Consider the following 57671-nt stretch of genomic DNA (forward strand, 5'->3'; position numbering starts at 1 on the left):
TTACAGAAGATCTTTCTCGTATCTTAGCCAGCGTTTGTGACGACGTTTCTCTTATTCAAGAACTTATCGAAACTCCTCGCGTAAACCCTTATGTTCAAGCGGCAGCTATCTCTAGTTTAGTGTCCCTTGTTGGCGTAAAAAAACTTTCTAGAGGAGCTGCTATCCGTTATTTCGGAGAACTACTTAATTATCGGCTAGAAAAACGCCCTTCTTTTGCGTGGGACAGCCTCGTGGCATCTATTTGTGCTCTCTATCCTAAAGAGCTTTTTTATCCTATCAGCAAAGCCTTTTCAGCTGGTTTAATCGATAAGTCTTTCATTAGCATGGAAGACGTCGAAACAATTATTCATGAAGAATCTATTGACTCTTGTTTACAGGAAGTCTTTTCCTCTACAGATCTCATCGATGATACTTTAGAAGAAATGGAAAAATGGTTAGAAAGATTTCCTTTTGAGTCATAGCTGTTACCCCGAAAATTATAGGTAGCCATGGACAAACAAAAACGCTTCTTATCGCTTGTATTTCTGACTTTTACTCTTTTTGGAATTTGGTTCTGTCCGCATTCTGATTTTGTTGATCCCAAGGCGTGGCATTTATTCGCGATATTTACCACGACTATTCTTGGAATTATTTTACAGCCCGCTCCCATGGGAGCCATTGTTATCATGGGCATTTCCTTACTACTCGTTACAAAAACTTTGACCTTAGATCAAGCTCTATCAGGATTCCATAGTCCCATTGCTTGGCTAGTGTTTCTCTCCTTCTCTATAGCAAAAGGTGTGATCAAAACAGGCCTCGGTGAACGAATCGCTTATTTCTTTATTAAAGTCTTAGGGAAAAGCCCTTTGGGATTGAGCTATGGACTAGTTCTCACAGATTTTTTACTAGCACCAGCCATCCCCAGTCTAACAGCTCGAGCAGGAGGGATTCTCTTCCCTGTCGTTATGGGTTTATCCGAATCTTTTGGAAGTTCTGTAGAAAAAGGCACGGAAAAACTTTTAGGCTCCTTCTTGATTAAAGTAGCTTATCAAAGCTCTGTGATCACCAGTGCTATGTTTTTGACTGCAATGGCTGGGAACCCTATTGTTTCTGCTTTAGCAAGTCACTCTGGGGTAGCATTAACATGGGCCATTTGGGCTAAAGCGGCTATCCTGCCAGGAATTGTTAGCTTAGCCTGTATGCCCTTTGTACTTTTTAAACTATTCCCACCACAAATCACCAGCTGTGAAGAAGCTGTGGAAACTGCAAAAATTCGTCTAAAAGAAATGGGGCCTTTAAAACAAGGCGAACGAATCATCCTACTCATCTTTTCCCTATTGATCTCCTTATGGACTTTTGGAGATTCTATAGGCGTTTCCGCAACAACAACAGCTCTTATAGGACTATCGCTGCTCGTACTCACGGATATCCTTGACTGGCAACAAGATGTTCTCTCTAACACCATTGCATGGGAAACTTTTCTCTGGTTCGGCGCTTTAATTATGATGGCATCTTTCCTAAGTTCTTTTGGATTTGTTAATTTTGTAGGAGATTCTGTTATTGGAATGGTTCAAGGATTATCCTGGAAAATCGGGTTCCCAGTACTTTTTCTTATCTATTTTTACTCGCACTATTTGTTTGCAAGTAATACAGCTCATATTGCTGCCATGTACCCAATTTTTCTTACGGTATCGATCTCTTTAGGAGTGAATCCGATGTTTGCAGCTTTAGCTCTAGCTTTTGCTAGTAATTTATTCGGAGGACTTACACACTATGGATCAGGACCGGCTCCCTTGTATTTTGGATCTCAGTTAGTTTCCGTGCAAGAATGGTGGCGCTCAGGATTTATTCTTAGCATAGTTAACCTAATTATTTGGTTAGGCTTAGGCAGTTGGTGGTGGTACTGTTTAGGATTAATTCGCTAACGTGTTCGAGACAGAACTTATGTCGTCTAGTAAACATTCTTCTCTTTGTCAAAAGACACCTCCTTTGTGCAGGGAGCTTCAAAAAGCTCCCGCACTCCTCTTAACAGAGGACACTAGATTTAGTGCTCTTCTTAATGATCGTGTAGAGACTGTAGCGCAATTATTCCCATGTACCTATGAATCCCCCTATCGCAAGTTTATTCCTAAATCCGATCTCCCTTTAGATATAGCTCCTCTTAAAGTTGGTGTTATGCTTTCTGGAGGTCCTGCTCCTGGAGGGCATAATGTCATTTTAGGGTTGCTCCATAGCATTAAAAAATTACATCCTCATAGCAAACTTTTAGGGTTCATTCGTAATGGTCATGGCCTACTCAATAATAATACAGTAGAGATTACAGAAGAGTTCATGAAAGAGTTTCGTAACTCTGGAGGATTTAACTGTATTGGAACTGGCCGAACAAATATCATTACTGAAGAAAATAAGGCACGTTGCTTACAGACAGCGAATCAGCTTGATTTAGATGGTTTAGTCATCATCGGAGGAGATGGGTCAAATACAGCTACAGCGATTCTTGCTGAATACTTTGCAAAACATCGTGCCAAAACTGTGCTAATCGGTGTACCTAAAACTATAGATGGTGATTTACAACATCTCTTCTTGGACTTAACTTTTGGTTTTGATACCGCTACCAAATTCTATTCATCGATTATCAGCAATATTTCTAGAGATGCGTTGTCTTGTAAGGGGCATTATCACTTTATTAAACTGATGGGGCGATCTTCATCGCACATCACACTAGAATGTGCGCTACAAACTCACCCAAATATGGCTCTCATAGGAGAAGAGATAGCAGAAAAAGGCACTTCTCTTTCAGCCCTAATACAGGGAATTTGCGAGATGATATCTGATCGAGCCGCTATGGGGAAATATCATGGGGTTATTCTTATCCCAGAAGGGGTTATCGAGTTTATTCCCGAGATACAAACTCTTGTCAAAGAAATTGAATCCTTCCCCGAACAAACAGACCTTTCCCAAGCATTATCCCCCTCATCCCAACAACTTTTGCATCAATTTCCAGAAGATATTCGTCACCAGCTTCTATATAACCGCGATGCTCATGGGAATGTTTACGTATCTCAAATTAGTGTCGACAAACTTCTTATTCATTTAGTTCAGAATCATCTGGAAACTCATTTCAAACATGTCCCTTTTAATGCCATTTCTCATTTTCTCGGTTATGAAGGACGCTCAGGTACCCCCACCCATTTTGATAACGTATACAGCTATAATTTAGGTTATGGTGCAGGTATCCTTGTCTTCAACCGCTGCAATGGGTACTTAACTACTATCGAGGGATTAACTAATCCTATTGAAAAATGGCGGCTACGAGCTTTGCCTATTGTACGTATGTTAACCACGAAAACAAATAAAGATGGGACCCTTTATCCGTTAATTAAGAAAGGTTTAGTGGATATTTCTAGTCCTGTTTTTAATAAATTCTCTCTCTATCGCAAAATTTGGGCATTAGAAGATTCCTATCGTTTTGTAGGGCCTTTGCAAATACATTCTCCAGAAGATTCTCATTCTGATGATTTTCCCCCATTAATTTTGTTTTTAAATCATAATGAATGGCAAAAACGCTGTTCGATTTGCTTAGAAATCCCTGACCAGGATTATTAGTTCCAATAGATATAACCGAAGTCCATCTTTTGCCATGAAACAACCTAGTTACTTTCCTCACTCAAAAAAAAACTTCGACATCCCTCTATTGGATAATGTCTCTTCTCCTGGAATTTTGCATATTCCCTCTTCCCAAGAAAAAGAATTTCCTTTGGTTATTGTATTACACGGACTAGCTTCTAGTAAAATTGGAACAAAACGTTCTTATCTTCATCTAGCTAATCAGCTTGTTCAAGCAGGTATTGCGGTATTACGAGTAGATTTACCCGGGCATGGTGATGCAGAAGGCTTCATCCATGAATTTTCTCTTACAGACTACATTCAAGCCTCTCAACAAATCATAGAATTTGGTCTCTCTCTTCCTCAAATTCATTCTGTTGCTTTATTTGGCTCGTCCCTTGGAGGTAGCTTGTCCCTACTGCATCTTCCTAGCTTTCCAGCCATTCAACATGTGGCCGTTTGGGCACCCACAATTCAAGGATCTTTATGGTTAGAAGATACCTTGCATTCTTCATCACTTTCTTCAAAGCCTTCTCCTGAAATTTTTTCTTATCAAGGAGTTCCTCTTGGAAAAAATTTTTGTTCACAGTTTGTTAATTTAGATGTGTTAAAGACTTTTTCTACTGCTACTATCTCAGAACACACTTCGATTCTTTACTTACAAGGAGAAGAGGATCCTATTATCTCCTTACGTCATCAGGCTCTTTTTGCAAAAAACTTTGTAGGAAAAGCTTCTTATCGTATCTATCCTAAAATGAATCATCATCTTTGCGTGTATTCTGAGGCTTTTCAAGACCTTATCAATTGGCTAAAACATCAATTATTAGGGACACCATGGAGTTACTCTCTGTAAATAAGAGTTATTTTGAACTACAAAGATTACATTATCGTCCAGTCACTCTAGCATTGTTGGATAATTTATGTTCTCTTCATATTAAAGAATCAGCTTCTTCTGAACCTAATCCAGGTTTATTAGCCAAGCATATTCCACATCTATGTGCCCTTCCTAATTTAACGATTCAAAAAGGGGATCGCTCTTCTTCTGAGCCTTTACGTATCGGAGTTTTACTTTCAGGAGGACAAGCACCAGGAGGTCATAATGTAGTCATAGGGTTATTTGAAGGACTACGAGCTTTTAATAAAGAAACTAAACTTTTTGGATTTATTAAAGGCCCCTTGGGGCTTATTAGAGGGCTATATAAGGACCTAGACATCTCAGTTATCTATGATTATTACAACGCTGGTGGGTTTGACATGCTTTCCTCCAGTAAAGAGAAAATCAAAACTAAAGAGCAAAAGAGTGCTATTCTCTCTACCGTAAAAAAAATGAAACTACACGGGCTGCTTATTGTGGGCGGAGATAACTCCAATACCGATACAGCAATGCTAGCAGAATATTTTATCGAGCACAACTGTCCTACGGCTGTAATTGGAGTTCCTAAAACCATTGATGGAGATTTGAAAAACTCTTGGATCGAAACCCCTCTAGGATTCCATACATCATGCCGAACTTATTCAGAAATGATTGGAAATTTGGAAAAAGATATTCTGTCCACTCGGAAATATCATCATTTTGTCAAATTAATGGGGGAACAAGCCTCGCACAGCACTTTGGAGTGCGGTCTTCAAGCTCTTCCTAATATTACTCTAATAGGAGAGGAAGTAGCTATTCACCACACATCTTTAAGAAGTTTAAGTCATCATATTGCACGAGGACTTATTAAACGGTTCCGTAAAGATAAAAACTATAGCACGATTCTTATCCCAGAAGGTTTGATCAAACAGATCCCTGACACAAAACTGTTAATTCATGAATTAAACGCTCTGATAGCTGAAGGACAATTTTCGGTTAATCATTTTGACCAACAATTATCGCCTATGGCTCTTCAAACTTTCTCTTCGCTTCCAGAAAATATTCGCGAGCAGCTACTTCTTGACAGAGACTCGTATGGAAATGTTCGCGTGTCTAAAATTGCTATAGAAGAGCTGCTAGCATCTTTAGTTAGTGATGAAATAGCTAAACTAGAACCAACTATGCCCTTTGCTCCTGTAACACATTTTTTAGGCTATGAATCGCGCGCGAGTTTTCCTTCAAATTTTGATTCAAATTATGGTTTAGCCTTAGGAATTGCAGCTTCTCTTTTCTTAGTAAGAGGTAAAACTGGATACATGGTGACTATAGGCAACTTAGCGGAAGAATATGCTCACTGGACAATAGCAGCAACTCCCCTATACAAAATGATGCATTTAGAAAAACGGTTTAATGAAGAGACACCAGTAATTAAGACAGATTCTGTATCTCCACACTCCCCCATGGTGCAATACCTGCACAAAATAAAAGAGGCCTGCCTGCTAGAAGATTTATACCGATTTCCTGGACCTTTGCAATACTTTGAAGAGCAAGCACTAATTGACCAACGCCCACTAACACTTCTTTGGGAAAAAGGCGCTTTATCAGAAAACAATGCTAACAGATTATAAATAAAAGAAATAATTAGATGAGGAGATAGCGGTAGTCGGACTTGAACCAACGACACGCGGATTATGATTCCGCTGCTCTAACCACCTGAGCTATACCGCCTCAAACAAACTAAAAATAGCGGGAGAAGGATTCGAACCTCCGACCTTTGGGTTATGAGCCCAACGAGATGACCACTACTCTATCCCGCGATAGAAAGTCTAAGACTATCATATTCTTAGATTTTTATGCAAGCAATTTGGCTCTTTAATATTTCCCATGTATGTTCAAAACTTGTTCCTGCGTTTTTCAAAAAGCTTTTCCCTCTTTCAATGTAAGCTTGACGTTTCTTTTCGTCTTCAAGAAGATTTTCGACTGCTTCTAAAAGATTCTCCTTGTCTACACTAACTCCAACTTCTTTTGTTCGCAAAAGTTCTGCTAAAACAGACTGAGAATGGATATGTGGACCAAACATAAGTGGCACCTCTTTTTGAAGAGGCTCTAATAAATTATGCCCTCCCACTAAGGGATCAAAAGTCCCTCCTACAAATGCAAGGTCTGCTGCCGAATAGAGATCTTTTAAAATCCCCATGGCATCCACAATTAAAGAATCATACTGAAGCAAAGAATCTTCTTTACTCCACAAACCAAACGAGATCCCAGCTTTTTCTAATAACCTCGCATGTTCTTTTAGCTTTTCAAGATGTCTAGGCACCCACAAAATTTTTGTAGAAAATTTGTTGAAATGTTGAGCAACATCTGCCCAAACCTCAACGTCTTTGGGATGCATAGATCCTAAAACAATCAAGCGGTCACTGGGAGATAATTTTAACTTTTTTCTCCAAAGGCTTCTATTATTTATAGAAGTCTCTGTTTCTATGAATGTTTTCAAGTTCCCTGAAATTTGTATTTTATCTTCAGGAATACCTATCTGCATAAACCGTTGTTTATACACCTTGTCTTGCAAAACCAATAAGTCTAATGGAGCAAAGTAACTTCTTCCTAAACGCTTTAAAAAAGCAAAACGCTTACAGGAATTTTCTGAAAGTTTGCCATTAATCAAAAAAGCCTTAGCTCCTAACTTCTTGGCTCCCATTAAAAAATGGAGCCAACAATCTCCTTCTGAAAAAATAACCACCTGAGGAGATAGACTACGAACAACAGGATTGATAATACAGCTTAGATCGAGGGGCAAAACAAACACTGTTGCCCCGAGCGGAGCATACAAACGTTGCGCAGTATATACACCAGCCTCAGAACATGCCGTAACCACAAAACGCCAATCAGGGAATTCTTGTCTCCACTTCTTAAGAAGGGGCTCCAAAAGAGAAACCTCTCCTACCGATGCCCCATGGAACCAAACCAAGGGACCTTCCCCCTTAACTTGTGGTTTTTCTACTCCAAATCGAATTTTCCAAGAATTGATATACTTCCCGTGAAAGACTACTTTATAAAAAATGCGTGGTGCTGCTGCTAAGAAAGCAGCAACTAAAAAAGCATCATAAAGACGGGAAGTTAGCCAACGTCTCATTATATCACGAAGTTAACTAGTCGGTTCAGAACAAAAATAGTCTTTCTCACTACCCCACCTTCCAAATATTTAGATACAGCTTCTTTAGCCAATGCAACAACCTCTTCCTCTATTGCATCCTTACTAATATCTAATCGAGCTCGAAGCTTCCCATTTACTTGGACTACGATGGTCACGATTTTCCCCTCTAAATACTCGGGGAGTGCTTTAGGCCAACCAGCCTTTTCAATACCCGAAGCATTCCCTAACAACACCCATAACTCTTCACTAATATGAGGAGCAATGGGAGCTAAAGCTCGTACAGCCATTTCTACAGCATTTTTTGGATATACAGGAAGTTTTACAAATTCATTGATAAACTCCATAAAAGAAGACGTTATCGTATTCAAAGACAATTTTTCAATGTCATCCGTTACACGTTGCACAAGTTTGTGTGCTAAGGACATTCCCTCAAAAATATCCTCGTCTTTTACCCGAGAAGAAGTTGCCATTTCATAAAAACGGTTTAAAAATCGTCGGCAGCCAGCAACCCCCTGGTTCGACCAGAGTTTATTTTTATCTAATGGTCCAGAAAACATGGCGTACATCCGAACCGCATCTGCTCCGAATTCATCTATCAAAACCTTTGGATCTACTCCATTCAACTTAGATTTCGACATTTTTTCTTGGCGAACGTCAAGTAATTCCCCTGAAGGAGAAATCCATTGCCCATTCTCTTCTTTAGCCATTTCGGGAGCTATATATCCTTTCCCAGGAATACGATAGGATGTTGATAAAACTAACCCCTGATTGACTAATTTTTTGAATGGCTCGGGAGTAGAAACAATGCCGGCTTCATAAAATACCTGATGCCAAAAACGTGCGTATAACAGGTGCAACACAGCATGTTCAGCCCCTCCAATATAAAGATCTACTGGCATCCAGTACTGTTCTTTTTCCTCTGCCCAAGGAGCACAGGAGTTATGAGCATCACAAAAACGCAAATAGTACCAGCAAGAGCCAGCCCACTGAGGCATGGTATGCGTTTCACGCTTACCTTCTTTTTGCGTCTCTGAATCAAAAACATTCACCCATTCTTTTACTTTGGCTAGAGGACCCTGGCCAACCCCCTCAGGCCGATAATCCTGGATTTCAGGGGGAAGTAAAGGAAGCTCATCGTCTTTTAAAGGACGACATGAACCATCTTCAAAATGGATGACTGGAATCGGTTCTCCCCAATAGCGTTGACGAGAGAACAACCAATCTCGCAGCTTATACGCAACCTTTGCAGAACCTAAATTATTCTTTTCTAAAAAGTTAATCACATACTGCTTAGCTTCTTCTCCTGATAGCCCATCCAGACTAAAATCCTCATGGCAACTATTAATACAGACGCCATCTTCACTAACAACAGAGATTATCGGTAAATCGAACTGTTGCGCGAATAATAAATCTCGGTCGTCATGAGCAGGAACTCCCATAACTGCGCCTGAACCGTATCCCATTAACACATAATCCGCAATCCAAATAGGAATAGGATTTTGAGTAACCGGATGTTTCGCATAAGCTCCAGTAAAGACCCCGCTTTTCGTTTTCATTTCACTGATGCGATCTCTTTCACTTTTACTTTGCGTCTCCTTGACATATTGAGCCACAATAGTTTTCTGCTCATCAGAAGTTAAAAGATCAACCAAAGGATGCTCGGGAGCCAACACTAAAAAAGAAACCCCTATCAGAGTATCTGGTCTTGTTGTAAAAACTTCCAGAACACCGTGTTCTGTTTCAAAATGGACAGATGCTCCTACGGATTTCCCGATCCAATTTCTCTGAAGCTGTTTAACACTTTCAGGCCAATCTAGCTCATCTAATCCACCTAATAACTGATCCGCAAAAGCTGTTATACGTAATACCCACTGGCGGAGCATCCTTCTTTCAACAGGATATCCTCCTTCAACAGAAAAACCATTTTCTACTTCTTCATTAGACAAAACAGTGCCCAACTCAGGACAGTAGTTAACGGCCATATCAGCCATATAGGCTAGACCTTTCTCATAAAGGATCAAAAAAAGCTTTTGTGTCCATTTATAGTATTCTGGATCCGAAGTAGCAAATTCGCGGCTTTCATCGTAGGAAAATCCCATTGAAGTCAACTGCTGTTTAAAATTAGCAATATTCTTCTCCGTGGTTTCTCTTGGATGCGTCCCTGTACGTATAGCATACTGCTCGGCAGGTAGCCCAAAGCTATCCCATCCCATAGGATGCAAAACAGAAAATCCTTTAGCACGCTTGTATCTCGCAACAATATCTGTCGCCGTATAACCAATCAAGTGCCCAACATGCAATCCCGCCCCTGATGGATAAGGGAACATATCTAAAACATAGTATTTTGTTTTAGTCTCATCCTCTTCGGCTCTAAAAGTCTGTTCTTCTTTCCAAAACTTTTGCCACTTCTCTTCTATGAGACTGGGATCATAGCGCATAGCACCTAACCTATTGTTATCTTTATTGGCACGCTCCTCTTCACAACCAACTTGCTATGAGGAAAAAATAAACGCTAAACATACACTATATTTAAGATCGAAATCAAGTGTTCTCCAGCCCCCAATCCGTTATCTTTTTTTTTTATAATCCCTAGTATAAACTGCTTTTTTCCATACTTTTTAGAGGACAATTATGCCCCATCTTTTCTCTAAAGCTTGTCAATATTTCCCAGGAGGAGTCAACTCTCCTGTTCGAGCGTGCCGATCTGTTGATATAACCCCTCCCGTAGTAACAAGAGCTTCGGGAGATTTTTTTACGGATTCTCAAGGTAAAACATATATTGATTTTTGTGGATCCTGGGGATCTTTGATCCACGGTCATAGTCATCCCTATATTTGCGAAGCAATCCAACAGGGCCTACAAAGGGGATGTTCCTATGGTCTTACTTCTGAACAGGAAATTTCATTTGCAGAAGAAATCTTTTCTTACTTAGAGATCTCCAACGACCATAAAATTCGATTCATGTCCACAGGATCAGAAGCTACTATGACCGCCGTTCGTCTTGCGAGAGGAGTCACAGAACGCCCTATTATCATTAAATTTTCAGGATGCTATCACGGTCATTCAGATGTTTTTTTACAAGAGATCCACTTCCAACAAACTATTCTAGACACTGTTGATCTCACCCAACCACTTACTCTTTCCCTTCCTTTCAATAATCTATCTCTGTTCCTAGATGTTATGAATCAAATAGGTCATAGAGTCGCTGGAGTCATTTTTGAGCCTATATGTGCAAATATGGGAGTTGTTCTTCCCTTACCAGGTTTTATAGAAGGCATTATTCAAACCTGTAGAAAAACAGGATCCCTTTCTATCATGGATGAAGTTGTTACAGGATTCCGAGTAAGCAAAGGCGGAGCAGCAGCTTTACACCCGTTAAAACCGGATATCCTTGTTTTCGGAAAAATTTTAGGTGGAGGATTGCCAGCATCGGCAGTTTGCGCTCCCGCAGCAATCATGGATTACCTAGCCCCTGTTGGGAAAGTTTTTCAAGCAGGCACTTTATCAGGAAACCCCTTAGCTATGTCTGCAGGGAAAGCTTCCATAGCCTTGTGTCGAGAAAAGAATTTTTATACTCAACTGTCTGCTATTGAGGATGATTTTTTATCCCCTATCGAACAAATGATTCAACAATCAGGTATTCCCGTCACACTTGTTCGTTATGGAAATCTTTTCTCCTTTTTCTTTAGCGAGAATCGACCTAATAACCTTAAAGAAGTTCAGCTGTGTAATACCGATATTTTTCGAACTTTTTATCAACAGGCCTTCTTAAAAGGAATTTATCTTTCTCCATCACCTTTCGAAGCGAGTTTCTTGTCCACAGCTCACTCCATGGAAAATTTGAACTATGCTCAACAAGTTTTAATAGAAAGCTTAGAACAAGCTTGCTCCTTAGTTTAGTAGTAAATTTTCAGGGACAGTCGACATTGAAGCAAAACGTCCTCCAAGATTTTGGAGAACATCTGACCATAATTTGTCAGGACGAGCAGTAAAAACGATCTCTTGGCTTGCAGGAGCCAAGAACCATAAGCCTTCTAGAAACTCTTTTTCCAATTGACCCGCTTGCCAGCCACTATACCCAAAACAAAAAAGCATTTTTTCGTCATTAGATTTTATTTCTCCTTCTTGGATAAAGGAAAAATCTCCTCCAAGGAACACAGAAGGACAAATTTCTATAGAAGAATTCGCATCTTCTGATGAACTCGAGTGTAACAACATAATCTGGTTTGCCTGCAAAGGGCCTCCCATACAAAACCGTACTCTAGACTCATCAAAATGATCTAAAGGAAAGACCTCTTCAGGAGAATCCATTTCCAATGTTTTATTGAGAATCAATCCAAAAGATCCATTTGGACTATGTTCACAAACTAAGATCACGCTCCTAGAAAAAACTCCTCCATTTACGTCTGGAGAAGCTATCAACAGCGAACCTTTTTCTAAAAGGGCATAAGGAAGTTTTGTCATGATATCTGATTATAGCAAACTAATCTTCGTATGGGATGGTTTCATCAAATATGGATTTTACACATAAAATAGGAGCTTGGTACTTAATCGCTAAAGGAATGCTATCACTTGGACGCGCATCTATATCCAATATAGACAAACGATCTCCCCTTTTTTGTTCCAAAAACAATCGCGAATAAAAAATATTGTCCTTGTAATCTGTAATAACAACTCTAGCAACAGATATATCAAATCCTGTTAATATAAAGTTTAAGATGTCATGCGTCAAAGGACGTGTGTGCTCTTCTTCCCAGAGATCTTCAGATTTTTTGAAAGAGGTATCCATTGAGGCACAGCCATAAATAGCAAATTGCTTTTCCTCTGTCCCCAAAATAATGCCTGCATAATTATGGAAATTTACTAATTTATGAAAGCTTATTAAGATTAGTGAAGTATCTTTTATGATTTCTCGATCAATATTCATTACGTAATTTCTTTCCGAACCACAGTACCATCGGCGTAACCTACCCACACCTCGGCCTTTGCTATAACAAACCCGACATCAATAATGCCACGAATTTGTAACAATCTAATCAGATCTTCTTCTGGATGAGGATAAGAATCTGGAGAGCTCACATCATAGATATAATTGCCGTTATCTGTGATAAAACGTTCTCCGTGAGAAGTTTTACGCCAATCTCCAATATACCCTTGTTGATTAAGTACTTTCTCCACCGATGAACAACCAAAAGGAGAAATTTCGATAGGGAGAGGAAATGTCCCTAATACAGAAACGAGCTTGCGCTCATCTACTAGAATAATATTTCGTTTACCACTTTGTAGAAGAATTTTTTCCCGGAAAAGAGCTCCTCCTCCCCCCTTAATCATACGCAAATTAGCATCTACTTCATCAGCCCCATCCACAACCAAATCTAACTCCTGGGATAATGCAGGATCTAGAAAAGGAATCCCTAACGCTTGGGCTAACAAATGTGATATTCTTGAGGAGGCAACAGCTGTAATTGCTAGCCGCTCATTCCGAACACGCTCCCCTAAGGCCAAAATAAATTCTCGGGCCGTAGATCCACTTCCCAATCCTACACGCATTCCAGGCTCTACCAAAGCCACAGCCTCTCGCGCTAATTTTTGTTTTATAAAGGAAAAATCTTCAGAAGAAAAAGAATGAGCTACTTGTTTAGACATAAGCCTCTCGAAACAACCTAGGAAGGGATCTGTTCCCTTCCTTAAACAAGGAATCCTACAATTTATTTAGGATTCATTCAAATCTTTATCAAGGCTTAATTAAACAATGTTGGCAAAGCTGTTCTTATTAAAGAAAAATTATTTACTAGACGAGCAAAGCAAGTGGAATCCTTGGCATTACAAATTTTTGCTAACTGCTCTACTTGTCCAACAGAGAACATCCCCCTGACGTATAGGCCTAACACAAATATGGATAGTACTTTCTCTAATAATTTTCTTTCTGAAGATGGCAAAAAGGTCCGCAATTTTCTCTGTAATCCAACCTGTTCTAAAGAAGCTTTTAACCATAGGAGGATATTTTGTTCACACAGAGGTGGATAGTTCTCGAATAGTACTTGTAGCTTTCGAAAAGTATCAAGCACACCAGCGAAATCCGCCTGAAGATTAGAAGAAGAGGCTTTTGCAATTACACCTATAACTCCTGAAGGAATTGCATCATTAAAATCTTTTAATAATTTCGTTAATTGCTGTGCAGGAGGTTCTTGCCCATCCGGAGATCTGGATTCAAATTGCTTAGGAAGCGCACCCAAACAACGACAAGGATCTATTTCGCTGTACAAACAGCAAACCTCTTCCTTCTTCTCCTGTTTTGATCTATTTTCTTTCTCATCTTCACGTAAGACTTTCTGAATACCTGAAGCCCAAGAAAACTGCTTTGTCAGATTCTGAGCACTTGCTAAAGCAAGAGCTGATATCACATTCCCCGTACCCAAAAGATCCAGAATACGATTTCTTAAAGTAGAATCCTTATAACTCTCTGCTACCTGCGTTGCCACATATTGATTATGTTCGGGATTACCCAAACACCAGCCAGATAAGAAAATATTCATGGTAAGAAGAGCTGCTTCTAGAGCCAACTTTCTTTCCTGATTATTTTGCAAATCTGGGTTCGCAAGAATGCCTTGTCTTGTCTTTTCTAACAGGGATAGGAAAGGAGATGCATATTTTTGGGGATCAGCAAGAGCTCCACACAACCAAATCGTCCCATTAGAAACCCCGTCTTGGGATTGCAACATTTTTTCTGCATGACGCGTAATTTTTAAAATAGGATTTTTATCTGGAGAAAAGGAAAATAAAAATACCCCTGCTAAATGAGAAACTTCTATGAGGCAAGGTTTTTCCTTTGCTGTAGGAATGACGTCACTAATCCCTTCGCATACCAAAGAAAACTCTCGTCCTACCTTTTCAAGACATTGCTTATATTTTTTACAAGCTACTAGGATGTTCTTATTACAAACTCGTACTCCAGTGCTTTTAATGCCAATTCTATTAGGAAGTGGGTCATCTGGTTGACCGAGAACCACAGGAACACTAGTATCCAAGCCCTTACGAATAGATTCTACAATAGATGATTCCGAAAAGTAGTCTTGCAGCTCGGTACTTAGCAGTTTAATACGTATAGCTACAAGTTGGGCATTAGCTATATATACCAAGAACGAAGCTGTTAACGCTATTATAGATAAAACGAGCAAGGATCCTGCAACAAGCGTAGCAGCAACCGGGAATCCTGGAACAGACAGCGCTACTACAAGTAACAGCAGCATCGCAGCAGCTGCTATTGCAGAAATAAGTCCTACAATTTGGCTCTGCCTAGAACGAGCCATAGCTTGGTTACACTGAGTTTCTAGAAGCGGAGAAACTCCTCTAGCAGAGTCAGAAGGATTGAGGGGAAGGCCTGCTTGCATAAAAAATCTTTTCTCTTTTACACGCCATATATCGGGGATAATGAGGACATTTTAATACAACTTATCTTTAGAACGGTGGGAAATTATTGGAGAGATGTTTTCTCTCTCTGTAAAATTACAAAGATCTTAACTAAAATTTCTTACAAAGTTGTGTGCAAAAGATTTTTCCCAACAAAATAAATGTTTGCATGCTAAGAAAAATTCATAGACAATCCGCCCTTTCGCATTAGCTCTCACTGGGGAGCAATTGCACTTTCAGGGTTTCACCTTATCTAACAAAATAGGAGCATTTTCGAATGACAACGATTCTTGATCTTCTTGGCAAAGACGCCGACTATCTCCTTAATCACCAATGCATTATAAAAAAAGAGGCTCTAACGCTTCCCTCCGGAGACTTCGTATCGCGAGTTTTTGCAGAATCAGACAGAAATAATCGTGTGCTCCGTTCTCTTCAACAAATGTTTGATCATGGACGCTTAGGTGGTAGCGGGTACCTTTCTATTCTTCCTGTTGATCAAGGTGTCGAACATACGGCTGGTGCATCTTTTGCGAAGAATCCTATGTATTTCGATCCAGAAAATATTGTACGTCTTGCTATAGAATCAGGCTGTTCTGCTGTAGCTTCTTCTTATGGAGTTTTGAGCATATTAGCTAGACGGTATGCTCATAAAATTCCTTTTTTACTCAAATTAAACCACAACGAACTGCTATCATACCCTACGACATATCACCAGATCTTCTTCAGTCAAGTCGAAGATGCTTATAATATGGGTGCTGTCGCTGTTGGAGCAACTGTCTACTTTGGATCAGAGTCTTCCAATGAAGAAATCGTCTCTGTTGCTAAAGCTTTTTCAAGAGCTAGAGAGCTTGGCTTAGCTACCGTTTTATGGTGTTATTTGCGGAATCCGCACTTCACTAGGAATGGAGTAGATTACCATACCGCGGCCGATTTGACAGGGCAAGCAGACCATCTTGGCGCAACTTTGGGAGCAGACATTGTTAAACAAAAACTCCCAACCTTACAAGAAGGATTTAAAACGATCAATTTCAGTAAAACAGATGATCTTGTGTACTCAGAGCTTTCATCAAACCACCCTATTGATTTATGCCGGTACCAAGTACTCAATAGCTATTGCGGGAAAGTTGGATTAATTAATTCCGGAGGTCCTTCTTCTGGGCAAAACGACTTTACTGAAGCAGCTAAAACAGCTGTAATTAATAAACGAGCTGGTGGCATGGGGCTGATTTTAGGTAGAAAAGCCTTCCAAAGACCTTTCTCTGAAGGAGTTCAGCTACTTAATTTAATTCAAGACATTTACTTAGATCCGACCATCTCCATATCGTAATTTAGAGGTACTCATGCATCATCGCAAATCTTCCACCCCGTTAGGGACTTTTACTGTGGGGATGTTATCCCTCGCAGTAGTTATTAGTTTAAGAAATCTTCCTTTAACCGCAAAACATGGCTTGTCTACCCTGTTTTTTTATGCCATTTCTGTAGCTTGTTTTATGATTCCCTATGCTCTTATTGCAGCAGAGTTGGCTTCTTTCAAGCCTCAGGGCATTTATGTGTGGACACGTGATGCTTTAGGGAAGCGCTGGGGATTCTTCGCCATATGGATGCAGTGGTTCCATAATATGACTTGGTATCCAGCTATGTTAGCTTTTATTGCTAGTACGCTTGTTTATCAAATCAGCCCGGATCTTGCAAATAATCGTCTCTATCTGGCCTCTGTTATTCTTTTAGGTTTTTGGGGCCTAACTTTCTTTAATTTTCTAGGAATTGGAACATCCGCTCTTTTCAGTTCTATCTGCGTAATTATAGGAACTCTCATTCCCGGAGCCATTTTAGTCGCTTTCGCAGCTTACTGGATTCATAGTGGAAACCCCATTGCAATTACTTTTTCTTGGGGAGAGCTCTTCCCAGACTTCTCTTCTCTTTCTTCTTTTGTTCTTCTATCCGGAATGCTTCTTGCATTATGTGGATTAGAAGCTAATGCCAATTTAGCCTCAGATATGGAGGATCCTAAGAGAAATTATCCCAAAGCAGTTTTCATTGGAGCAGTGGCTACGCTTGCTATTTTAGTGCTAGGATCATTGGCAATTGCTATTGTAATCCCTAAAGAAGAAATTAGTTTAGTCTCCGGACTTATTCGAGCATTCTCTCTTTTCTTTGAAAAATACAATCTTTCTTGGATGACAGGGATTATCGTTGCAATGACGATAGCTGGGTCTTTAGGAGAATTGAATGCTTGGATGTTTGCTGGCACTAAAGGGTTATTCATTTCTACTCAAAATGACTGCTTACCTAAAATTTTCAAAAAAACTAATTCTAGGAATGTCCCCACAAATCTTATGCTTTTCCAGGCGATTGTGGTTACTTTATTCACATTCATATTCATCTATGTGGACTCTGCAGACCTCGCTTACTGGATTTTGAGCGCTCTTAGCGTGCAGATGTACCTTGTCATGTACATTTGCTTATTTATATCTGGCCCTGTTCTTAGAATTAAAGAGCCTAAAGCTCAAAGACTCTATTGTGTGCCTGGGAAACTTGTGGGAATGTGTATTCTGTCTGCTTTAGGGATTCTCTCTTGCTTGTTTGCTTTAGGCATTAGCTTCCTTCCTCCTCAGGCAGTAATTTCCTCATCAACTATGGGAGGCGGGTTTGGTTATACAGCGCTCCTGCTCTTAGCCTTTACTATTAATTGTTGCATTCCTTTTGGAATGTACTATTCCCATAAAAAATTAATTAAATAATTTATTCTTTAGTGACGGCCTTCATAAAAGGAAGGCCGTTCCTTCCTTGTTCCTGGATTTCTAATCCGCAAATCTTTAAAATTCTTCCATGTTTACACTACGAAGCACCCCTCCATGGACAAAATCTGGGAAACGTGTTGAAAGCCTCATTCGTAAGGCATTGTACACTTATGCCATGTTAGAGAAGCATACGCATATCGCGGTTGCTCTAAGTGGAGGTAAAGACAGCCTATCTCTTCTGCTTATGCTGAAAGCTATTTCTGGTAGAGGATTCCCAGAACTAACTATTCATGCGATCCATATTGGAGGCAAATATTCTTGCGGTGCAGCAGTTAGCGGAAACTATCTTTCTTCTATTTGTGACAAGATTCAAGTCCCACTTATTTCTATTCCTTCCCCTTATGAGACAGAGAATCCTGAATGCTACACTTGCTCTCGAATCAGACGACGCCTTCTTTTTGATGCGGCTAAAAGCGTTGGAGCAACAGCTGTTGCGTTTGGACATCATAGAGATGATGTTATTCAGACAGCACTAATGAATCTTCTTCACAAAGCAGAGTTTGCAGGCATGCTTCCTGTCGTAGATATGGTGAATTTTGGAATTACAATCCTGCGTCCCCTTATCTTCATCCCTGAAGAATTAATCCGTAAATTTGCTAAGGAAAGTGGTTTTGCTCGAATCACCTGCCGTTGCCCAGTCATTTCTCTGCGAACCAAAACCGAAGAAGCTCTAAAAACCTTAGAAACGATATTTCCTCAAGCAAGGCATAACATTGCTTTAGCTGTTAGAGAATCGGGGCTTATTAAAGCTAATAACGTCGAGAAGACTGTTTCCATTCAGGACGACAAAAACGCTTTTTCCTTATAAAGGAATTATGTGATTTGACGAATTGTGGTCGTTTCGACAATCCTACTTTTTGCAGCTTGCGTAATCTTGCTGTTATAGCAGTTGGGCTACGTCCCGTTTGCGTAGCGATGTCCTTAACACTCATCCCCTTACAAAGTTGTAACAAAAGAGACTCCTCGCTGCGTGTCCAAATCTTATAGGCATTTACGGGCGTTCTAGGAACTTGAGCTCTTTTCTCGTCCACTTTTATAAACTCTTTAACAAACTCTGAAGGGAATTTTTTATCATAAAGGACTGTAGTTTTGATCTTAGCTCGTGTTATTGCAACATAGAATAATCTCCGCTCCTCGCTAAACGGAAAAGAATCGCTTTCTGATAAAACATAGTTAAACACTTTGTTATCTGTAACAAGACTAGGAAATCCATAACGGTCTGCGTTGCATTGAAGCAAAATTACGTAATCAGCTTCAAGTCCTTTTGACTTGTGTACAGTAAGGAATTCTATTTTTCTATTTCCGATTATATAAAAAAAATTGCTCCCTGTTTTAACAAGCTGATACTTTTTGGATAGATAATAGTCATCAAATGAATACCTCCCTAATAAAAAGATGGATTTATCTTCTGGAATCTTAGAAATCTCCAGCTCTAAACAAGAGCAATAATCCTTTTCAGACCTGTGATAATAAGAGCGAAATACTAACTCAGTCCTAATATCTGGATTAAAGGAACGGCAATCTTTTCGTATTTGAAAATTATTACGTTGTACAAAGCTAGAAGACAAAGAGACCAAAGGCTCTCCCAACCTGTAGGTAGTCTCTAGTCTATGGATCTCTTGTGGACCAAAATAATCGGAAAACTGATTGAACACAGTGATATTACTTCCCGCAAATCGATAGATAGACTGCCAATCATCCCCAACGCAATACATCTTAGCGGGAGGATTTCCTTTACGCAATTCTTGCAGAAAGCGGCAACAATCAATAGAAATATCTTGAAACTCATCGACGATAATATAATCGTACTTCCCAGAACTAGAGTGACGACAAATTTCTGTTGCTTGCAAAATAGCGTCAGTAAAATCAATCTGCCCCCTTTTAGCTAATGTATCCACATAACGTTCGTATACGGGTTTAAAAACCTTTTCAATAAGCCAAGAACTTGGGATATCTTTAGCGATTTTGGCGCAATATAGCACTTTCTTAATAGATTTATGATTTGATTTCATTAAAGAAATAAAGCGTACTATAAGTTTAATAAGTGCTTTCTCTTGAACGCTTTTTTTAGGAAGAAGAGCGTTATATAAATCCTCTTCTTTCTTTTCTTGAATAGGAATGCCTGCTCTTTCTAAGAGTTTTCTTAATGTATCCCAAATATTCTCCCGAATATTCGAATTGTAGAAATCCTCACTAGTTAAAGTAAGCAGTTCTGTTTTGAACTTCTTATGAGTTTGCTTTTTCCAAGCTATCCCATCTAAATATATTTGATTCACTTCTTTATAAGTCTTATTTGTCCCTTCAACAAACCATGGAGGAACTCGTCCTTGTTTATTAATAGCAAAAAGCTCCAGGTAGATACGTCTTAAACTTCCATTCTGCGCAGTAACGTAAAGAGAAAAATCCGGTCTGTATTGGGAATGCGTTTCATCTGCTACTTGAAATTCATAAGGTTCTTCATATCGGAACGAAATGCCTAAAGACGATAAAATGAAGCAGGTGGTTTGCTCTTGTTTGCTTCGGACATAAATCGTTTTCCCATCCATATCAGGGAATACAGCTTTCAAGAATGGTTTCTTTTGTTCAGACAGCTGATCTCGAATTTTCCTTTCAGATTCGCAATCATCATAAAAAACAAAATATTTTAATACGTTCTTTAGAAAATCCTTTGTTTTCAATAATTTTTGACAGATCTCCTCAATAAGCTCCTCAGGATTGCTACAGATAGAGGGTTTAACTCCTGTTATGCTTCCAATTAGGTCAACAGCCAACTTATGAAAGGTATATCCCCTTAATCCATCCGTAGCCAATCTTTTTGTAAGTTCTGATGAAGCTTTATTGGTATAACTAATCAGAGCTATACGACGAGGATCTATTCCCTTAATCTCTATAAGATATCTCACCTTCCCTAAGATAGAAGACGTTTTCCCACTTCCTGCAGAGCTAATGACTAAACAATTCTCTTCTTCTGATATAATAGAGCGTCTTTGTTGTTCATCCAATGGGTAATGTAGAACGCGATCAAAAAAATCCTTATAAAGATCCAGTAAATAACTTATAATCTCACTATTATGTTTCTTAATAAGAGTTGTTATCGACTCAAAATCTTGTATGAATTTTAAAAGAATGGGATTTGAAGAAATGCCAAAATAACGAAATCTTCGGCAAAATGTGCGAACCCTTTGATAATAGGCAACATAATAATCTGTGACCCTTTTCTCTTGTTTTGCGTAGATAACCTTGCCACAGAAACCATGATGTAAAATAGTGGGAATGTCGATGCGTTTTAGCTGCTGAGATAATTTCAAACAGCTTCTTTTAACAAGAAAAAAAGAATAAATGTAAATTATCGCGCATACAAAATAGAAAACTAGACTAACTAAAACAAGCTGGCTAATAACTCCACTCCTTGATACCCACAATTGTTTTTAGTCTAATAAAACGTCTCGAATCTCTAAATAATCTACAAATAATAGAACGCTTAATAGTTGATTGTCGATATTTAAAAAGAAAAATAGTTTTACAAAAACTATTTTTTATTAATGAAAGTTCTCGCATTCTTTATCTTTCCTGCAATTAACTTCCTATAATATATATATATTTATGAGATCGGCTATGCAAACAACCTATTACGCATATGATGTGCAATGAAACTATATAAAAGAGGGCTCATGACTAAGGAACCAAGATTTAAAATTCTTATTACTAATGACGATGGCATCAAAGCTAAGGGAATTAGCCTATTAGTTTCCTTGCTTCGCGACGCTAATTTTGCCGATCTCTATGTTGTAGCTCCTTTGGAAGAACAGTCTGGAAGAAGTATGGCTTTTTCGCTAATAGGACCGACCGCTGTAGAACCTTTTGATTATCCTCAAAAAGTCCAAGAGGCTTGGGCTGTAGTAGGGACTCCTGTTGATTGTGTCAAATTAGCCATTGGAGAACTCTTTAAAGATAACCCGCCAGACCTAGTCTTATCAGGTATCAATAACGGGAAAAATTCTGGTCGCAACCTCTATTACTCTGCTACCGTAGGTGCTATAAGGGAAGCGAACCTTCACGGAATTCCTGCCATAGCCCTTTCTCAATGTGAAAATATTTCTTTTTTCCAAGAAGCTCAAATGTCCTCTTTGATTCGCGCTTTATGTGAGTTCACAGTTTCCCATAAACATGCCAATCCACTAGGATTTAATGTAACCTTCCCTGCTAGCTCTGATAATTCTCCTTGGAAAGGAATCCGCTTTACCCTTTCTGGAGATGAATTTTTATTTGGAATTCCAAGATTGATCCGCACCGAAGGAAATCGACGTTACTACACGCTATACGATATGCAAGATAAGGTGTCTGAAGATCTTTCTGACGAATACTTAGCCTTAGCCAATAACTATATTACTGCTGTCCCACTAATTTCCAAAAACACTCCTTTGGCAACACTTTCTGAAGAAGAACTAGCCTTCCTTAAAGAATCCTTTGAACAATCTGTTCAATGGGATTCTTCTTTAAATTTCGAAGAAGATCTAGCTTAAACTTACGAATGCGTTGAAACTATAGTTTCAACGCATTTTCCCCCTGGTCTATAATACATCCTATCCTAATATCTTATTCAGTCCGCAACCTGAAAATCAAAAGAGTTTATGTCCAAAATTATATTGATTCAGCAGCTTATCAAATGTAAATATGCGTTATTCGCTCTTCTTTTTCTCGCTTCTTCCACATTATTCTGCTTTTCTCTTCCAAACACCTCTCTCCCTTTATTCTCCTTAGCTACTATGAAAATTCTCTTTTTGGGAGGAAGCGCATTTTTTGTTGCTAGAGCTTTTGGAATGATCGTAAATCAAATTGTGGACTGTGCTATAGACAAACGCAACCCTCGTACCAAAATGCGCGTACTGCCAGCAGGACTTCTTTCTACTAAAAACTCTGTTCTGCTTTTGATTCTTTGTCTTGTTCTATTCTTGAGCTTTTGCTGGTTCTTTAATCCTTTATGCTTCGCTCTTGCTGTTTTAGCTACTCTTGTTATGATTATTTATCCCTATACGAAACGCTTTACGTTTCTTTGTCACTGGATTTTAGGGTCCGTATACTATCTAGCAATATTAATGAACTGTTTCACAATCATCCCCACCCCTTCTTTCTCCCTGTTTTGTATGGCCTCGTTATTAGGCGTTTCTTTTGGAATGATTATTGCTGCGAATGATATCATTTATGCTATCCAGGATTTGGAATTCGATCAAAAAGAAGAGCTTTTCAGTATTCCTGCACGGTTTGGAATAAAACAATCCATTAAAATAGCTTCCATAAGTTTAACCATTAGCGCAATAGCTTACCTACTCCTAGGCTACTTTGTTCCTAATAAAACAGTTTTCTATTTATGCTCCCTTTTGCCTTTAGCTGGTATTCTCTGCACAATCAAACATTATTCTTTGATTAACCTAGGATCTCAATCTGCTCTTCAGCAAAAATTTTTCCTTGGGAATCTTTTCTTAGGTATTACATTTCTTGCTAATATGATTGGACTATTCTTATTAGGAGGAATCTCATGAAGCGCTATATTGTAGGCATTTCTGGAGCATCCGGGGCTATATTAGCGGTCACATTAGTTTCAGAACTCGCTAGATTAGGACATCATGTCGATGTCATTATATCCCCTGCAGCACAAAAAACTCTTTATTATGAACTAGAAACCAAATCTTTCTTAGCTACAATCCCATCAAATCTTCATAAAAACATTCTAATTCATCGTATCACATCTATAGAAAGCTCTTTATCCTCCGGATCGACTTTGGTTGACGCGACCATTATTGTTCCTTGTAGCGTAGCAACCATTGCAGCAATTTCTTGCGGTTTATCGGATAATCTTCTCAGAAGGGTTGCAGACGTCGCCTTAAAAGAAAAACGACCTCTTATTCTTGTTCCCAGAGAGACACCTCTATCTGCCATACACCTGGAAAATCTACTTAAGCTAGCTCAAAACGGAGCGGTGATACTGCCTCCTATGCCTACCTGGTACTTTAGACCTGAGACAGCCAATGATATAGCTAACGATATCGTGGGTAAGATCTTAGCAATTTTACAACTAGATAGTCCCTTGATAAAAAGATGGGAGAACCCCCACTAATGAGAGGTTCTTTTTTCATTGATAACTTCATGCAAGTTTTCAATAGCTATAAAAGCACTTGGATCTTCTCTGTGCACGATCTCTTTGAGCTGAGAAAGCTGTAATCGCTCAACAACGATATAAAGAAGATTTCGAGGTTCTCCTGAAAACCCTCCTTCTGCATGCAGGTATGTCAATCCAACCCCTAAAGTCTCCATGAGAATATTTCCTAACTTTCTAGGAGAAGAGGTAATAATCGTTACAGATTTGGTATCTTCAAATCCTAAAATCACCGTATCCATCACTTTGATAGCTACAGCATACGTCAGCAAAGACATGAAAGCCGTATGCCAATTACGGTAGACTATTCCTCCCAAGGAGAAAATAAAAAAGTTCATAAATAAAATAACTTGTCCGACTGTATAGCCTCGTTTCTTATTTATGATAATCCCTAGAATTTCTATCCCGTCAGTGGCTCCTCCGTGGCGGATAATCAATCCTCCACCAGCCCCTAAAATTACTCCACCGAGAACAATGGTCTCTATTTCTGAACCATTAAAGACAAAAGGTTGCATTCCCAGCCACTCAGGTAAGACTTCTATGAGCCATACCGAGCAAGAAAAGATAATAACTGCTGTGATCATTTGCACAACGAAGTACTTCCCTATACGCTTACAAGCCAAAATGATGAAGGGCAAGTTAAACAACACTAAAAATACAGGAAGAAATTGCTTTCCGAAAGAATGGGCCGCGATCATGGATAAGCCAACAATTCCGCCATCGATCAAGTCGTTAGGAGCGAGAACCATGTGAACGCCACAAGCAGCTAAAAAGCCACCTATAATAAACCAGCTAAGAGTTTTAGAGAAATATAGAGGGAAACTAAACTTTGTGAAACGTTTGGTATGAGTCATTGTTCACACCTTTGGTTGAAGATCGCGAGAGACGGGGCTCGAACCCGCAACTTCCGCCTTGACAGGGCGGTGCTCTAACCAATTGAACTACTCCCGCGCAATCTTGGACACGACAGGATTTGAACCTATGACCCCCTGTGTGTAAGACAGGTGCTCTAACCGCTGAGCTACGCATCCAAAAGACTAAGGGAGGAATTTACCAGAATAAATACTTTAAACACAACTCTTTTCTATCGCGAACAATATTTTTTTCCAAAATTCACAAACCTCTCAAAGGCTTAATCCTTAGCAAAAATTCTGGTTTGCTTTTTGATTATCCTTTTAATCTAGTTGTAATTAAAAAAACCTCTTCGGAAGAAGAGGTTCTCTTTTAAAACTAAACCAGCATACCCCAAACATTCCGATAAGAAACGGGTCCTTCTTCACCACAGCTATCTAAAAAGTCTAGAGAGCCGAGAGAGGGATCTTTGTTTATTAGCGAACAAACCTCTCTATGTCTTTTGACCTTTTCTAATAATTTCTTAGCTTCTTCTAATAATGCTTCATTAGCTGCTTTTGATAATAAAATCCATCTTCCACGGTCATCACACATACGAGCATACTTGTCTAGCATTTCATCCTTCTCCAGAAGAAGGTTTTTGTAAGATTGGATCTCTTTGCGTTGAAGGCAACACTTACAAGCATTAGCAATCCCAGCACCTAAAACAACTGCACCCAAGGCAACCAGAACAATTCCTGAACAAGAGAGTAGAATAGGAGAACAAATACACAATAAAGCCAAAATAACAGCTCCTCCTGCGGCTATTAAAATTCCCAAAACCATCGCAACAATAGTACAGATTTTGTCACAGGAACTCACTCGAGCAGTTTTTTTGCTTTCACCTATGATTGGCTCCGAAAGACTCTCCTCACTCAGACTACTTGACCCCAATTCCTCCATTCTTAATGTAGATTCTACATGCCCCATTTTTTCTCCTTTCCAGTAAAAAATCAGGGGAACAATATAAAAAAGAGTTTTTTAACAAAATAAAAAATTCAAGGACGATACATACGAAAAAACTAGGCAAAAAAATCCTGGCAAGAAGCCTCTTACCAGGACGCCTCCTAATGTAACTAAAGAAACCTTAGCAAATTGAATCCAGAGAACAACAAGTTTCTTCTGCGTCTAACAACGGCGTACACTCCTCTTCCGATCCAACAATGTATCGAGAACTAGTCCGTAGCTGATTACGGAGGAGTTGGATTCTATCCAATGCTTGGTTTAAAGCTTGTCCCATCAGGGTTATTTCTCTCACACGACATAAAATCTCAGAGTTAGCAGCATCCATTTTCATCTTAGCGGTCATCTTGCCACAAGGAACTCCATCCTCCCCCGCTTCCAAGGCAGTCTGAAAAGCGTTCGTAATGTACTGCTGCTCTGTAAGTTCATCTTCTAAGGCTGATAACCGAGCGCGGGAAGCCACTACTTGATTTTCTAATTGACAAACACGATTCCTTAAAATGCGAATTTGCTGATTCCCCAGCTTATCCGCTACTTTAACTGTTCGTGGGGAACTCAAGCAGGCATTAACACTCCCTAATCCTAAAAGAACAACCCCAACAGCAATCATCGCTATGGGGACAAATACAGGAAGCAGACAAGATAGAGATCCAACACCAAGTAAAACCGCTCCACCAATAGCAAGAGCTAGACCTAAAACGGCCAAAGCAACTCCAATAATTTTTGCGCAACAAGCACCCTTAGAAAAGACCTTGCTGTTGCTTTTCCCTACACATTCTTCTCTGCTAATTGGCGAGGCATTCACCTCTTTTTGGTAAAAAGCATTAACACTATTGACCATTTAATCCCCTCTCTAAAAAAAAAGAGGGAATAGTGTAACACAAACTTATTTTTTTCGTCTGACTAAAAACGATTGCTCAAATTCTGTTCTCTTTTGAAATGTTTTTCCCTCGAAAAAGACTGGTCTTGATTGCCTAACGAATGAAATCCTTCCTAGCACAAGATATTGGGAAGTAATTAACATAATTGCAAAATAAATCTTGACAAAAATGTTTTTAATCCAAGAGTTGCAATGATTAGGGATCATATTCGCGATTTCTCAGTTCTAACCGACAATTCTTTTTTAACACTTTCTAACTCCTTTTGTGTAGCATCGAGTTTCTGACTCTTCTTAGCAAGTAAGCATTCAGCTTCTTTCAAATCTTCTTCTGCCTCATTTAAAAGCTCTTGATAAGAACGAATTAAACTAGCAGCCTCTATATTTGTAGAAGAAAAGCTAGGAATCACACCTTCAGGACTGATGGATGTGGAAGAGGAGCCAAGAAGACAAACCAAACTTCCACCTAAAGCAGCAGAAGCACAAACCATTGCTAACAAATAAAAAATGGCCAAAGAAAAAGAAACAAAACTTCCTGAAAAAAACAACAAAGCAGCGCTAACTAAAACTGCCAAAATTCCTAACGCTAAAGAGACAATCGTAAGGCATTTATTTTTGCATCCAATGATTCTATTATCAACCACAACACCAGGTTGTTCAGCACAAGCTAGTTTATAAAAATTGCAAAAGGGGGAAATAGTAAACATGGCTTCTCTATTTGAAAAAAGCCGATAAGCTACAGGAAAACCGATTAAATAAAAATTGTTATGATCTCAACCTAGCTATAACTAGTTTAAGAAAACTTTCCCATGAACTATCTAGCAACACGTACATACGTCAGGTCTGAGACATTTAACTCAAACTCTAACGAAAGATCTGATTCTGATGAAACAGATGAACTCAAAGATCTCGACCTCGCACCAAAATCTTCACCTATTCTATGTTGTTTTACACAATTATAAGCCCTGTAAAGGGACATTAATCTGATTCCCAATGCTACTGAGCCAATCAGTATAGCCCCAACAACCAATCCTACAAATAAAATAGAAGATGCTCCGCAAAAACAACCCAACAAAGATCCACAGCCAAAAATAGAAAAAATGCTTCCCAAAGCCAACATTAAAATGCCCTTCCGATTCCAATCCTTATGCTTGTTAAAAATTGAAAACTCTGCCTGTTTTGCTTTAGTTAAATCACAAGAAGAAGGACAACAAGAAACCATGATTAACACCTGGCAATGAAAAAATGAAGATAATAAGAGAGCCCGTCAAAATGGAAAACATTTTTATCTACCCCTTCTTCCATTACAAGGTAGCAAGAAAGAATTGTCTGATGAAAGAAGGGTTTATGTTATCTGTTATTGTAGAAACTAGATATTTTTTCTGGCAAAAAGCCTTTTCAAGGCTATCACAGATATAATAGTGGGCGTTGTTTTTGGTTAACCCCCAATCTGATCAGGAAGAAGAACTGGGAGAAGCTCCCGTTTGCCTTATAGATGATTTAAGAACTAATTTTTCTTGTTCAGAAGCCTTCAGCCATCTTGTATAACTAGAAAAAACTAACCGAACATCTTCTAATAATCGTTTTTCATTCTCGTCTAATTTTGCCAGAAGATCAAGCTCAGCTTCTATAACTTTATTCTCTAATATTTGAATCTCTTTTGCAAGCTTTTGCAGTAACGCCTTGTTAATTGAAACAATAGAAGTTAACGCATCCCTCGCTTCTATAAGACCACTCAAGCGACGAGTATTGGCAATATTTTTTGCTTCTAAGTTAGAACAGAAGGATCTACACGCGATTCGGGATAATCCAGCCCCTAAACAAGCTGATCCAAGAACTAGCGCTGCTACACCTAACGCATTAAAGCTACTAGCACACACAACTAAAGTTAATACCCCAGCCACAACAATCATAGCCCCTACAACAAGTAGCGCAACATCCAAAATTCTTGAACATCGAGAACTTTTTGCTTCAGTTGTAACCGATTCTATTTTTGACTGAGGAGCTATTCGTAAAGATGAACCGCTTCCACTAATAGGATTCATTTTTTTCCTTTTCTTTGTTTTAAAACGGAAACATGTTATCAAACGAAATTTTTATTCGCAAAACCTTGATTCCCTGCAATGTGCAAACTAAACAAGATTAAAAGATTCCAATTTAAACCCAAAAAAGCCCTCCGAATAAAGGAGGGCTTTTCAAAAAAAAACTACTAAAATAATGGATAACCTTCTTACTTCTTCTTAGCTTTAACACAAGCCAATTCTTTCTCTAATTCAGCACACTGATTTTTAGCATTACATAATGCTCTAGTTAATCGCTCGCAAGTATCTTGACTCTGTTTCAATTGCTTCTGAAAACAACTTACGCATCGCTCTTTATCTTGCCGAGCATCTTCTTCAAGAACGCTTATGGTATCAGCATGTTTCTTGCATAAATCCCATATTTGCTTCTCTAATGACTGGCAGTGTTGACTTACACTTTTACGAGCTTCACAGTTCAAAGCATAAACCTCATTCAAATTTTTATGCTCCTCTTTAAGATACTCAATTCGACTAAAAACAGCTGCAAGCTGCTGCTCCAACTCTGAACGACGGCTTCGCGTCTTAGCAAGGCCCAGTCCCAAAAGAACAGACCCTATTATTACTAAAATTAACCCTATAGCCAGAGGAACTGCACACCCAAGTCCAGCAGCAGCAACCACAATCCCAGCAGCAGCAACCAAAAGCCCGATGACAGCCAAGGCCGCTCCCATAACCCTCGCACTTACTCTTGAAGAGCATGTTTCCCGAATTTTACCTGTACAATTAGCCAGACTATCGGCTATCCCTTGGAAATGGGTGTTAAGTGTTTGTGTACTACCGATAGAACAACTCATTTGATACCTAAAAATTAATATTATAAATAAACATTGGAGAACGATTATACTATCTATCCTTTTTAATAACTAGCTGCAAGAAAAAGACTAATCAATAAAATTAATTTTTCTTAACATTTACAGCTTTTATACTTGTAAAGAGTCCTCAATGTTGCAAAAAAAACCCCTCCTTTCTTACATTTCTTGCATTTAGTCCCAAAAGACTCTCTACTTAAAAAATTGAGGTATAATGCGCTCTCCTTGGAAATTTTTATTGTCTCTTGGAAAAAGCAATTTTTTGCTTAGTTTAAGCATATTACTTGGACTTATTCTTGGGTGGCCCCATCTTCCTTTTATATCCTTTAGTGCAGAGATTGTTTCCGCCGCCTTCTTGAAGCTTTTGAAACTTTTGAGCCTACCTCTTGTATTTTTTGCCATTGGCTCCACAATCACCTCAATTAATGACCTGCGGTCCATGATAGCTGTTGTCAGAGCTTCTTTATACTATACCCTGCTAACAACGATTATCTCCGCTGGTATAGCGCTAGCACTGTTCATCCTCATTAAGCCTTCAGTAAACCTTACAGGGCTCAACCTAAATGTAGGAGCCAATTCAACCGGTTATCTGGCCGTTCTATCAAAAACAATACCAGGGAATATTTTAGAACCTTTCTTAGAAAGTAATGTCATAGCCGCCGCGTTTTTGTCCTTCCTACTGTCCTTTTTTTCCCTTTCTCTTCCAGAAGAAGAACGCTTATTTATCCGAAACGCTTTCAATACCCTCTTCTCTCTGCTGCTTAACATAGCTAAAGGCATTCTAAAAATGCTTCCTTTGGCAACTTTCTCCTTCTCACTTCTTTTTGTTAGAGAAATGCGAACAGGAAGCTTAGAACTTTCCTCTTTTGGAGGGTACCTATTTTGCATTGTTGGGGCTAACTGCCTTCAAGGATTTGTCATCCTCCCCCTACTTCTCAAAATAAAGGGGATTTCCCCTATAAGGACATTCAGACTTATGTCTCGTCCCCTAGCTACAGCATTTTTTTCTAAATCTTCTGCAGCAACATTACCCTTGACTATGGAAGTCGCTGAGGAAAACTTGCACATCCAACCGACCATCTCTCGGTTTGTTTTCCCCCTGTGCTCTGTAATTAACATGAATGCTTGCGCTGCATTTATTCTAATAACTGTACTTTTTATTGGAGTCTCTAATGGGGTCGTTTTTTCCCCCTTATCGCTTATTAGCTGGGTTTTTATCGCTACTTTAGCTGCCGTAGGAAATGCTGGGGTTCCTATGGGGTGCTACTTTCTAGCATCATCTTTGTTATCCTCTATGAATATCCCCTTAGGTCTTCTCGGTCTTATTCTTCCAGCATACGCTTTATTAGACATGTTAGAGACTTTGATCAATGTTTGGTCTGATTGCTGCGTCGTCTCCATAATAAATAAAAAATTTACCAACACAAAAGAGTTTCCGTCTTGTTCTCATTCCTACAAATAAGAATAAGTCCCTTGAGATAAAATCTTTTACAGATCAAAAACCATCGCGCTTGTTAAGGGTGGAGATGAAAATGTTTTTGGGCTACCATCGAATGTCTTTGCATCTCAATCATCGGGTCTTTTCGTTTGATAGTGATTAGCCTTGCAAGGTACGCAAGGCTGGCTCTTTTTTATGATTACCCCAAAATAGAATGATTTATGAATAAAAAAAATACTGTGTTCTCATCAAGACTTGGATTCATTTTATCTATGATGGGAGTTGCTATTGGAGCCGGAAACATTTGGCGATTCCCAAGAATGGTAGCCCAAAATGGTGGAGGATCTTTCATTATTTTGTGGTTATTATTTCTTTTGATCTGGTCCATTCCTTTAATTATCGTTGAGCTTTCTTTGGGGAAACTTACTAAGAAAGCTCCTGTAGGAACTCTGATTCGGACTGCAGGCCCTAAAGCTGCCTGGCTTGGAGGATTTGTTGTCCTAGTAGCAACATGCATACTTGGTTACTACTCTAATATTGTAGGCTGGGGGTTTAGCTACTCTTTCTATGCTTTATCTGGGAAAATTTCCCCCGGGAATAATTTCCCCCAACTTTGGGCAAATCATTGTCAAAGCTGGATGCCTCTGAGTTGCCACTGCCTAGCTTTATTTCTATCCTATTGCGTAATTCGGAAAGGAATCGTTAATGGAATAGAATCTTGTAACAAAATCCTAATCCCGCTCTTTTGTATTTGTTCTCTTGTTTTATTAGCGAGAGCCGTTTCTCTTCCCAATGCGTGGGAAGGCATTCGCCTACTATTTGTTTTTAACAAAGAGTCCTTATCGAATTACAAAGTATGGATAGAAGCTTTAACTCAAAATGCTTGGGACACTGGAGCTGGATGGGGGCTTCTCCTTGTGTATGCAGGATTTACTTCAAAGCGAACAAGTCTGGTCACGAATGGAACGATTACCGCTGTCACCAATAACCTTATTTCCTTTCTTATGGCTGTGATTGTTTTTTCTGCTTGCGCATCTTTGGATTCCACAGAAATGTTAGGATTAAAAGAAGGCGTTGGTGCATCTAACATAGGCATGGCCTTTATTTATCTTCCCGAACTATTTACTCGATTACCTCAAGCTCATCTCCTTTCGACTGTTTTTAGTGCAATCTTCTTCCTAGCCTTTTCTATGGCTGCACTATCTTCTATGATCTCAATGCTATTTCTGTTATCCCAAACATTAACAGAATTTGGAATCAAAAAACATATTGCAGAGTCTTCAGCAACGATTATTGCTTTCCTAATCGGGGTTCCCTCTGCACTGAGTCTGAAATTCTTTGATAACCAAGATACTGTATGGGGAATTGCTCTTATTCTCAATGGTATGATTTTCATTTATGCCGCAATTAGTTATGGGATCCCTTCGTTGAGAAAAGAGGTTATCAACTCAGTGCCTGGCGATTACAAATTAAAGGCTTATTTTGATGTTTTAGTAAAATTTTTACTGCCTTTAGAAGGAGCATTGCTACTCGCTTGGTATTTTTATGAAGGAGCTCTACTTCCTCAAGGATGCTGGTGGAATCCATTTGCTTCTTATAATATTTTGAGTTTACTCATGCAGTGGGGACTAGGAGCAGGAGCATTATTTCTTCTTAATCGCCGATTATATACAAGATTTTATTTGAACAACTAACCCCTAACTAGGTTGCTTGTAAGTCTTTTGCATGGTATACTCATCGGTCAGTTGGGGTTTTCTCATTCATTGAAAGCCCCTTGTTGTGATTCTTACAGAGGGAAATATGGTTCATTCGGTATGTAATCCAGCGACACCAGAGGGTGTTAGCCAAGTCTCTATTCAGACCAATAACATTTCAACTAGCAAGAAAGTAGTTGTCGCCATACTAACATTTTTTGCACTTACAGCTATCGCTGCGATAGTTCTTTCTATCGTTACGGTTTGTGGAGGCTTTCCTTTTCTTCTCGCCGCATTGAATACTGTGACTATCGGAGCTAGTGTGTCCTTGCCCATATTTACCTGTATAGCCACGACACTATTACTCCTTTGCCTTCGCAATATTGAACTTCTTACAAGGCCTCAATCATTCACTATTTCTACCAAGCTTACTACTCAAGATAAGCTTTGCGATTAAAAAAAACTGTTGGAAATCAGTTTAATTAGGGAACAAAAATTGTAGCTCTATGACCTACCCCGTATCCGATACATCAGGAAGAGCCGTATCTTCTTGCCCCACTTCCCCATCTTCTCCAAAGAAAAAAGGATTGGTCTCCCCTTCCGCTGCAGGCATTCAAGGGGGGCAAGGAGTCACTGTTTGGGGACCCGCAGACCCATTCTTTACGGTTCCGGTCTATCCGCAGCAGCTTGCTTCTATGCAAAATAATTTATTTATATTGCAAACAGAGGTCTCTTCTTTAAAGAAAAAATTAGTTCAATCTAATCAGCCACAGGGATCTTCTTTAGGACGAGGACCTCAATTCCTAGCAGCATGTTTAGTTGCGACAACAATCCTTGCTGTAGCTGTGATTGTCTTAGCCTCACTAGGTCTTGCCGGAATTCTTCCCTTTGTTATTGTTTGTCTGGCTGGAGCAACTAATGCCGTTTGGGCAATTGTTAGCGCTTCCATTGTTGCATTGATTTGTTGTACTTCTATCGCCAGCATCTTTCTAACAAAATATGACCGAACAACTTCAGAGAAAAATTTATATATAAACTAGTATTTTGAATTAGAATTAATTTTTAAACTCCTTGAAATTAAGAATTAATTCTATTAACATGTTACTTTTTTTATAAAGGAAGACGAGCGTTGCGAGCCTTACGTTTTTTGCTCAGTTTACGTCGTGGGGAAGAGAAGCGAGCTTTGTTGTTTCTCTTATTGGGGCTTGTTTGGAGCGTTGCTTGTTACGGTTCGCTAGCTCTAGGTGAGAGCTTATTTTTAGAAGAAATAGGGACTAAGAAGTTGCCATTTGCCTATTTAGGAGCTTCCTTTTTCCTATGCTTTATTTCTTGTGTGGTCCTCTATAGTCTTTCCCGGAAAAGGGCGTCTCCAAAAGCTCTTTTTCTTTCTTTTATATCTTGCGTACTCGTTTGCAATCTTTATCTCTTCTGGCATCTTGCTATACATAGAGGAGTTTCTGGCACCCCAATTTTTCTTTATAGAATTTTGATATGGGGATTGACGATTCTATGTTATGCAAATTTTTGGGGATTTGTAGATCAATTTTTTAATATTCAGGATGCAAAACGTCATTTTTGCATCTTTAATGCCATAACATTTTGCGGAGACTTTCTAGGAGCTCGTATTGTTAATCAGATTCAGCATCTTGGAGCAGAACTCATTCTTCTCTCATTTATTGCTGTAATTGTCTTCACTTTCCCTTTAGTACACTACATTTCATCTTCACTCAAAGAGCTTTCTGAAGATCATGATCTTTTCCTAGATACCGGTTATCCCCCATCTGCGAAACAAGCTTTTAAGCTATGTTTGAAAGATAAATACACCTTTTATTTGGTTAGCTTTTACTTTCTTTTGCAATTGCTCGTTGTATTTACTGAATTCAACTATTTAAAAATTTTCGATGCTCAATTTGGAAATGCTAAAAATTTTGAGTTAACAGAGAATTTTACGAAATACTCGTCCTGGATTTCTCTGGGAAATATGTTCTTTGCCTTATTTGCTTATAGCCGAGTAATCACAAGGTTTGGAATCAACAACATCATTCTCTTTGCTCCAATCTGTTTCTTTAGCTTATTTGTCTGCTGGTCAATTAAAACTTCTGTCCTTATAGCGACAATGGGGATGATTGCTAGGGAAGGACTCGCCTACGCTTTAGATGACAATAATCTACAATTGTTGATCTACGGAATTCCTAATAAGATCCGAAACCAAGTACGCATTGCAATAGAATCCTTTGTTGAACCTGCAGGTATGTTTATCTGTGCCTTACTTTGTTTGTTTATACCCCACCAATACATACTATGTATTATCATCTCTGCAGTTTGTATTCTTTTGGCACTGCTTCTACGGACTCGTTATTCCGGAGCCATTCTTAGAAATCTTTCTTTAGAATCCTTACATCTCAGACGTTCTATATCCGAATGGTTTACAGAGATGAACGACACTGAAAAACGCCAAGCAGAAATTCTGCTGTTAACTCATCTAAAAAATCCTCAAGAACGCCATCAAATGTTTGCGTTCCAACATCTTCTAAATCTTAAAAATCGAGCTGTTCTTCCCAATCTACTTCTTCATATGAATAAATTAGGTTTATCAGGGAAACTTAGAACCCTAAACATGTTAAAAAATAGTGTTTGGGCAAAAGATTTTCTTACTTTAGAACTTCTAAAACGATGGAGCAGCCTTCCTCAACATCCAGCTATCGCCACTGCCATTCACCTTTATTTTGTAGAACACGACTTACTCAGCGTCTCTGATGTTGCAGATGATCTTTATGATCAATCTGGGGATCGCCTGTTCGCAGCTATTCTTACCGTAAGAAAGCACAAACCTTGTGGAGAATATCAGGCCCTTGCTCAAAGACGCCTCACAGAAATTCTTCAATCTGAAGATCCAGAGTTAATTATTAAAGGACTTTCTATCTTATCCTTGGAACGCAAACCTTCGAATTTCCTTACTATCCTTCCATTCCTGACCCATTCAAATGAACGAGTTTTCCTACAAGCTTGTTTGGCTTTAGAAAGCTGTGCAGATAAACAATATAGTCAATATGGATCCGATATTCTGACTGCGCTTCAAAAAACCAAGGATCTACAGGCCTCCATAGCCCTACTTAATGCTTTATCCCCTCTGTTAAACGCTCCTTTAATTCAGGAATTTATTACTATCACAGTCCGGCTCAAAAATATTTTACGGAAGCAAGCGGAAGTAATTTTAGCTTCTCTATCTAAAGAATGTGTCCCAATCCTAATTGAAATCATCTCCAATCCCTCTTTACATAATAACTGCCGTATTATGGCAGCAAAAGCACTAAGCCGCATAGATAATCGCCAACTCAAACGTCTGGCTTTGAAAATTTTAAAATCCAAGGCTGCTAAAGCTTTGTTCTATGATTATCATAAAAACTTCATACAAAAACGCTATCCTCACTACGATCTCCATCTCCTTATCGAAACTTTAGAAGCCAATTATCATGCTGAAGTAAATTTTATGCTGACTTTCTTAGCAATCATTGGCTCAACAGATTATGCAGACGTTTTAATTAGGTCTTTAACAGGGAAAAATTTAAAGGCTCGCGCCCAGGCATTAGAATCCTTAGAAAAGGATTGCGAAAGCCACTTATTTACTCTCGTTACCCCTTTCGTATATCGAGATACCCATGCTTTTAATGAAAAATATTACATGAAAAAAGGGGTTGAACCTTTAGCTATAGAAGAGCTTCTTAACTGGATTGAAACAACTCCTTTTCATCTTAGTAAGCTTGCAGCTTTGCAGCTAAAAGAAGAGCTCTCTCTTTGCGATGCAGAGTTCTCCTCTGCTTTACAGAACTTTTCGAAGAAACAAAAAACCTCTATACTACCCCGAGAATATATAACAATCACTTAGCTTTAATCCCCTAAGAGGAACTTCCTTGAACCTTATAGACAAAGCCTTTCTCCTGAAAAAAACTATCTTATTCGCTTCTTTGGACATGGATGTACTGCTTTCGATAGCAGATAAGTCTGAGGTCATGCTCTTTAAGGCAAGCTCTGAAATTTTTTCAGAAGGGCAACCGAGCTTCAGCTTATATGTAATAGCTGAAGGCTGCGTCAGGATTTTTGCCAAAGAACCTACCATCAATGTACGTCTCAAACCTCTTGATTGCTTTGGAGAAGAAAGTTTTTTTAGTAGCAGAGTTCGAGAATATTCAGCAGAGGCTATTACTTTAGTAAAAACGCTGGTATTAAATAAAGGACAGTTTTTAAGCATTATCGAAGAATGTCCTTCTGTTGCTTTGGCTCTCTTAGAACTATATTCGAAACAAATAGTCTTCCGAAACCAATAAAAAACCCACAGCTTCCACAAAGGTAGCTGTGGGCCGTGAGACTCTTCTTTGCAAAGAGTTTAGTTTTGACGCTCTTGGATGTACTTAATTACGTCACCAACCGTACGGAGTTGCTCGGCATCATTTTCAGAAATTTCAAAAGCAAATTTCTCTTCTAAAGTCATAATCAACTCTGTTAAGTCCAAACTGTCGGCATTAAGATCCTCTATGAAAGAGGAACTTTCTTTGACGTCCTCAGGACTTACTCCGAGCTGATCAACTATAATTGCCTTTACATCATCTTCTAAACTCATCCTATGATCCTTACTTTCATTTCAAAATGAAGCGCCTTCCATCTTAAGCAGATGGACGACTTATGGCTGCTCAAAACAACCATTGGTTTTCTCGCAGAGTCTACAGCAAAAAAATCTAGCTTTGTTCAAAGCTAGAATAACTAATCCCTACAAGTCTACTCTTTCGCACATTCTATGCGTAAGGGTTCTTAGTAAACTGAGCATCCTGCACAGCTACTGTATTCCGGCTGTATAACAGCCAACAAAATGCCTCCTAAATAAAAAATTTAGAAGGACTTAGGGCGAGAAGCACAAACCGCTCGCGAAGATAAAGAAGAAGTTACCACGAAAAAACTTAATTTTTCAAGATAACCTTTCCCAACTCCTTAAGCCATACCCCCGTCAACACTCAAAACCTGTCCTGTAATGTATGAAGATTGATTAGAAGCCAAGAACAAAGCAGCCATAGCAATTTCTTCCGGAGTACCAACTCGTCCTAAAGGAACTCCCTTAAGCCACTCATTTTTTAAATTATCACTTAACCCCTTAGTCATATCAGTATCAATGAATCCTGGAGCTATACAGTTAACTCGAATATTTTTACTTCCAACTTCTTTAGATAAGGCTTTACTAAATCCAATAATTCCTGCTTTAGCAGCAGCATAATTTGTTTGCCCAGGACTTCCTCTTAACCCAACAATAGAACTAATATTAACAATCGCCCCGGACCTAGCCTTAATCATAGGCCTTATAACTGCAGAACAAACGTTGTATATAGATCCCAAGTTCGTATCAATTACAGACGACCACTCTTCTTCAGACATTCTCATTAAAAGAGAATCGCGAGTAATGCCTGCATTATTAACAACAACATCAATAGTTCCATATTCTGCTAAAAATTTTTGAACTTGAGCAGAAACCATATCGTTTTTACTGACATCAACAAGAGCAAACGACACCTTGCTTCCGGTTTTATCAGAAAGATCCTGGGCAGCAGATTTCCCAGCCTCCTCATTGATTCCCCAGATTTGAACATTAGCCCCATGCTCAGCGAATAGTTTTGCTATGCCAAAACCAATTCCCCTAGAACCGCCAGTTACAATTGCAGCTTTGTTTACCAATAAGCTATTCATTCAAAACTCCGACAAAAATTCTCTATATCTTCTACAGATCCTAAATGTTTACAAGGAGAGGCAAGTCCTATAGACCGACAAAGCCCCGTCAAAACATTTCCAGATCCAAGTTCAAGAAATAAATCTACTTTGGAATCAATTTGAAAACAAGTTTGATACCATAACGTTGGAGAAGTCATTTGTTTAACCATTAAAGAACGAATCATTTCGCTCTCTTGTACCAACTCCCCTACTACATTAGACGCGAATGCTATGCTCGAATCTCTGATAGCTAACTGATATAAATAGGGAGCCAATTCGTCTTGAGCAGATTGCATAAGTGGAGTATGAAACGCTCCAGATACTTTTAACATGACTACTTTTTTGGCTCCTAACTCTCGGAGAACTACAGCAGCTTCTTCTACTTTATCCCGAACCCCTGCGATGACAATCTGCTTGGGAGCATTGTAATTAGCCACCCAAATCCCACTACCTAAAGACTCTAAAGCTGGCAGCACAATATCTGCAGTTAAGCCTAAAACTGCAGCCATCGCTCCTAGGGACTGTTCACAAGCTGCATTCATAAGTTCAGCTCGCTTTTGTACAACACGAAGTCCATCTTCCAAACTTATACGTTTAGATGCCGTTAAAGCAGTATACTCTCCTAAACTTAGACCAGAAACCAAAACAGGGTTAAAAGAACAGCGTGCTGATAAAATCTCTAATACAGCCAAACTATGAAGATAAATAGCTAACTGACTATTTGTTGTTTTCAATAAAGTTTCTTCTGGACCTTCGAACATAATGGAAGACAAAGAGAATCCAAGAAACTCATCTGCTTGAGCGAACAACTGTGTCACTTCTGGATACTGTTGATAAAGATCCTTGCCCATTCCAACGAATTGACTACCCTGACCAGGGAATAGCAACCCTATACGCTCCATAACATGGTCTCCTCTATTACATTTGCTGTAAAATCACAGCTCCCCAAGACAATCCCCCTCCAAAGGCAACTAACAATAGTCGCTCTTTCGAATGAATATCGTGCGTACGCAATAGCTCGTCTAATGCAATTCCTACAGAAGAAGCTGCAGTATTCCCATATTTAGCGAGAGTTTTAAACACTCGTGAATCCTCAACCGCAAACCGTTTTGCAATTGCATCAATAATACGTTCATTCGCCTGATGAGGAACCAACCAGTCTATATCTTCCTCTTGCAAACCAGCTTCCGTAATGCATGTTTTAGCAGCAAACTCCATTCGACGCACTGCATGCTTAAACACCTCCTTACCTTCCATGGTAATGAAATGTTGCTGATTTTGTATGGTATCCTGAGAGGCTGGACAACGACTTCCTCCTGCTGGTAGCCGTAAAAGGTCTCCTTGTTTTCCATCCGCTCCCAAGTTCACTTTGGATATTTTTAAAGATCCTGGTCTTGAAGGACCGACAACACAAGCCGAACCCCCATCTCCAAACAATACACAAGTATTACGATCTTCGTAATTGACAAAGGAAGATAATTTGTCTGCTGCAATCACAAGGACACACTGATACATCCCAGCTTCAACATACGCCTTAGCTATAGACAACCCATACAGAAAGCCCGTACATGCAACTAAACAATCAAAAGCAGGCACCTCTTTAATCCCTAAATAGGCCTGGGCTAAAGCGGCACTAGATGGGAAAATATAATCTGGAGCTGCAGTAGCAAACACAATGCAATCTATCTGGCTTTTGGAGATTTTAGCCGCCTCTATAGCCTTTTCCGCAGCTTTTGCTCCCATAAAGGATGAAAACTCTTCAGCCGAAGCTATCCTACGTTCTTTAATCCCTGTCCTAGTCGAGATCCATTCATCAGAAGTCTCAACCATTTTCTCCAAATCTGCGTTTGTCAAAACTTTTTTAGGCAAATACGAACCGGTTCCCCAGATCGACGCTCTCACATCTTTTTTCACATGCACCTGCAAACAAAAAGAAAAAACCGAGTATACTGTTAGAGGAGTTTTATACCCTAACCTTTATTTTGCATCTATCCCCATAATCGATTATCTAGGTCATGGACCTCAATTGGCTTGAAAGACATGTTAAAATATCCCGACTACATTTCTAAACTCATCTCATTTTTAAAAAAACTACCTGGCATTGGGTTTAAATCGGCAGAAAAAATTGCATTTGAATTATTAGAATGGGATCCTTCTCAAGTCGAAGCAATGGGACTGGCAATGCAAGAATTTTCTGCTTCGCATGCCACATGCCCAGACTGCTTTTGCTTAAAGACTAGCAAAACTTCCTCTTGTGATTTTTGTAGCGAATCTAGAGATTCTTCGTTTTTATGCATCGTTGCAACACCTAAAGACGTCTTTTCTTTTGAAAAATCAAAAATTTTTAAAGGACGTTACTTCGTTTTAGGAAATCTCCTTTCCCCTATTACAGGAAAACATCTATCTTTAGAAAAACTAAACATCCTCAAGCAACGAATAGAAGATTTTGCTCCAAAAGAAATGATTATCGCCCTTGATGCAACATTGGAAGGAGATGCTACAGCCTTGTTTTTAAAACAAGAGTTCTCCCATCTTCCCATAAAAATTTCTAGATTGGCTCTCGGCATGCCTGTTGGGTTATCTTTTGATTTTATAGATTCCAACACTCTTGCAAGAGCTTTTTCTGGAAGAAATTGTTTTTAAGCATTTTTTTGCAAGGAGAAATTCTTTTCAAAAAACACGTTTTGGAATATGCTTGAGTCGGTTTAGTTAGTTTTTTACTATCAACCAGCAGCCCCTCTGAGTTCTCCCCCGAACCTGCTAGAGGGGCTGCTTTTTTTCATCTTTTCAGCTAATTCTCTTTCAATTTTACCGTTTCACAGGCTCAACTTTCTTACTAAATTTGTAGGGCTGGCCAAATTATCCTCGATTCTCTATTGTAATTGGATAGGTCTTGGGTAGTCTCTCCTCAATGCGCATAGAGGCAACTGTGAGGATGGCTTTTGGCCAAAAAGGATGGCAATCTCTTTCCTAAAAAAGAAATGGCACCCTACTTAATAAGAGTAGAAATAAAGCTTCATCCCTAGCGAAGACTTTTCTAGATAAAGGAAGTAATAATGCTTGGAATACGAAAAAAAACGATTCTGCAACTCGCTATTTTACTGTTGCTCCCCTTTTCACAAAACGCCTTTGGAACATCTCCTGAAGGACGTATGGTGGTACAATCCATCACTATTGAGACTCGAGGAGAAAATGCTCAAAATAAGCGGGCTATTCCCAAAATAAAGACAAAGCAAGGGACGCTGTTCTCTCAAACTGATTTTGACGAAGATCTAAGAACTCTCTCGAAAGATTTCGACCGCATTGATCCTATTGTAGAGTTTCGCAATGGGCAAGCTGTTATTTCCCTTATTCTGACAGCAAAACCCGTTATCCGACACATTAACATCTCAGGGAATGAAGCAATTCCTACTCATAAAATTTTAAAAACCCTAGAGCTTTATAAAAACGATCTTTTTGATCGAGAGGTTTTTTTCAAAAATTTTGATGCTTTAAGAACCCTTTACTTAAAACGCGGATACTACGATTCTCAATTGTCCTATTCTCACGATCATAATGAGCAAGAAGGTTATATTGATATCTCAATCCAAATTAAAGAAGGGCCCTACGGACGGATAAAAAAATTAACAATTTCAGGTATTACTCGTACAGAAGCCTCTGATTTGGGAGACATAGTTTTAACCAAACAGTACTCTACAACAACAAGTTGGTTCACTGGAGCAGGGGTATACCATCCAGACATGGTGGACCAGGATCTCTTTGCCATAACAAACTATTTTCAAAATAAAGGTTATGCAGACGCAAAAGTCACAAAAGAAGTCTCCACAGATGCTAAAGGAAACCTCTCTCTTGTTATCAACGTAGATAAAGGGCCCCTGTATACTTTAGGTCACGTACATATAGAAGGTTTCACAGCTTTATCCAAGCGGTTACTTGATAAACAACTGTTAGTGGGCCCCAATTCCTTATATTGCCCAGAAAAAGTTTGGGCTGGAGCTCAAAAAATCCGTAATGCCTACGCTAGATACGGATATGTAAATACCAATGTAGACGTATCTTTTGCTGTTCATCCAACGCTCCCAGTTTATGATGTTACTTACAGGGTTAGCGAAGGAGCTCCTTACAAAATCGGACTAATCAAAATCAAAGGGAACACACACACCAAACATGACGTAATTTTACATGAGACAAGTCTGTTCCCTGGAGATACTTTTGATAGATTAAAACTAGAAGATACGGAAACTCGATTACGTAACACAGGCTACTTTAAAAGTGTGAGTGTCTACACGGTACGCTCACAATTAGATCCTTTGGACTCAAATAACCTTTATAGAGACGTTTTCATTGAAGTCAAAGAAACCGAAACAGGTAACCTAGGACTGTTCTTAGGATTCAGTTCTATAGACCATCTGTTCGGAGGAGCAGAAATTTCAGAAAGCAATTTTGATTTATTTGGCGCCCGACACTTATTCAAAAAAGGGTTTAAATCCTTAAGAGGTGGTGGGGAATATCTTTTCTTAAAAGCCAATTTAGGAGACAAAGTTACTGATTATACTGTTAAATGGACAAAACCTCATTTCTTAAACACCCCATGGATCCTAGGAGTAGAATTAGATAAATCTATTAATAAGGCTTTATCAAAAGATTATTCCGTTGATACCTATGGAGGAAACATCAGCACGACATACATTCTTAACGACAAACTGAAATATGGGATGTATTACCGCGGGAGCCAAACGAGCCTAAGTTTAAGAAAAAAAACAGAAAATCCTAACAAACCTGGACCAGATCTAGATAGTAACAAGGGATTTGTTTCCGCGGCAGGGCTTAACGTTCTTTACGATTCTATTGACAATCCTAGAAAACCTACTATGGGTATTCGGAGCTCTTTGAACTTTGAGTTGTCTGGATTAGGAGGAACCTATCAGTTTACAAAATTAACAGCCAGCGGCTCTATCTATCGCCTGCTAACTAAAAAAGGTGTTTTGAAAATTCGTGGAGAAGCTAAGTTTATTAAACCTTTCGGTACAACCACAGCCCAAGGAATTCCTGTTAGTGAGCGCTTCTTCTTAGGAGGAGAATCTACCGTTCGTGGATATAAACCATTTATTATTGGGCCTAAATTTTCTCCAACAGAGCCTCAAGGGGGCTTATCTTCCTTATTGCTAACAGAAGAGTTTCAATATCCTCTAATTTCTCAACCCAGCATCAATGCATTCGTTTTTCTAGATTCGGGCTTTATTGGCACGGAAGAGTACACTATTCGACTCAAAAATCTCTGTAGCAGTGCCGGATTTGGGTTGCGTTTTGATATGATGAATAACGTGCCCATTATGTTAGGTTGGGGTTGGCCTTTCCGCCCAACAGAAATTCTTAATAATGAAAAAATTGATGTATCTCAAAGATTCTTCTTCGCTTTGGGAGGAGTGTTCTAGAACCCGAAAGGAAAAAGAGTCCCCTCTTTTTCCTTTCACCTATCTGCATATGTTTTTATAGGAAAGAATTATGAAAAAGTTCTTATTGCTTAGCTTAATGTCCTTGGCTTCTTCAACCGTGTTTGCAGCAAGTTCTACAAATACAATTGGAATTGTTAACCTACGTCGCTGCCTAGAAGAATCTGAACTAGGCAAAAAAGAATCTGCAGAATTTGAAAAAATGAAAAATCAGTTCTCTAACAGCATAGGGAAAATGGAAGAGGAACTGTCTTCTATTTATTCTAAACTGCAGGACGACGATTACATGGAAGGGCTATCCGAATCTGCGGCAGCTGAATTAAGAAAAAAATTCGAGGAGCTATCTTCAGAATACAACACAGCTCAGGGGCAGTATTACCAAATACTAAATCAGAACAACCTCAAACGCATGCAAAAAATTATGGAAGCTGTGAAAAAAGCCTCTGAGGTTGTTCGAATCCAAGAAGGCCTTTCAGCGCTTCTTAATGAAGATATTGTCTTAGCTATTGATACCTCTTCAGACAAAACGGATGCTGTTATTAAAATTCTTGATGATTCTTTTCAAAATAATTAACATGCGAAGCTAGCCTAGGAGTGCCGTATGTCTCAACCCGTTTATTCTCTTAAACAATTAGCTGATTTTTTAAATGTCGAGTTTCAAGGAAATGGAGCCACACTTCTTTCCGGTGTTGAGGAGATAGGAGAAGCAAAAGCGGCACACGTTACTTTCTTGGACAATGAAAAATATGCTAAACATTTAAAATCATCTGAAGCTGGCGCCATCATTCTTTCTCGAACGCAGTTTCAAAAATATCGAGAATTGAACAAAAATTTCCTTATAGTTTCAGAATCCCCCTCCCTAGTTTTCCAAAAATGCTTAGAACTATTCATAGCTCCTGTCGACTCTGGATTTCCAGGCATTCATCCTACTGCAGTTATTCATCCAACAGCAATTATTGAAGAACATGTGTGTATCGAGCCTTATGTTGTGATTTGTCAACATGCTCGTATTGGAGCGGCTTGTCATATTGGAACAGGAAGTGTCATCGGAGCCCATTCTTCTATTGGAGAACATTCTTATATTTATCCTCGCGTTGTTGTTAGAGAAAGGGTTTCTATCGGCAAACGCGTTATCATCCAACCGGGAGCAATCATAGGGTCTTGCGGGTTCGGTTATGTTACCAGTGCTTTTGGGCAGCACAAACATTTGAAGCACCTAGGAACAGTAATCATTGAAGATGATGTAGAGATCGGTGCTAACACGACTATTGATAGAGGAAGATTTAAGCATAGCATTGTACGTGAAGGCTCTAAAATTGATAATCTTGTACAAATCGCACATCAAGTCGAGGTTGGTCAGCACAGTATGGTAGTAGCGCAGGCTGGGATTGCAGGGTCAACTAAGATAGGCAACCACGTGATTATCGGCGGACAAGCTGGTGTAACAGGACATATTTGCATTGCTGATCATGTTATCATGATGGCGCAAACTGGTGTCACAAAATCCATTACCTCTCCAGGGATCTATGGAGGAGCTCCCGCTCGTCCATATCAAGAGGTTCATCGTCAAGTCGCCAAAATACGCAATCTTCCTCGCCTTGAGGAGCGTATCGCATCGCTTGAAAAATTGGTACAGAAGCTAGAAGCTCTTTCTGAACAACATTAATTTACTTGAGTTATCAGACGAAGCTTTTGCATTCACAACAAAGGACTCTTGAAAGCTCTTTTTTTTAAGAGCAAAACTTTGATAAGCTTTTTACGAATGATTTCAGGGGAGACCTTTCCTTTCGCAACCAAATGTAGCAAACGCTTTTTACTGAACTGAAACTCCTCTAAAGAAGAAAACGTGAAGACATCTCCTCCTTTATGTAAAATCTCAATTGCTATTTCATCATTATGAAAAATATGGCTCCCGGAGAACCGCAAATATGATCTATCTATATTTGCTGATAGCGCGGCAATAGTACCCAGGAGATCATAATTAACAGAAATAGGATTCAACCCCTCTCTTTCTTCTCGAACCGAAGAATGAAATACTTCTCCTTGGACAATCTGAGATTGCTGAAGTCCTCGACATAATTCAGAATATTTCCTAGCATCCAGATCTAAGATTTCCTTGTATATCAGAGTGATAGAAACCTTTCTTTCTTTAAGGAAAGTGCCTACTGCCTCTCCGAGTTGAAAAAAATCTTCTTTTTCTTGAAACGGAGCCCTTTTTGTATAAGAACAATATGCCTGCAAAGCATAAGAAACCGTTGTAGCTATCAACACGGGAACCGTTCTTGCCCGATTCACTTGGTATAAATATTTATCAAAAGACTCGAAAGGCCCTGCCGAAAATAAAATGCCCCCCAACTCTCTTTTCTCAAAAGCTATGAAAAATTTTAAAAAATCTTCCCACCCTAGATTTAGAGGAGGCGTATAAAAAAATAACTGGGCTAACTGATGTCTAAATGATTCCAAAGAAGAAAATAAATCTTGGATATCTTTTAATTCTTCTTCAGAACAAGGGAACATTCTGGTACGCCTCAATGATTGAGTTCCTAAAGAAATATCTTGCTGTCTCGGGAAAAAATCGGTTCGTTTTCGAATAGCTAAAAGCTTATTTTCTAATTCCCTATCCTGCTCCTCCCTTACTTCTGAAGATTGTCTATTTTCTCCTGAAACTCCTGAAAATTCTCCCACACCAGGAACTCCCTGAGGCAACACGCCAAAGAAGGAATTAAAAAAATTCACTATAAACCTCTCGCCAAAAATTTTGAGCGAAAATTGTATTTTCTTATTCGTTAAAACACAACAGAAGAAAAATGCTAAAAAACCATCTGTAAAACACTCTGAGCAAAGAAAATAAATCTTTGAAAGAAAAAACGACCCAATCCGTTTTTCTGGGTAGTGCTGAAAAATTGTTTTGTGTAGCATAGGCTTTTCGCCCAGCGACATATATAATATTGCGGAGGCCAAAACTTTTCTGGTTTCTTTTTATCGCTGGCCGTGCATAGCAAGAGAAGCTTTTAAAAGTTTTTATTTAGACTTGATTCAAATAGAATTTTTTAAAATCTATTCTAAAATTTTTTAGAAACCTTTTATCCAAGAGAATCTATGCATCCCCTGACTTATAACATAGCTTCTGAGGAGACTACAGAAGCCCAAGTTTCCTTTGTTATAGAAAACTTCGGAAATGATTTCTGTATTAACTTGTTAAAAAAAATGCTGCTTATTCGTGAATTTGAGATTCGCGGAGAAGAAGCTTATTTAGAAGGACTTGTTGGGGGATTTTACCACTCCTATATTGGGCAAGAATCGGTTGCTACAGCAGCTCTCGCATGTACAGGAACAGATCATTGGTTTTTTTCTTCCTATCGCTGTCATGGAGTTGCTATTTTACTAGATATTCCTTTACGCCAACTAGCAGCAGAACTACTAGGGAAAGAAACAGGATGTGCTTTAGGACGAGGTGGATCTATGCACATGTGTGGAGATCGCCTTCCTGGAGGATTTGGCATAGTTGGCGGACAAATTCCTTTAGCTGCTGGTGCAGCATTCTCCATGAAGTATCAAAAATTGCCCTCTATCTCTCTATGTTTTATTGGAGACGGAGCCGTTGCTCAAGGAGTCTTTCATGAAACATTAAATTTCGCATCTCTTCACACCCTCCCCTTAATGCTTATTATAGAGAATAATGGGTGGGGCATGGGAACTGCTCTACACAGAGCAATTGCTAAACAACCTATAGCAGAGTCTCAGGCCTCTTCTTACGGGTTGTCTTCCATAACTTTAAATGGTTTTGATTTATTTAATTCGCTTATAGGTTTCAAAGAAGCCTATCAACATATGCAAAAAACAGGGGCTCCTGTTGTTGTCGAAGCTTTATGCTCTCGTTTTAGAGGACATTCTATTTCCGATCCCAATCTGTATCGCTCTAAAGAAGAAATGCAATGTTTGCTTAAGCGAGACCCCATTCTTTTTGCAAAAGAATGGCTTATCCGTGCTAACGTCTTATCCGAAGATGATTTTAAAGATTTACGGCAAACCAGCAAAGAGGCCGTTCTAGAAGCATTCTCCCAAGCTCGTCTTGATCCAGAACCTGCTGTTGCCACTTTAGAAGAGGGGATCTATGCCTAATTTTGTTACTCTCGAAATTCGAGAAGCCATAAGACAAGCTATTGATGAGGAAATGACTAGGGATCCTAATGTATGCATTTTAGGAGAAGAAGTCGCTGAATATAATGGGGCTTACAAAGTCACTAAAAATCTTTTAGATAAATGGGGACCGACCCGAGTTATTGATACGCCCATTAGCGAAGCTGCATTTTCCGGGATTGGAATTGGCGCGGCACTAACCGGATTACGCCCAATTATTGAATTTATGAGCTGGAACTTCTCTTTAGTCGCTGCAGATCAAATCATTTCTCATGCGGCAAAAATGCATTACATGACCGGAGGGAAATTTTCTGTTCCCATTGTTTTTAGAGGAGCCAATGGAGCTGCTGCACAAGTCTCTTGTCAACATTCTCATTGTGTAGAAGCCCTTTATGCAAATATTCCAGGCTTAATTATCATTGCTCCATCAACCCCAGCAGATGCCAAAGGGCTTCTTAAAGCTGCTATTCGTGATAATAATCCCGTCCTATTTTTAGAGAATGAATTGGACTATAACTTGAAGGGAGAAGTTCCTACAGAGGAGTATCTTGTCCCTATTGGGAAAGCTCACATTGTTCAAGAAGGACTAGACTTAACCATCATTTCGCATAGCCGTATGGTAACTATCGTTGAGCTAGCTGCTAAAATAGCAAAACAGAGATGGGGATTTTCTATTGAAATTTTAGATTTGCGAACAATTAAACCTTTGGATATTGCCGCAATTCTAACTTCCGTTAAAAAAACTGGAAATTGTCTTGTTGTGGAAGAGGGGCATTATTTTTGTGGAATATCCGCAGAAATCATTGCAACCATTACAGAGCATATTTTTGATCACTTGGACCATCCTCCTTTACGAGTTTGTCAAAAAGAAACTCCTATGCCATACAGTAAAACACTGGAGACGGCGACTCTTCCTAATGTTAACCGCATCCTGGATGCCATTGAAAAAATTATGAGGTAACGTTGTGGTTTCTTTGTTAAAAATGCCTAAGCTATCCCCTACAATGGAAACAGGGACCCTTGTTAAATGGCATAAACAAGCTGGTGATGAAGTCCATTTTGGAGATGTGTTATTAGAAATTTCTACTGATAAAGCCGTTTTAGAACATACGGCCTCTGAAGACGGATGGTTGTTGCAAATTCTTGTGAAAGAAGGAACTAAAATTCCAATTGGCACACCTATCGCAGTGTTTTCAACAGAGCAAAATGCCGAATATGATTTGAAACAGCTCCTGCCTTTAGAAGAGGCTTCAGGAGCAAATGAGCCTACAGAAATTTTACCTCAAACTTCTCCTCAAAATGATTCACATTACTCGGGGCCTTCCATGGCTATTGTGGGATTCCGCCCCGAACCGCCTTTAACAACTCCTTTATCAGTTAAATACTCGGGAGATAAAGTAGCCGCCTCTCCCTTAGCTAAAAAATTAGCTAAGGAGCAGAACTTAGATCTTTCTGGCGTAGCTGGTAGCGGACCAGGTGGACGGATTGTGAAAAAGGATTTGGAGAAAGCACCTCCTCTAAGAATAGCAGGTTTTGGATATCCTGAAGCCCCAGATGTTAATCCGGGCTCCTACGTAGAAGAGTCTCTATCCCCCATTAGAGAATCTATATCTAAACGATTACAAGCAGCCAAAACCTTTATTCCTCATTTTTATGTGCGGCAACGCATTTATGCTTCTCCTCTGCTTGCGCTACTAAAAGAACTTCAAGTACAAAATATAAAACTTTCTATAAACGACTGCATCGTGCGAGCGTGCGCTTTAGCCTTAAAAGAATTTCCAGAAATTAACTCTGGATTCAATAGCGTAGACAATACAATTATCCGATTTTCTACCATTGATATTTCTATTGCTGTAGCAATTCCTGATGGAGTTATTACCCCTATTATCCGTTGTGCAGATAGAAAAAATGTTGGCACGATCTCAGCCGAGATCAAAGGGTTAGCTGCAAGAGCAAGACAATTCTCTCTTAAAGAAGAGGAATACAAAGGCGGGTCTTTCTGTATCTCGAATCTTGGAATGACGGGGATTTCTGATTTTACGGCTATCCTAAACCCTCCTCAGGCAGCCATCCTAGCTGTAGGTAGTGTAGAAGAGCAGCCTGTGGTCTTGAATGGAGAACTAGCTGTAGGATCAACTTGTATGCTAACTTTGTCAGTAGATCACCGAGTGATTGACGGGTACCCTGCAGCCATGTTCATGAAGAGACTGCAGAAACTTCTTGAGGCACCCTCCGTTTTGCTCCTTAATTAGAGATATGTCTCCCCCCTCTTCTTTTAAGAGGATTGGGAGACATTCCATATATTAGAAGCATAGTCTGTAATAGATCTATCGCTTGAGAAGAAGCCTATTCCTCCTACGTTGTAAATAGATTTCTTAGTCCATTCCTCAGGTTGCGTAAACAATCTTGCAACACGATTATGTGCATCAAGATAAGACTCTAAATCAGCTAGCACAAAGAAAGGATCTCCTTCGTTTAAAAGCCTATTAACAATCGGTTTAAAGAGATCCTTATCTTCTTCGGGCAGTCTTGCCTGTAAAACCATATCAAGAATTTCTTGAATTTTGGGATTAGCATTACAAATCCCTTGAGGATAATACTCATTACGGAGTGCAGAGATTTCTTCTTCTAAAAGACCGAAAATAAACATGTGCTCTTTCCCAATATGTTCGGCCATTTCAATATTAGCACCATCCATAGTACCAATCGTTAAAGCTCCATTCAAAGCAAACTTCATGTTACCAGTCCCAGAAGCCTCCATTCCCGCTGTTGAAATTTGCTCTGATAAGTCTGTTGCCGGGATTATAGCCTCTGCTAAAGACACTCTATAATTAGGCCAAAATACTACTTTGAGAAGATCTTTGGCTTTAGGATCATTGTTAACAATATGAGCAACATTATTAATTAACTTAATGATCAACTTAGCCATAGCATAGCCAGGAGCTGCTTTACCTCCAAAAATGACTGTTGTTGGAACAATCTCTGTAGAACCATTACGGATTTCATTATAAAAATAAATAACCCTAAGGATATTCATCAGCTGACGTTTATACTCATGTATCCGCTTAATATGGCAGTCAAAAATGGACTGAGGATTTACGGAAACTCCCAGTTCTTTATAAATACGAGCAGATAGGTCCTCCTTATTCTGAATTTTGATTTTATGCCACTCCTCCCTAAATCCGCTATCCTCAGCTAAAGAAATCACCTTATTCAGATGCGTAAGATTCGTTAGATAATCCGTACCTATTGAGCGATTCAACAAGGCACTTAATCTTTTATTGGAAAGAGCTAGCCAACGTCTGGGTGTGATCCCATTGGTAACATTAATGAATTTATCTGGGAAAAACTCGACAAAGTCCTTAAATAGCGTATTTTTGATAAGCTGAGAGTGAAAGCTTGACACGCCATTGACCTTACTCGTCCCAATAACAGCTAAATTCGCCATATTGATAAACTTAGAACTTCCTTCTTCTATGATAGAAAGAGCTCGTCTCTTATCATCATCTCCCGGGTATTTTTGAGAGACTTTTTTTAACCAGCGAGCATTGATCTCATAAATAATTTCTAAATGGCGAGGAAGTACTTTAGAAAATAAATCTAAAGACCAGCGCTCTAACGCCTCAGGAAGAATCGTATGGTTTGTGTAATTAAATATTTTTGTCGTTGTATCCCAAGCAACGTCCCAATCCAATTCTTCTCGATCCACTAAAATATGCATCATTTCTGCTATACCTAGAGCAGGATGTGTATCATTTAGTTGAACAGAGACTTTTTCAGATAATTTATCTAGAGAAAGGTGTGTTTTTGTATAACGACGAAGAATATCTTGTATAGTGGCAGATACCAGAAAATATTCTTGTTTAAGACGCAACTCCTGCCCTTCAGAAATCGAATCATTAGGGTAAAGTACGCGAGTAATATTACTTGCTAACGCAATATCTTCAATAGCCCGAATATAATTTCCATGATTAAAATAGCTAAATTCAAATCCATGACGAGATTGTGCTTGCCACAGGCGCAAAGAATTTACTGTATCATTATTGAACCCTGGAACAGGGACATCATAAGCCATAGCTAAAACTTCTTGAGAATCAACTAACTCTGCTACATCCCTTCCTCTTGAATCCATACTGTGCTTTACTTTCCCATAAAAATGGACAGGATACAAGTATTCTCCCCGACATATCTCCCAAGGATTTCCATAACGCAACCACTCATCCGGCGACTCAACCTGGTAACCATTCTCTATCTGCTGATCAAAAATGCCATAATCATAACGAAGACCATATCCATAAGCAGGAATTCCAAGAGTGGCCATAGAATCAAGAAAACATGCAGCTAGTCGACCCAATCCTCCATTTCCAAGACCCGCATCATGCTCCATCTCGACAAGCTGATCGAAATCATAACCGAGATCCGATAACGCTTCGTTCACTAAATCTAAAAGGCCTAAGTTCAGCAGATTACTCTTTAAACTTCTTCCTAACAAAAATTCCATAGAGATGTAATAAACACGCTTTACATCATTGTCATAATAACTGCTTTGCGTCTTTAGCCATCCCTTAGCCATCCACTCCGATACAGTTTTAGCTACAGCTGTAAAGATATCTCTGGTTGAAGCGGATTGAGGAGTCTGGACTACCCCACAATATACCCTTTCCAGGATCGCTTGCTTCATAGATTCTACATTGATCTTCATCCGGTCGAAATGCATAAAAGAGCCGCTCATACAAATCATTTATTTGTTTTTGAATAAGAAATCTTATTATTAAAAGAAAGTTTTCTATTTCAGGCAGACCATGCGGCGAAGGATCTTGCTATTCAAGAAGAATTCAAGTAAAATATTCGCCATTCTTAGTTAAGGAGGCTCTATGGGTATCAAACCTCATGAATACGGCTGTTGGGGGGACAGAGGGAATGTCTTTACATTACACGATATAGAGAGGGGAACAGAATCTTACAAAGCCGCACCCCGTTCCGCACCCCGTCCTTTGAAATCCGGTCTAGCAGCGAAAGCCTCTCGCTTTGCGTTAGGATTGCTCTTTGGATTAGGCCTGACTCTCTCACTCGTTACGTTTATTGCCGCAGCCGTCTCCTTACCTCTTGGCGCGATAACAGTTTTAATTCTGATTACCCAAGCAGCATTTGCAATAACTCTTGCATATAAACTTTACAAACTCATTAAAGAAGAACCAACTTCTTGCTCTTGCTTAATCTAGACAAAAAGTTTTTAACAGGATTTTAAAACTACTAAGGAGGCTGGTCATTGACCGCCTCCTTACTTTTTAGTCTACTATAAGGTCCAAGCTCTGATAAGCAGATGAAAGTCGCTTTGTTAGTTCTTGTACTCCACAAGAGACATCACTTTCTCTATCATCTTCATCCAGCTTTTGCGAAATTGCTCGAATTGAGGAGATCACGGTAGAATGATCTCGCGAAAAAACCTCTCCGATCTTTACATACGATAAAGAAAGTTTCTGCCTGCACAGAAACATAGCAACCTGTCTAGGAAGAACATATTCCCTAGACTGAGAACGGCCTAAAATATTTTCGGGAGAAACTCCATAATACTGAGCAGTAGCACGAACAATACCAGATGGGGTTAAACGGATATGCTCTGCAGCCTGCAAGACATCTTGCAGCAAAGCCTCTACATCCCCTTGGTATAGTAGTTGGTGCGATAATTTTTTATAAGCGACCCTTTTCGCTAAAGTTGTGAGTGCATGTAGCAAAGATTTTATATGAGAAGATAAAGCCTGTATGAGGAAATCCAGGGCTGTTTCTTCTATGCGAATGTTAAGTTGTTCTATTCTTCTTTCTAAAAAGCTTTTCAGTCCCTCTCTCGTTAAAGGGCTAACAGGAACCGCAATCCCCCACTCGAAACGGCTAATCAACCGCTCTTCCATAGCTTTTAGATCTCCAGGAGCGAAGATAGAAGAAATGACAATTAATTTCCCTTCAGTATGCAAAGAATTAAATGTATGGAAAAATTCTTCTTGAGTGGCCCCTTTCCCTGAGAGAACTTCTATATCTTCAATGAATAACGCTTCTACATTACGATAAAACGCACGAAAACGTTGCATCTCACCTGAACGAATAGCAGATACTAGATGTTCTGTGAATAGCTGTGAAGAAACGTATAAGGTTTTTACTCCGGCTTCACGCAAGATTCCAACAGCGGCTTGCATGAGATGAGTTTTTCCAGAACTCTCTGGGCCAAACAAATAGATGGGATTAAATGGGAACCCTTTACCTTGCTCAGAAACTTTCGCGAATTCTTGAAGAATCCTAACAGGCAAATCATTCTCTGGAGTCACAAGAAAATTTGCAAAAGACATTTGTGGATCAATGTCCCCATACTGCATTGTGAAGTATGCTGTTTTCTCTTGTTGAATTTGCGACTCTTTAAACGGCGTAGACTTATCCAAAGAAGTCACACGCACCCGAATTGGCTTCCCGTTATTATTAATTAAATTAGCTTTAACTTTATGGCGAATATGTTCTTCGAACCAAGTTACTTGGAAAGAATCCTTTGCTTCCAAATACAGATTGCACGCATCAAAGCATAGGACCTTTAAGGACCTCAGCCACTTATTGACCGTATCCGTACCAATTTCTTTTTCTTGTAGCAAAAGGAACTCTTCCCAAGCTCGCATAAAACTATCTCAGCTAAATAGTTTTTGATAAAAACTATTCTAATTAAAAAACAGAACTATTTGCCTTTATTGGCGTTCTCTATCTCTTCTTATTAACAATCACTTCATGCTGTAAATGTTTTTCATCCAAAATTTTATTTGTTGCCCACTGTTGAATAACGCCGAGTAACATGGAAGAAAGCCAGTAAATATTTAACCCTGAAGGGAAATTATAAAACATGAAAGTAAATAATAGCGCCATCATAGTCCCCATAGCCTCTTGCTGACGCTGTTGATCCGAAACAGGCCCAGATCTTTTAATAGCAGAAATCTTTTGTTGAGCGAACATAACAATACCCAACAAAATAGGAAGGAGATGGAATTCCTTTCCAATGAACCATATTGGGGTTTCCCAAGAAAAAAGAACATCTGGAGCAGTTAAATTATCAATCCATCCAGGAATAAAGCTCGCTCCTCTCAATAAAAACGAAGATTTCAGAAGATCGAACATTGCTATAAGAAATGGGATCTGAATAATTAGAGGAAGACAGCCTGTTATTGGATTAACTTTATTGACCTTATACAAGGCCATAATTTCCATTTGTGCTCGCTTAGGCTCTCGCTTGTATTTCTGCTGAATATCTTGAATATATGGAGATAACTTTTGCATACGACGCATAGATCGAATAGACCAAGCATTCAAGGGATAAAGCACAAGCTTAAGTACAATCGTTAATAAAATAATCGAAATTCCCCAAGATCCAGTTAGAAATTGGAAAAATTTCATTATAATAAATAACAAAGCTGCAAAAGGTTCTGTTATAAAACTAAAGAAACCTCTAAATGCAATCGCATCAACATACTCAGGAGACTCTCCCTTATGATTCGTGTGAGCTCGATCTAAAGCCTTCAAAGTAGGCTCTGATAAAGGACCCGCATACACCATAAACTGATAACGGCCAGCTTCTTTAGGCAAAGGAAGCATTGCAGTATAACCAGGATATTTCGAAGCTGGGTAAGCCTGATCTTTTGGGGAAAGTTGAGTAAGTCGCGTAGGAACTGCATTCCCAGGAATGAAAGAAGAAGCATATCCCGTAGGAAGAGGGGTCTTCGGAGTAAGAATGACTCCAAAGTATCCATTGGAATTTAAAATCCATTGAGGGGAAGCGTCATTACGTACTAACAAAGAGTCTTTTGCTTTGGGTAACTTCACATTAATGAGGTCACTCTTATTTTTTTTCACTGCATGATACTTAACTGCAGGGACAAAAGCATTAGACATGATCTCAACTTCAGGCACTCCTGAAGTTATCCATAAGTCTTCTTGTCCTCTAGTAGTTTGAATTTCAAGGTCAAAAGCGTAAGGTTGTTCTCCAAGGGTATACGTTTTCCGAATGCCCCCATCCCCGCTTTCCAAAACTAACGTTTTATTATCAAACGAAACTACACGAAAACCCGTTGCGACAGGAGAAGACAACTCTCTCCCAGAGACTATGTTTAAGGCTTGATACTGAGGGGAAACCATTTTTCTGGTATCAGATAGAGTCCCTCGTCTAAGCAAAGGATAGTATCCACCTACAACACTCGATACATTTTGACGCTGAGAATCAATAGCTTGAACTCCAGGGAAAGAAGCCTCAGATGGAGAGCCGGCTGCTAATTCTCTATCAAATCCAATTTCATTGACAATGCTCTTATTCCCTTCTCGATCAGAAGCAAAAGGAAGATTAATCCCCTCAATAGCTCCACTTTCCTGAGAGACTATAACTTGCATATATTCATTAGCGAGCATGTAATAACTGCCTGACGTTGTCAGGTTCTCTTTATCGGCAAAAACTACAGCTCTTGCCATAGGAAGATCCAGAGATTCCACACACTCTTCTTTAGAATTGTAAATGCCTAAAGGAACAAATTCATTCCCTGTATTAAGAAAAACTAACGAAGTCCCATAGATAGTCCCTGCTTTGTTAGAAAGCTTGCCATTTTTATACTCTCCGAAAAACACAAGAGGTTCTTGGTTTCTGCGAAACTCGGCCACTAAAACAGGGAGTGCATCTTGTTGATTAGGGAGATATACGGAACCGCCTTTTGATAAAACCTCCTGCCCATCCTCTCCATACAAAGAAACCAGAATCCCCCCGAAGGTACTAGTTTGATCTATTAGCTTCCAGGAGGTTCCTTTAGAATGTACCTCAGAATGAGCTCCTCCTTTTGTTAAAACGAGAAGTCGATTCCCTAAACGAACAGCATATTGATTAACCGATTCGCTTTCTTCTGCAGAAGCCGTCCAAGGAACTACACTCAACTGCTCTGTTGAAGCTAATATTTGCTCAGAAATAGCACGCTGTTTTTCCGCCAGATCCTGACAAGATTTCAAATCCTGATACCCAAAGAAAATCTGGCAGCCCAAAAATGCTGCGCTCACTAAGGAAACAAATAATAACGTTCGTTTATTCATTCTCATCCGAGGTGGATCTCTCCTTTCGGAGAGGGAAGCCTCGTTCCCATCACGGTTGCTTTAATTCCCTAATCAAAAAAAATCTTTGTGCAAAGAAGACCTCTCATAACCTTTATTAAGAATCGTCTTTGCTGAGCGCCCTTTCGAATAGCGCTTCACACTATGTAACTTGGCGTCATTTTATAGAGGGTTTCTTTTCCGTGCACTTGTAAAATTCCCTTCTTCCTTCTCTTCATAAAAAATTTAATGTAAATCCCCTCATATCACGCAGGACTTCTGTGTGTTACAAGATGTTGAGAGACTCTAGGGCTCTCTTTTTTTACTAGCAATCCAAAGAATTCCAATTCCTAAAAAAACCATTGGGATGGATAACCATTGTCCAATTGTTAATAAGCTTTCTTCTCCAAGCCAGGATCCTTGATGCGTCTTGAAAAATTCCGCACAGAAGCGAATACTAGCTACGCCAATCAAAGCTCCAGCCGCACTATAGCCAGAACCCAAACGAATAGACCCGCGAT

General features: G+C 39.2%; 48 protein-coding genes, 4 tRNA genes and 1 pseudogene (2 of these 53 running past the window's edge). 26 read left to right on the forward strand and 27 right to left on the reverse strand.

Annotation, left to right across the window (positions count from 1 at the left end):
* The 5 genes in view from TC_RS02380 to TC_RS02400 are tightly spaced (at most 34 nt apart) and all read left to right on the forward strand, a layout consistent with a single transcriptional unit that may run on beyond the window.
* Positions 1-461, forward strand: the 3' portion of a protein-coding gene (locus tag TC_RS02380; protein WP_161634201.1) for a DUF1186 domain-containing protein. It extends 295 nt beyond the left edge of the window; 461 of the gene's 756 nt are visible here — the last part of the coding sequence; its start codon lies off the left edge, out of view; the stop codon is at positions 459-461.
* Positions 462-488: 27 nt separating this feature from the next.
* Complete coding sequence (locus tag TC_RS02385; RefSeq protein WP_010230542.1) at positions 489-1904, forward strand: anion permease; 1416 nt, start codon at positions 489-491, stop codon at positions 1902-1904.
* Positions 1905-1923: 19 nt separating this feature from the next.
* A complete protein-coding gene (locus TC_RS02390) occupies positions 1924-3585 on the forward strand; it encodes a diphosphate--fructose-6-phosphate 1-phosphotransferase (RefSeq protein ID WP_010230546.1) in 1662 nt (553 codons plus the stop codon).
* Positions 3586-3619: 34 nt separating this feature from the next.
* Positions 3620-4438 (forward strand): alpha/beta hydrolase, encoded by an 819-nt coding sequence (locus TC_RS02395; RefSeq protein WP_010230549.1) that lies wholly within the window; start codon positions 3620-3622, stop codon positions 4436-4438.
* Positions 4420-6066: a diphosphate--fructose-6-phosphate 1-phosphotransferase gene (locus tag TC_RS02400; RefSeq protein WP_010230552.1), complete on the forward strand. Its 1647-nt coding sequence runs from the start codon at positions 4420-4422 to the stop codon at positions 6064-6066. The genes TC_RS02395 and TC_RS02400 overlap by 19 nt, the downstream gene beginning before the upstream one ends.
* Positions 6067-6092: 26 nt before the next feature.
* On the opposite strand, the gene TC_RS02405 is transcribed toward TC_RS02400, so the two are convergent.
* From TC_RS02405 to leuS, 4 genes are all read right to left on the reverse strand, one after another.
* Positions 6093-6166, reverse strand: a tRNA-Met gene (locus TC_RS02405).
* 16 nt (positions 6167-6182) lie between these two features.
* Positions 6183-6255 (reverse strand) — tRNA-Met (locus tag TC_RS02410).
* 26 nt (positions 6256-6281) lie between these two features.
* On the reverse strand, positions 6282-7577 hold the full coding sequence (waaA, locus tag TC_RS02415; protein ID WP_029589539.1) for a lipid IV(A) 3-deoxy-D-manno-octulosonic acid transferase: 1296 nt from the start codon (positions 7575-7577) through the stop codon (positions 6282-6284).
* Complete coding sequence (gene leuS, locus TC_RS02420; RefSeq protein ID WP_010230558.1) at positions 7574-10033, reverse strand: leucine--tRNA ligase; 2460 nt, start codon at positions 10031-10033, stop codon at positions 7574-7576. Before leuS ends, waaA begins: the two co-directional genes overlap by 4 nt.
* 193 nt (positions 10034-10226) lie before the next feature.
* On the opposite strand from leuS, the gene hemL reads away from it, so the two are divergent.
* Positions 10227-11495, forward strand: coding sequence for a glutamate-1-semialdehyde 2,1-aminomutase (hemL, locus tag TC_RS02425; RefSeq protein WP_010230564.1), 1269 nt, complete (start codon positions 10227-10229; stop codon positions 11493-11495).
* Here hemL and TC_RS02430 read toward each other — a convergent pair.
* The 4 genes and pseudogenes from TC_RS02430 to TC_RS02445 form a co-directional block, all read right to left on the reverse strand.
* Positions 11487-12059: a YqgE/AlgH family protein gene (locus TC_RS02430; protein WP_010230567.1), complete on the reverse strand. Its 573-nt coding sequence runs from the start codon at positions 12057-12059 to the stop codon at positions 11487-11489. The two genes, hemL and TC_RS02430, sit on opposite strands and share 9 nt — an antisense overlap.
* 19 nt (positions 12060-12078) lie before the next feature.
* Positions 12079-12522 (reverse strand): bifunctional nuclease family protein, encoded by a 444-nt coding sequence (locus tag TC_RS02435; protein ID WP_010230570.1) that lies wholly within the window; start codon positions 12520-12522, stop codon positions 12079-12081.
* A pseudogene (gene rpiA / locus TC_RS02440) lies at positions 12512-13241 on the reverse strand (ribose-5-phosphate isomerase RpiA). The gene TC_RS02435 and the pseudogene rpiA overlap by 11 nt, the downstream one beginning before the upstream one ends.
* A gap of 95 nt (positions 13242-13336) precedes the next feature.
* On the reverse strand, positions 13337-14986 hold the full coding sequence (locus tag TC_RS02445) for a CT214 family putative inclusion membrane protein (RefSeq protein WP_010230576.1): 1650 nt from the start codon (positions 14984-14986) through the stop codon (positions 13337-13339).
* A 296-nt stretch (positions 14987-15282) separates the two neighbouring features.
* Between TC_RS02445 and TC_RS02455 the strand changes: the two genes are divergently transcribed.
* The 3 genes from TC_RS02455 (at position 15283) to TC_RS02465 (ending at position 18614) form a co-directional block, all read left to right on the forward strand.
* Entirely contained in the window at positions 15283-16332 is a 1050-nt protein-coding gene (locus TC_RS02455) for a class I fructose-bisphosphate aldolase (protein ID WP_010230582.1), read from the forward strand.
* 13 nt (positions 16333-16345) lie between these two features.
* A complete protein-coding gene (locus tag TC_RS02460) occupies positions 16346-17746 on the forward strand; it encodes an amino acid permease (protein ID WP_010230585.1) in 1401 nt (466 codons plus the stop codon).
* Between the two features lie 88 nt (positions 17747-17834).
* Positions 17835-18614: a tRNA 2-thiocytidine biosynthesis TtcA family protein gene (locus tag TC_RS02465; RefSeq protein ID WP_010230589.1), complete on the forward strand. Its 780-nt coding sequence runs from the start codon at positions 17835-17837 to the stop codon at positions 18612-18614.
* Here the strand turns inward: TC_RS02465 and TC_RS02470 are convergent.
* Positions 18556-21114 carry a UvrD-helicase domain-containing protein gene (locus TC_RS02470; protein ID WP_010230592.1) on the reverse strand — a complete coding sequence of 853 codons (2559 nt, stop codon included), beginning with the start codon at positions 21112-21114 and terminating at the stop codon, positions 18556-18558. The two genes, TC_RS02465 and TC_RS02470, sit on opposite strands and share 59 nt — an antisense overlap.
* A gap of 363 nt (positions 21115-21477) precedes the next feature.
* Between TC_RS02470 and surE the strand changes: the two genes are divergently transcribed.
* The 3 genes from surE to TC_RS02485 all read left to right on the forward strand — a co-directional run bounded on the left by surE (position 21478) and on the right by TC_RS02485 (position 23921).
* Positions 21478-22329, forward strand: coding sequence for a 5'/3'-nucleotidase SurE (gene surE, locus TC_RS02475; protein ID WP_010230595.1), 852 nt, complete (start codon positions 21478-21480; stop codon positions 22327-22329).
* A 108-nt stretch (positions 22330-22437) separates the two neighbouring features.
* Positions 22438-23346, forward strand: a complete 909-nt coding sequence (locus TC_RS02480) for a 4-hydroxybenzoate octaprenyltransferase (protein ID WP_010230598.1) — start codon at positions 22438-22440, stop codon at positions 23344-23346.
* A complete protein-coding gene (locus TC_RS02485) occupies positions 23343-23921 on the forward strand; it encodes a flavin prenyltransferase UbiX (protein WP_010230602.1) in 579 nt (192 codons plus the stop codon). The genes TC_RS02480 and TC_RS02485 overlap by 4 nt, the downstream gene beginning before the upstream one ends.
* On the opposite strand, the gene TC_RS02490 is transcribed toward TC_RS02485, so the two are convergent.
* From TC_RS02490 to TC_RS02540, 9 genes are all read right to left on the reverse strand, one after another.
* Complete coding sequence (locus tag TC_RS02490; protein WP_010230605.1) at positions 23918-24814, reverse strand: YitT family protein; 897 nt, start codon at positions 24812-24814, stop codon at positions 23918-23920. The two genes, TC_RS02485 and TC_RS02490, sit on opposite strands and share 4 nt — an antisense overlap.
* Before the next feature lie 23 nt (positions 24815-24837).
* A tRNA-Asp gene (locus TC_RS02495) sits at positions 24838-24911 on the reverse strand.
* A 7-nt stretch (positions 24912-24918) separates the two neighbouring features.
* A tRNA-Val gene (locus tag TC_RS02500) sits at positions 24919-24991 on the reverse strand.
* 199 nt (positions 24992-25190) lie between these two features.
* Positions 25191-25781: an IncA family protein gene (locus TC_RS02510; protein ID WP_010230608.1), complete on the reverse strand. Its 591-nt coding sequence runs from the start codon at positions 25779-25781 to the stop codon at positions 25191-25193.
* Between the two features lie 157 nt (positions 25782-25938).
* Positions 25939-26655 carry an IncA family protein gene (locus TC_RS02515; protein WP_010230612.1) on the reverse strand — a complete coding sequence of 239 codons (717 nt, stop codon included), beginning with the start codon at positions 26653-26655 and terminating at the stop codon, positions 25939-25941.
* A 242-nt stretch (positions 26656-26897) separates the two neighbouring features.
* On the reverse strand, positions 26898-27398 hold the full coding sequence (locus tag TC_RS02525) for a hypothetical protein (RefSeq protein ID WP_010230616.1): 501 nt from the start codon (positions 27396-27398) through the stop codon (positions 26898-26900).
* A gap of 107 nt (positions 27399-27505) precedes the next feature.
* On the reverse strand, positions 27506-27913 hold the full coding sequence (locus TC_RS02530; RefSeq protein ID WP_010230618.1) for a hypothetical protein: 408 nt from the start codon (positions 27911-27913) through the stop codon (positions 27506-27508).
* A 232-nt stretch (positions 27914-28145) separates the two neighbouring features.
* Positions 28146-28736 (reverse strand): IncA family protein, encoded by a 591-nt coding sequence (locus TC_RS02535; RefSeq protein WP_010230619.1) that lies wholly within the window; start codon positions 28734-28736, stop codon positions 28146-28148.
* 185 nt (positions 28737-28921) lie between these two features.
* Positions 28922-29566, reverse strand: coding sequence for an IncA family protein (locus TC_RS02540; RefSeq protein ID WP_010904351.1), 645 nt, complete (start codon positions 29564-29566; stop codon positions 28922-28924).
* 229 nt (positions 29567-29795) lie between these two features.
* Here TC_RS02540 and TC_RS02545 point away from each other — a divergent pair, with 229 nt between their 5' ends.
* From TC_RS02545 to TC_RS02570, 6 genes are all read left to right on the forward strand, one after another.
* Positions 29796-31043 (forward strand): dicarboxylate/amino acid:cation symporter, encoded by a 1248-nt coding sequence (locus TC_RS02545; protein ID WP_010230622.1) that lies wholly within the window; start codon positions 29796-29798, stop codon positions 31041-31043.
* A gap of 197 nt (positions 31044-31240) precedes the next feature.
* Complete coding sequence (locus TC_RS02550) at positions 31241-32713, forward strand: sodium-dependent transporter (protein ID WP_010230624.1); 1473 nt, start codon at positions 31241-31243, stop codon at positions 32711-32713.
* 106 nt (positions 32714-32819) lie between these two features.
* Entirely contained in the window at positions 32820-33170 is a 351-nt protein-coding gene (gene incB / locus TC_RS04805) for an inclusion membrane protein IncB (protein WP_010230626.1), read from the forward strand.
* A 49-nt stretch (positions 33171-33219) separates the two neighbouring features.
* Complete coding sequence (locus tag TC_RS02560) at positions 33220-33753, forward strand: membrane protein (RefSeq protein WP_010230628.1); 534 nt, start codon at positions 33220-33222, stop codon at positions 33751-33753.
* A gap of 47 nt (positions 33754-33800) precedes the next feature.
* Complete coding sequence (locus TC_RS02565) at positions 33801-36599, forward strand: hypothetical protein (RefSeq protein WP_179943808.1); 2799 nt, start codon at positions 33801-33803, stop codon at positions 36597-36599.
* A gap of 25 nt (positions 36600-36624) precedes the next feature.
* The gene (locus TC_RS02570) at positions 36625-37038 is read left to right on the forward strand and encodes a cyclic nucleotide-binding domain-containing protein (protein WP_010230631.1); all 414 of its coding nucleotides are present in this window, start codon (positions 36625-36627) and stop codon (positions 37036-37038) included.
* 59 nt (positions 37039-37097) lie between these two features.
* On the opposite strand, the gene acpP is transcribed toward TC_RS02570, so the two are convergent.
* The 4 genes from acpP to TC_RS02590 all read right to left on the reverse strand — a co-directional run bounded on the left by acpP (position 37098) and on the right by TC_RS02590 (position 40366).
* Positions 37098-37331, reverse strand: a complete 234-nt coding sequence (gene acpP, locus TC_RS02575; protein WP_010230632.1) for an acyl carrier protein — start codon at positions 37329-37331, stop codon at positions 37098-37100.
* A 365-nt stretch (positions 37332-37696) separates the two neighbouring features.
* Positions 37697-38443, reverse strand: coding sequence for a 3-oxoacyl-ACP reductase FabG (gene fabG, locus TC_RS02580; protein ID WP_010230638.1), 747 nt, complete (start codon positions 38441-38443; stop codon positions 37697-37699).
* A complete protein-coding gene (fabD, locus tag TC_RS02585) occupies positions 38440-39366 on the reverse strand; it encodes an ACP S-malonyltransferase (protein WP_010230641.1) in 927 nt (308 codons plus the stop codon). The genes fabG and fabD overlap by 4 nt, the downstream gene beginning before the upstream one ends.
* Positions 39367-39382: 16 nt before the next feature.
* Positions 39383-40366, reverse strand: a complete 984-nt coding sequence (locus TC_RS02590; RefSeq protein ID WP_010230644.1) for a ketoacyl-ACP synthase III — start codon at positions 40364-40366, stop codon at positions 39383-39385.
* 138 nt (positions 40367-40504) lie between these two features.
* On the opposite strand from TC_RS02590, the gene recR reads away from it, so the two are divergent.
* From recR to lpxD, 4 genes are all read left to right on the forward strand, one after another.
* Positions 40505-41107 (forward strand): recombination mediator RecR, encoded by a 603-nt coding sequence (recR, locus tag TC_RS02595; protein WP_010230647.1) that lies wholly within the window; start codon positions 40505-40507, stop codon positions 41105-41107.
* Positions 41108-41520: 413 nt separating this feature from the next.
* Positions 41521-43899 carry an outer membrane protein assembly factor BamA gene (gene bamA, locus TC_RS02600; RefSeq protein WP_010230650.1) on the forward strand — a complete coding sequence of 793 codons (2379 nt, stop codon included), beginning with the start codon at positions 41521-41523 and terminating at the stop codon, positions 43897-43899.
* Positions 43900-43969: 70 nt separating this feature from the next.
* Positions 43970-44491, forward strand: coding sequence for an OmpH family outer membrane protein (locus tag TC_RS02605; RefSeq protein WP_010230655.1), 522 nt, complete (start codon positions 43970-43972; stop codon positions 44489-44491).
* A gap of 27 nt (positions 44492-44518) precedes the next feature.
* Positions 44519-45583, forward strand: coding sequence for a UDP-3-O-(3-hydroxymyristoyl)glucosamine N-acyltransferase (lpxD, locus tag TC_RS02610; RefSeq protein WP_010230662.1), 1065 nt, complete (start codon positions 44519-44521; stop codon positions 45581-45583).
* A 32-nt stretch (positions 45584-45615) separates the two neighbouring features.
* Here lpxD and TC_RS02615 read toward each other — a convergent pair whose 3' ends face one another.
* A complete protein-coding gene (locus TC_RS02615) occupies positions 45616-46836 on the reverse strand; it encodes a hypothetical protein (protein ID WP_010230664.1) in 1221 nt (406 codons plus the stop codon).
* A 180-nt stretch (positions 46837-47016) separates the two neighbouring features.
* Here TC_RS02615 and pdhA point away from each other — a divergent pair, with 180 nt between their 5' ends.
* Genes pdhA through TC_RS02630 form a run of 3 tightly spaced genes read left to right on the forward strand, consistent with a single transcriptional unit; the run spans position 47017 to position 50309 of the window.
* Positions 47017-48039 (forward strand): pyruvate dehydrogenase (acetyl-transferring) E1 component subunit alpha, encoded by a 1023-nt coding sequence (pdhA, locus tag TC_RS02620; RefSeq protein ID WP_010230667.1) that lies wholly within the window; start codon positions 47017-47019, stop codon positions 48037-48039.
* The gene (locus TC_RS02625; protein ID WP_010230669.1) at positions 48032-49018 is read left to right on the forward strand and encodes an alpha-ketoacid dehydrogenase subunit beta; all 987 of its coding nucleotides are present in this window, start codon (positions 48032-48034) and stop codon (positions 49016-49018) included. The genes pdhA and TC_RS02625 overlap by 8 nt, the downstream gene beginning before the upstream one ends.
* A gap of 4 nt (positions 49019-49022) precedes the next feature.
* Positions 49023-50309: a pyruvate dehydrogenase complex dihydrolipoamide acetyltransferase gene (locus TC_RS02630; protein ID WP_010230671.1), complete on the forward strand. Its 1287-nt coding sequence runs from the start codon at positions 49023-49025 to the stop codon at positions 50307-50309.
* A 23-nt stretch (positions 50310-50332) separates the two neighbouring features.
* On the opposite strand, the gene TC_RS02635 is transcribed toward TC_RS02630, so the two are convergent.
* A complete protein-coding gene (locus TC_RS02635) occupies positions 50333-52774 on the reverse strand; it encodes a glycogen/starch/alpha-glucan phosphorylase (RefSeq protein ID WP_010230672.1) in 2442 nt (813 codons plus the stop codon).
* Positions 52775-52931: 157 nt separating this feature from the next.
* Between TC_RS02635 and TC_RS02640 the strand changes: the two genes are divergently transcribed.
* A complete protein-coding gene (locus tag TC_RS02640; RefSeq protein ID WP_010230674.1) occupies positions 52932-53279 on the forward strand; it encodes a hypothetical protein in 348 nt (115 codons plus the stop codon).
* 66 nt (positions 53280-53345) lie between these two features.
* Here the strand turns inward: TC_RS02640 and dnaA are convergent, their stop codons facing one another.
* The 3 genes from dnaA to TC_RS02655 all read right to left on the reverse strand — a co-directional run.
* Entirely contained in the window at positions 53346-54716 is a 1371-nt protein-coding gene (gene dnaA, locus TC_RS02645) for a chromosomal replication initiator protein DnaA (protein ID WP_010230675.1), read from the reverse strand.
* A 79-nt stretch (positions 54717-54795) separates the two neighbouring features.
* A complete protein-coding gene (gene yidC / locus TC_RS02650) occupies positions 54796-57159 on the reverse strand; it encodes a membrane protein insertase YidC (RefSeq protein WP_010904355.1) in 2364 nt (787 codons plus the stop codon).
* Positions 57160-57456: 297 nt separating this feature from the next.
* Positions 57457-57671, reverse strand: the end of a protein-coding gene (locus tag TC_RS02655) for a prolipoprotein diacylglyceryl transferase (RefSeq protein WP_010230677.1). It continues 610 nt past the right edge of the window; the window shows 215 of its 825 coding nt (coding positions 611-825); the start codon falls outside the window, past its right edge; it ends in the stop codon at positions 57457-57459.

The organism is Chlamydia muridarum str. Nigg, assembly GCF_000006685.1.
Lineage (GTDB): Bacteria > Chlamydiota > Chlamydiia > Chlamydiales > Chlamydiaceae > Chlamydia > Chlamydia muridarum.

Coding starts and splice junctions, on each gene's coding strand:
- lpxD (WP_010230662.1), top strand. CDS start 44,519: ATGTCTCAACCCGTTTATTCTCTTAAACAATTAGCTGATTTTTTAAAT.
- TC_RS02540 (WP_010904351.1), bottom strand. CDS start 29,566: ATGAGTTGTTCTATCGGTAGTACACAAACACTTAACACCCATTTCCAA.
- TC_RS02390 (WP_010230546.1), top strand. CDS start 1,924: ATGTCGTCTAGTAAACATTCTTCTCTTTGTCAAAAGACACCTCCTTTG.
- TC_RS02480 (WP_010230598.1), top strand. CDS start 22,438: ATGTCCAAAATTATATTGATTCAGCAGCTTATCAAATGTAAATATGCG.
- fabG (WP_010230638.1), bottom strand. CDS start 38,443: ATGAATAGCTTATTGGTAAACAAAGCTGCAATTGTAACTGGCGGTTCT.
- TC_RS02535 (WP_010230619.1), bottom strand. CDS start 28,736: ATGAATCCTATTAGTGGAAGCGGTTCATCTTTACGAATAGCTCCTCAG.
- TC_RS02550 (WP_010230624.1), top strand. CDS start 31,241: ATGAATAAAAAAAATACTGTGTTCTCATCAAGACTTGGATTCATTTTA.
- TC_RS02465 (WP_010230589.1), top strand. CDS start 17,835: ATGTTTACACTACGAAGCACCCCTCCATGGACAAAATCTGGGAAACGT.
- bamA (WP_010230650.1), top strand. CDS start 41,521: ATGCTTGGAATACGAAAAAAAACGATTCTGCAACTCGCTATTTTACTG.
- TC_RS02510 (WP_010230608.1), bottom strand. CDS start 25,781: ATGGGGCATGTAGAATCTACATTAAGAATGGAGGAATTGGGGTCAAGT.
- TC_RS02430 (WP_010230567.1), bottom strand. CDS start 12,059: ATGACAAAACTTCCTTATGCCCTTTTAGAAAAAGGTTCGCTGTTGATA.
- recR (WP_010230647.1), top strand. CDS start 40,505: ATGTTAAAATATCCCGACTACATTTCTAAACTCATCTCATTTTTAAAA.
- TC_RS02435 (WP_010230570.1), bottom strand. CDS start 12,522: ATGAATATTGATCGAGAAATCATAAAAGATACTTCACTAATCTTAATA.
- yidC (WP_010904355.1), bottom strand. CDS start 57,159: ATGAGAATGAATAAACGAACGTTATTATTTGTTTCCTTAGTGAGCGCA.
- TC_RS02560 (WP_010230628.1), top strand. CDS start 33,220: ATGACCTACCCCGTATCCGATACATCAGGAAGAGCCGTATCTTCTTGC.
- TC_RS02525 (WP_010230616.1), bottom strand. CDS start 27,398: ATGTTTACTATTTCCCCCTTTTGCAATTTTTATAAACTAGCTTGTGCT.
- TC_RS02445 (WP_010230576.1), bottom strand. CDS start 14,986: ATGCAAGCAGGCCTTCCCCTCAATCCTTCTGACTCTGCTAGAGGAGTT.
- TC_RS02395 (WP_010230549.1), top strand. CDS start 3,620: ATGAAACAACCTAGTTACTTTCCTCACTCAAAAAAAAACTTCGACATC.
- TC_RS02615 (WP_010230664.1), bottom strand. CDS start 46,836: ATGCTACACAAAACAATTTTTCAGCACTACCCAGAAAAACGGATTGGG.
- TC_RS02625 (WP_010230669.1), top strand. CDS start 48,032: ATGCCTAATTTTGTTACTCTCGAAATTCGAGAAGCCATAAGACAAGCT.
- TC_RS02640 (WP_010230674.1), top strand. CDS start 52,932: ATGGGTATCAAACCTCATGAATACGGCTGTTGGGGGGACAGAGGGAAT.
- TC_RS02485 (WP_010230602.1), top strand. CDS start 23,343: ATGAAGCGCTATATTGTAGGCATTTCTGGAGCATCCGGGGCTATATTA.
- dnaA (WP_010230675.1), bottom strand. CDS start 54,716: ATGCGAGCTTGGGAAGAGTTCCTTTTGCTACAAGAAAAAGAAATTGGT.
- leuS (WP_010230558.1), bottom strand. CDS start 10,033: ATGCGCTATGATCCCAGTCTCATAGAAGAGAAGTGGCAAAAGTTTTGG.
- pdhA (WP_010230667.1), top strand. CDS start 47,017: ATGCATCCCCTGACTTATAACATAGCTTCTGAGGAGACTACAGAAGCC.
- TC_RS02635 (WP_010230672.1), bottom strand. CDS start 52,774: ATGCATTTCGACCGGATGAAGATCAATGTAGAATCTATGAAGCAAGCG.
- TC_RS02490 (WP_010230605.1), bottom strand. CDS start 24,814: ATGACTCATACCAAACGTTTCACAAAGTTTAGTTTCCCTCTATATTTC.
- TC_RS02605 (WP_010230655.1), top strand. CDS start 43,970: ATGAAAAAGTTCTTATTGCTTAGCTTAATGTCCTTGGCTTCTTCAACC.
- TC_RS02515 (WP_010230612.1), bottom strand. CDS start 26,655: ATGGTCAATAGTGTTAATGCTTTTTACCAAAAAGAGGTGAATGCCTCG.
- TC_RS02455 (WP_010230582.1), top strand. CDS start 15,283: ATGACAACGATTCTTGATCTTCTTGGCAAAGACGCCGACTATCTCCTT.
- TC_RS02385 (WP_010230542.1), top strand. CDS start 489: ATGGACAAACAAAAACGCTTCTTATCGCTTGTATTTCTGACTTTTACT.
- TC_RS02460 (WP_010230585.1), top strand. CDS start 16,346: ATGCATCATCGCAAATCTTCCACCCCGTTAGGGACTTTTACTGTGGGG.
- TC_RS02545 (WP_010230622.1), top strand. CDS start 29,796: ATGCGCTCTCCTTGGAAATTTTTATTGTCTCTTGGAAAAAGCAATTTT.
- fabD (WP_010230641.1), bottom strand. CDS start 39,366: ATGGAGCGTATAGGGTTGCTATTCCCTGGTCAGGGTAGTCAATTCGTT.
- TC_RS02400 (WP_010230552.1), top strand. CDS start 4,420: ATGGAGTTACTCTCTGTAAATAAGAGTTATTTTGAACTACAAAGATTA.
- acpP (WP_010230632.1), bottom strand. CDS start 37,331: ATGAGTTTAGAAGATGATGTAAAGGCAATTATAGTTGATCAGCTCGGA.
- TC_RS02530 (WP_010230618.1), bottom strand. CDS start 27,913: ATGGTTTCTTGTTGTCCTTCTTCTTGTGATTTAACTAAAGCAAAACAG.
- incB (WP_010230626.1), top strand. CDS start 32,820: ATGGTTCATTCGGTATGTAATCCAGCGACACCAGAGGGTGTTAGCCAA.
- surE (WP_010230595.1), top strand. CDS start 21,478: ATGACTAAGGAACCAAGATTTAAAATTCTTATTACTAATGACGATGGC.
- hemL (WP_010230564.1), top strand. CDS start 10,227: ATGCCCCATCTTTTCTCTAAAGCTTGTCAATATTTCCCAGGAGGAGTC.